Origin of the sequence: Erwinia psychrophila, from assembly GCF_039023475.1 — a bacterium.
Taxonomy (GTDB): Bacteria; Pseudomonadota; Gammaproteobacteria; order Enterobacterales; family Enterobacteriaceae; genus Erwinia.
Genome location: NZ_JBCHVB010000002.1, coordinates 288,358 through 346,028, shown reverse-complemented (window position 1 = coordinate 346,028; position 57,671 = coordinate 288,358). Strand labels below are relative to the sequence as shown.

Below are 57,671 nucleotides of genomic sequence, written 5' to 3'. Positions count from 1 at the left end.
GCGGCCGCGCCCTGTTCGCCGCCGTCAATACTGCCTTCGCACTGCAACAGCAGCGAAACGGTCATATGCATGCGGCCTTCTTCATTAAACGAAGCCGTTTTTGCCTCTTTGGTTAACGGGTTGCGCGTCAGCGAGAAGAGATAATCGTAACCGGATGAGCGCGCATGCACCTGTTGCTGATGGCAGATCACGCCGCAGCCGCTCAGGCTTAGATCGTGGCTTTTTTGCAGCCTGCGCGATAAAGCGTGAGTAAATCCCAGAAAATGCGTGATAGCGGGAAAACCCCAGGTTAATCCGGCGATGGCGTTAGCGTTTTCCACGCGCAGGCGGCGCAAAATAATCAGATGGCTCATAACAGATCCTCTTTTAAATCCTGCTCCATTTCCCGCAGGCGCCTTTTGAATAATGCAGCCGTTGAAAAGTAGCGCCGTTCCACCTTGCCCATATTAAGCGGGTTAACGCTACGTTGATTAAGCGGATTTGCACTAAGCTGACGGCTTAGCCAGTAGCCGAAATCCCGCGCTACTTCGATTTTCCAGTCGTCTGCTTCCCGCTCAAATCGGAAATTTTCGTCGGTATTTCCACGTAGCGGGTCCAGCCAAAGTTGCTGCGACTGTTTTAGCTCGCAGTTTTGGTTTTCACTCCAGCAAGCGAATTCAGGCTGCTGAATACCGGTTACGTAGTTAAATAAGATATCGATAATTTCATCGACATAGCTTTCGCGCCGCTGGCGAATTTTTTCGGTACTTTCTTTGCTATAAACGCTGTTCAAATAGCGTTTCAGTCTTTCCACGCTCGGTCGCGCCAGCCGTGAAAACTCGCTGCAAAAATGAAAAATGGTTTTGTGATTTAACGGCGGCTTATTAATGGATTGCCAGACCGGCGCGGCGCAGGATAGAAGCCTGACTTTGCCGCCGCGAGCGCTGTTTAAATAAGAAATGTTCTGCGGCTTGGTGCCGCCAAAGTTTTGGATGGCGGTATTTAAATAAGAAGTTTTTGGCTGACTATGCCAGGTTCCGGCTTTAACCGCGGCGGCAATCTCTTTAGCCTCATCGCTAAAACGCGATACGGTCAGGCGTTCATGTAGCGCATGAGCTAATGAAGTGGAAAATAAAGGGCTAAGAAGATGATACTGACCGTCGCCAATCGGAAAATAAATTTGTTTAGCAAGCTTATGCGAAGCAGGATTGGGTGCGGATAACACCTGTTTAAATCCGACAACCCATTCGGCCAGCTGTTGCTCATTATCTGCTAATGCCGCCAGCGCGGAAGTATCTTCACGGATCAGGCTGGCGATCAGCGAATCACCCTGATGTTCGGTTTGTAGGAGTTTGGCGACATCCAGCGCGGCAGCATTGCCGACGGCATCCAGCGCCGGTTTTTTTAAAGTGCCTGAAGAAAGATAATCTGATGGCTGATTGCCGGAAAGCTGGTAAATACTGCTACCCTTTGTGTCACCGTGCGTAAATTTCAGAGCATGAGTTACCAGGCTGATTTGTTCGGCGCGTCTGGCCGCATCGCTTAGCCAGTTTCGCGTTTCGTACTTCCGATCCAACTCTGCGTACTGACTTGCATAGTCGTTTTTTACTGCGGCTTGCCGCTCAATTGACTGGGCACTTACCAGCGCTTTTTCCTCTTTTTTTTCCAAACCCTCACGCTTTAGCGATTTCCGCTCGGCTATATACGAGACGATAAATGATGAAAGTCCTTCTTTTGGCATCCTTTGCCTCCTTTTGAAAACTTACTTATTAATAAATACGGTAATCATCAAAAAAAACATCCCACCTGGTCAGCAAGCAATCCCAAAAAAAACCCTCAACTTATCTTTTAATTAATATAGCTGTTATTGAAAAGCCATAGCTGTATCTGCCAGCTAACCCTTAACTGCGCACCACCTTCCAACCTAAGTATTAATTCAGGGGAAAGAAAAGAAAAAACCAAGGTTTTGGATGTATTTTATATTTAAAAACAGAAAATGCAACACAACATAAAATTTTAAGACTAAAACGTTTCAATTCAAAAATCGCCCTCAGGTAGAGTACAAAATTATTTTAATACGAAGCATTTAGCCTGTATTATTTGCTGTTTTAGTCAGACCTAATAGTAAGGCTAAACTATTAATTCTGATTTTTTACTGCTGTACAGGCAGCTTAGAAAAGCAACCCTTCTATGTTGGTATCAACGTTTGATGTTCACTGCCGTACAGGCAGCTTAGAAAATAGTCATTGGTTGCGCCTGAGCGCTTCCAGAGTTCACTGCCGTACAGGCAGCTTAGAAAGGCAAACGCACCGAACACAATCGAATAATCGAGTTCACTGCCGTACAGGCAGCTTAGAAAAGGAAGAATCGCTACTCAGATCACCGTAGCTAGTTCACTGCCGTACAGGCAGCTTAGAAACGCAGGTGGTGATATTTTTTGACGGCCTTTCCGTTCACTGCCGTACAGGCAGCTTAGAAAAGCCATGCCAGATAGTCCTCTACCGTGGACCAGTTCACTGCCGTACAGGCAGCTTAGAAAATCAAAGCCGCCGGGGGTGAGGTCGAATGAAAGTTCACTGCCGTACAGGCAGCTTAGAAAAATGCGAGAGGCAGTTCTTAAGTGCCTGTCTTGTTCACTGCCGTACAGGCAGCTTAGAAACAGCTCGTGTCTTGCCAGTCCGCCTCGGTCAGGTTCACTGCCGTACAGGCAGCTTAGAAATCACACCATCGAGCGCCACCAGACAGACCAGCGTTCACTGCCGTGCAGGCAGCTTAGAAATAAGTATTAATGACTACGAACGATGACATTCCTTCCTGCCGTACAGGCAGCGGCGCACTCATCCGAGTGCGCCAAACACGCCCAGCAACGGATGAAAAAGCCATGCTTCGTCACGTTCACGCAATCGTATCTCACCAAACCTTTTGCTGACGTCCACCAGTTCCATACCCAGTTCTTCAGCCAGATCGGCATAAAGCTGCTGATAGTCTGGCGTTATCCATAATGCGACGCCTTCTGCCAACTCGGGCAGCATAGCTTCCTCAATCGCACTTGCTTTATGTCCGGCGATCCCCTCATCGGGTTGATAAAAAGTGGGTTTATCTCCCTCATCTTCTATCAGCAAATAGTGCAGCCGATCCGGCGATGACTGACGGAAAGGCCGCCGCTTCTGCATTTCGCCACACCAGCCGAGCGGCTTGCGCCACCAGAGCGCCGCGCAATATTTTTCCGGCTCACGCTTTCTGCCCAGTAGCTCTACACGCAGCCTGACATGTTCCAGATCGACAAGGTGCTTAAAAGGCCCGACCGTTTGCAGCTTTTCAGGCTCCTGCACGCGCGGTATGGCATCAATGACGAAATCTCCTTTCTCATGCAATAAATCATGAAGATCGTGAGAGGCAAGCTGAAACTCGCTGCTTTCAAAACCGGGACGGTTATAGGCAACCTCATCCGGCAAGCGCAGCGCCCGATAGTTTTTCCGCAGCAAATAAATATTGGGTTCTGAAGGCACAAGCTGCCGGTGACGCTGCACGCGTCCGGCCAACTGGATCAGCGCACGCATAGAGCTGGGTTCAGCGATGGCCCAATCGAAATCGAAATCGCGCCCAACTTCTATTACCGGGCTTGCCAGCACCACAAACAGATGATGCTGCGCCGCGCTGCTTTTCAGCGCCTGCTTGATTTCCGCAACCTGCCATAGCGCCCGATCGTCATGACGCGTTAATGCTGCTTCCAGCCGCTTTTCTATGCAGGAACGCATCGCCAGAGGATGCCTGCTGTGATAAATGCAGTAATGAATCTGCGTATTGTCCGGCGCGGCCTTCACCAGCAAATGCTGCGCCACCGCGGCCAGCGGATCGATATTCGCCATACGAATTACGCCCAGTGAAACACATTGCCCGCTCGCCTCATGCTGCTGATGGTGTGCAGAATGAAGCGCTATCACAGATTGAAAGAACACGGCGGCCAGCGCATCCAGCGCATCGCTTTCTTTACGGCTTGCAGAGGTGACATCCACCAGCCTGGCCTTTCTCAGCGCTTTAGTATGTTGTAACTTAACTACCCGCTTCGCGACGAAAGCGTCATGCTGTAGCCGGAAATCGCTGCCCGCCTCAATGTCCTGACAGAGCGCCTCATGCTCGTCAAACCAGGCGCAGCAAACGGGTGGCGCAATTTCGGTCAATCCGGCATTTTTATGCCATTCAGCGCGGCCATGACGATAGGCGTTGTAAAGCGCCAGCACCAGCGCGGGCGGCAGCGTGGCGGAAGAAATCAGGACGCGCGAGCCGAGCATTCCCGCCCAATTCACCAGCCGACACAGCGCGGGAAGATCGTTGATATCGAAATCGTCCGGCTCGTCAAGCACCAGATCGCCGGTTAGCAATCGCAGCATTGGCGCTATCTGTTTGCCACCGCGCAGCCCTTCCGTCGCCGGGATAAGATGGTCGATGGTGCTGACCAATACCGGCGCACTCAGAAGCTGATGCAGTTTTCCCTTTTTTTCCAGCCAGCGGCTGAACCGTCCGTCGTCCAGGCTACCGTCGTAACGAACGTAGTGATGCTCATGATAGAGCGCTTCGGCTGACTGGCTTCCGGCATCCGCTTCCTCTGCATCGTCTATGTTATGGTATTGATGCAGATCTTTTACCGCCTGCGAACCTATCATCACCGCCAGATCTTCATTATCCAGCCGTAGTTTTTTGCGCAGCGCATCGCCCGTTTGCAGCGTCAGCGTGCGCAATCCCAGCGCAACGGAAAAGCGACAGCCCAGCTTTTCATCGCTCAGCGCATACATAATGCGGGCATTGGCAAAAGTTTTTCCGCAGCCAGTGGAAGCCATGTTTACGCCAAAAAAGCCCTGACTTTCGGTTTGTTGACGTATCGATGCGGCCAAATCGAAAGCGCGATCCTGCCACCTGAAGCAAGCGTCTTTGGCTCGCTCGCGAAAAGCTTTGTGCCGCGTTATAGCCGGCAGCGTTTTGCGCAGATGCGGCAGGCTGGCCCCCAACAGCAGGGCATTTTGCGCAACGGCAAGGTTGTGCTCATCCAACTTCTGCTTGCCCAGACGCGGCGCTTCGGTATTGGCAAACGGTGCATAGTCGCTGTCCTGCCAGCCAGGCGTGGCGGGCAATGCAGAGTAGTGATGGTCGGCAAGCATTAATACCAGCCTTGCCATATGACAGGTAAAGGTCTGATCGAGTCGCGCAAAACGCAGCAGCGAGGGTTGGGAAAGCGCACGTCGGGCAATCTTCTGCGCTTTAGCGCGCCAGGTTCGGCTTTTTAGCGGCGTTCCCTGCTTAAACGACCATTGCGCCCTGAGTTCCTTATCTTCCCAGTCATCTTTTAAATGATTCAGCGCATTCCAGACGGGTTCCAGCTGATGCGTCAGCCAGCGATCCGCTTCGCTCAGCTGCGGCGGATTGCTGCGTTTTCCAGGATAAACCGGCAGCCGATGGTGCGATAAAATCAGCCAGGCGACCGTTGCAGCTACGGGCGGCAAAGCGACAAAAGGATTGGGCAAAGCGGGATCCTTTATCAGATTAGCCAGCATTCCCGCTTCGTCTTCGGCGCTGACCTCAGCTAACGCCTGTAACCACTGCATATCGCTCCGATCGCCGACCCAGGCGCAAAAAAGCCGTAACGATACCCATTCGTGACGATAGGGCTGAAACGTTTTGCCTTCGCCAAACAGGCTTTGCTGAAAAAGCTGATTCGCTTTGCCGAAGTCATGAAACAGACCGGCGATGGCGGCCGTCAGCCCGATAGCCTGCGCGCTTTGCCACTGATTTTCATCCTGGCTTTTCAGCACGTCGCGTTCTGTTGTGTGCGTCGGCGCGCTGCCGTCCCGATTAAACCTGCGCACGTTACCGACAATCCACAGCAGTTCGCTCTGACCGCCGCTTTTGATCCAGTGACAGGCGACGGCGGTATTTCGCCTGGCAGTTTTACGCAGCAGTTTTCTCAGCGTATTTAGTCCTTCCAGCGTAATCGCCGTCTGCCAGGTTCTTTCGCCTTTGCGCTCGGCAAATTGATCGATAATCCGACGCGTTTCGATCAGCGCGCGCTTATTGCACTGGGATATCAGCAAAATATTCATTTATCCGCTCGCCCCAGATAATTTGCCGTTGATTGCAGCGTTTCGATCATCAGATCCAGCGCCTCGGCTTTTTGTAATCCGGCGATACAGCGCTGACGAAATTCCTGCTCGTCTTCTCCCGCCATTGCGGAAAGAAAAGCCTGCGGCAGTATCAGCGCGTCCTTAATCATATCCGCCACGTCGAAAACCAGACCGCCGCACCGGGTTTTACCGTGTAATACCGCCAGGCCGTGCGGCAAACCTGTCACCCAGCAGGCCGTGGCGGCCAGCCCATAGGCAAGATAATTACCGTGATCTAAAAAACGGTTGGCGATATCCGTTCCGCCGCCGCGCTTTGTGCGGGTAAATTCGCCATATTTTGTGGCTTCCGCCGCCAGCTTATAGAGCGCTTTGGTCAGCACGGCTTCCTGAGTCAGCAAATGCTGTACGCTGGTACAGGTTATAAGGCTTTTTTCAAACCTGACTAACAGGGATTCCAGCACGGATTGCTGAATTACAAATTTTTCCTGCCTGGCCATACGCTCGTTTAACCAGTGTTTTTTTATTTGTTCAATGCGAATCCGTTGGAAAGCGACTGCCGCCGCTACTCGTTTTTCCTCGGCGAACCAGAAGCTGACCCAGTTTTGCAGGTATTCCGTGGGACGATATTCACTTTGCGACGTTAGCCAGGAAACGGCCGTTTCTACTTCATTTGCCGCATAGAGCGGCGTACCGTTGCCGCCGCAAAAGCCGACCAACACGCCAGCTCTGGCGAATTCGCGCATGGCGGCCTGGGTAACGGAGGTGCCGGTGCCAAGCATAATCACCGTTGTATTGGCAATGGGGATATTCCAGTAGAGCGAACGTTTTCCTTCGTCCGTCACATATTCCACGCGTCCGCCGTTAACCAGCACGCGACAGTATTGCAGATAATAGATATTGCTGCGTTTTGAATGGAGAATGGTTTTTAAATCAGAGGGTTTGAGCTGTTCCATGCGCATTCCTTGCGTCTGGCCGACAGGGTGCTGGCCTGGTTTGAATGTTTTCTGAGACGGGTTAGTGTATTAAACCATCAGAAAAATTAAAGAGAGAACGGTAGCAATTTTATCTGCTGCTGACAGCGTGCCTGTTTGATATATGCCTGGGCGCCTGTACGGCAGTAAACAACGCATTTCAGTAGCACATGAACGCGCTGACCTTCTTATCTATATGTACGGCAGTTAATATTTTATTCCTTTTTAGCGTCCAAACAGTACATACCAGCAACGGCAACCCTCATAAAACCACCAGAAAGTGATGTAATTTTTCAGTAAATTCAATCATTCATGCCATTCTGCGTTAGGTCATAAAATAAAATTTTACTGCGTCAAAAGGGGAATTTTTTTCCTTCCTCATTACAAATAACTTCTGCTGCCAGTAAATCCTGCCTGTCACGACAGACAACTTAAAATCTTATTTTTCCCGATGCGTTTGCTCCCGGAGACAGATTTTTATGCTAATGCGATTGGCGGTAAGAGTTGTTCTATTATTGGGCAATATGATTTAAGGAGTAGACCGGGCCAACAATTTTATCTATTGGCATGTTAATATCAAAAACTTCTTCTAAGGCCAGAGAAACCCCCCGCCGGAATATGCCCATGAATCAACCACCTTCTCCTTTAACACCTGAACAGCGGATCAGGGAGCTTAAAAAACAGTTTGAGCTGATCACTCAGAAAGCGGAATTTCTGTAGCAACGTCAGCGTGTTATCAGCGGTCTGAGCGATTAGTTGCTCTGTCAGCGATTCGCTGTTCCTCAACGTTCCAAAGGCTGCTGCCGTCAGAAGATGGCTGGTCAGTTCCATCTGGCAAACCATTTTTACCTGGGGATACGGTCCCGGCTGACCACTGTAAGTCTAACGCGGGAAATTTGGTGCAGGGGCTCTTCGCGCTCAAACGCCATGCCGACAACGCAGGGTTACGGTCCCGGATTCAGCAAGGCAACGGGCGATAAGCTCAGGGTCAAGAACATCGCTGAGAGAAGTCAGGGGATTACGGGTCGCATCGTAACGGGATACAAGATTCAGTGCCTGAGCAATACGCATAAAAAATCCGGAAATGGGTGAGCATTTCCGGACTTTTACACAGCCAGTGGATCGGTCAACCGATCCTTAACTGTTCGGCATTACCACTTGTGGGGCCATTCTCAGAACCTGAAGCGACTTACTTCTTCTTCGCTTTTGGGTTTGGCAGATCGGTGATGCTACCTTCGAACATCTCCGCGGCCAGGCCGACGGATTCATGCAGCGTCGGGTGAGCATGGATGGTCAGCGCAATATCTTCCGCATCGCAGCCCATCTCAATGGCCAGACCGATTTCACCCAGCAGCTCGCCGCCGTTGGTGCCGACAACCGCACCACCGATAACGCGATGCGTCTCTTTGTCGAAGATCAGTTTGGTCATGCCGTCCGCGCAGTCGGAAGCGATTGCACGACCCGAGGCCGCCCATGGGAAGGTCGCCGTCTCGTAGCTGATGCCCTTCTCTTTCGCTTCTTTCTCGGTCAGGCCAACCCAGGCAACTTCTGGCTCGGTATAGGCGATCGATGGAATCACTTTCGGATCGAAATAGTGTTTCTTACCGGAGATGACTTCCGCCGCCACATGACCTTCGTGCACGCCTTTGTGCGCCAGCATTGGCTGACCCACGATGTCGCCGATGGCATAAATGTGCGGCACATTGGTACGCATCTGCTTATCGACACGGATAAAGCCGCGATCGTCCACTTCCACGCCCGCTTTACCGGCATCCAGACCTTTACCGTTCGGTACACGACCGATGGCGACCAGCACCGCATCATAACGCTGTGGCTCTGCTGGCGCTTTTTTGCCTTCCATCGTGACGTAGATGCCGTCGTCTTTGGCTTCTACCGCGGTCACTTTGGTTTCCAGCATCAGATTGAACTGCTTGCTGATACGCTTAGTGAAGACTTTTACCACGTCTTTGTCGGCGGCCGGGATAACCTGGTCAAACATCTCAACCACGTCAATCTGCGAACCCAGCGCGTGATACACGGTTGCCATTTCCAGACCGATGATTCCGCCGCCCATAACCAGCATACGCTCAGGCACTTCTTTCAGCTCCAGCGCAGCGGTGGAATCCCAGACGCGTGGGTCTTCGTGCGGAATGAATGGCAGCTGAATAGGACGAGAACCGGCAGCGATCACCGCGTTATCGAAGTTGATGGTAGTACCGCCGTTTTCGCCGTCCACGAACATGGTGTTCGCGCCGGTGAATTTAGCTTCGCCGGTCACTACTTTCACTTTACGGCCTTTCGCCATACCTGCCAGACCACCGGTCAGCTGATTGATGACCTTCTCTTTCCAGGTACGGATTTTGTTGATATCGGTCTGCGGTTTGCCAAACACGATACCGTGTTCTTCCAGCGCCTTGGCTTCTTCAATCACTTTTGCAACGTGCAGCAGCGCTTTGGAAGGGATACAGCCCACGTTCAGACAAACCCCACCCAGGGTGCTGAAACGCTCAACGATGACGGTCTCCAGACCTAAATCCGCTGCGCGGAAAGCTGCAGAGTAACCTGCTGGACCTGCCCCAAGTACCACGACCTGAGTTTTAATTTCTGTACTCATCATGACCTCTTAGTTAACTTTACCGGCGATGCTCAGGGTTCCTGTCGCTGTAGCGGGGTGAGCTGAAACTTTATCTGAATCACTGACCAGGCCAGCTCATCAAGAGGCAAGTTCTGACTGCCATGCTAAAACGTCAATATCCTGAAGAATTTCCTCTCGCCTACCGGTACGTTTTCACCGCAAGAGTTTACAGAGTTGTTAACAAACTGCAAACTGCCTGATGCAAAACGCTTTCAACTACCTTGTCGACTTATGACATCGAAAGCCGGCTATGAGAAGGCCGGCTTACGCCGGCCTGAGTTACTTTTACATCACCAGACGGCGAATATCCGCCATGATGGTCGCGATGTAGGCGGCGAAGCGTGCACCCGCCGCGCCATCGATCACCCGGTGATCGAAGGAGAGCGACAGCGGCAGCATCAGGCGCGGCACAAACTCTTTGCCGTTCCAGACCGGTTCCATCGCCGACTTGGAGACGCCAAGGATAGCCACTTCCGGCGCGTTGACGATTGGGGTAAACGAGGTTCCGCCAATACCGCCAAGGCTGGAGATCGTGAAGCATCCCCCCTGCATATCCGATGACGTCAGCTTGCCGTCACGGGCTTTCTTCGAGATCACGGACAGTTCGTTAGAAAGCTCCACGATGCCTTTCTTGTTCACGTCCTTGAACACCGGCACCACCAGGCCGTTTGGCGTATCTACCGCCACGCCGATGTTGATATATTTCTTCAGCGTCAGCTTCTGACCATCTTCCGACAGCGAGCTGTTAAAGCGTGGGAACTCTTCCAGCGCCTTCGCGGCCGCCTTCATGATGAACACCAGCGGGGTGATCTTCAGATCCAGCTTTTTCTTCGCCGCTTCTTCGTTCTGCTGCTTACGGAAGGCTTCAACGTCGGTGATGTCCGCTTTATCGTGCTGCGTGACGTGCGGGATCACAATCCAGTTGCGGCTCAGGTTCGCACCAGAAATTTTCTGGATGCGGCCCAGTTCCACTTCTTCGATCTCACCGAACTTGCTGAAGTCAACCTTCGGCCACGGCAGCATGCCAGGCATTCCGCCGCCGGCGGCCGCTGGCGCCGCTTCGGCACGTTTCACGGCATCCTTCACGTACGCCTGAACGTCTTCCTTCAGAATACGGCCTTTACGACCGGTTCCTTTGACCTTCGCCAGATTCACGCCAAACTCGCGTGCCAGACGGCGGATAACCGGGGTGGCGTGAACGTAAGCGTCATTCTCGGAGAATTCGCCTTTCGCTTCTGCTTTCGCCGGAGCAGGTGCCGCTTTGCTTTCCTGCTTCGCGGGCGCTGCCTCTTCTTTTTTCGCGGCAGGCGCCGCAGCCGGTGCCGCACCCTCGACTTCGAAGACCATGATCGGCGAGCCGGTTTTGACCTTATCGCCCGCAGAGATGGTGATCTCTTTAACGGTGCCGGCGAATGGCGCAGGGACTTCCATAGAGGCTTTATCGCCTTCCACGGTAATCAGCGACTGCTCGGCTTCAACCTTGTCGCCCACTTTAACCATCACTTCGGTGACTTCAACTTCATCATCACCAATGTCCGGTACGGCCACGTCTTTCACGCCGCTGGCAGCCGTTGGTGCCGTTGCCGCTTCTTCTTTCACTTCTGGCTTCGCTTCAGCAGGCGCCGAACCGGAACCCGCGGTTTCGAAGACCATGATCATCGAACCGGTGCTGACTTTGTCGCCGGTGCTGATTTTGATCTCTTTGACCTTACCTGCGAACGGCGCCGGAACTTCCATTGAGGCTTTATCGCCTTCAACGGTAATCAGCGACTGCTCGGCTTCAACGGTATCGCCTACTTTGACCAGAATTTCGGTGACTTCCACTTCGTCATCACCGATATCCGGGACGTTAACATCTTTGCTTTCCGCGCTCTGAGCGGCCGCGGGCTTCGCGTCTTCTTTCTTCTCTTCCTTCTCTTCGGCCTGAGCAGGTGCCGCTTCAGCAGCACCGTCAGCGGCTTCAAAGATCATCATCAGCTTGCCGGTTTCAACCTTGTCACCGGTGGCGATTTTGATCTCTTTCACCACGCCCGCCTGAGGCGAAGGGACTTCCATTGAGGCTTTATCGCCCTCAACGGTAATCAGCGACTGCTCAGCTTCAACCTTGTCGCCAACCTGGACCAGGATTTCGGTCACTTCCACTTCGTCTGCACCGATGTCCGGTACGTTAATTTCAATAGACATTAATCTTTACCTCTTATGCCAGACGCGGGTTGACTTTATCGGCATCGATATTGAATTTGGTGATCGCTTCCGCAACCACTTTCTTATCGATTTCACCGCGTTTAGCCAGTTCACCCAGCGCGGCAACAACCACGTAAGATGCGTCCACTTCGAAGTGGTGACGCAGATTTTCACGGCTGTCAGAACGTCCGAAACCATCGGTGCCCAGTACGCGGTAATCGCTGGCTGGCATGAAGGTACGGATCTGCTCAGCGAACAGTTTCATGTAGTCGGTTGAGGCCACGGCCGGTGCATCGTTCATGATCTGAGCGACGTATGGCACACGCGGTTCCTCTGTCGGGTGCAGCATGTTCCAGCGCTCACAGTCCTGACCATCACGCGCCAGCTCGGTGAACGAGGTTACGCTATAGACATCAGAACCTACGCCGTAATCTTTCGCGAGGATTTCAGCGGCTTCACGCACGTGACGCAGAATGGAACCTGAGCCCAGCAGCTGCACTTTGCCTTTGCTGCCTTCGACGGTATCCAGCTTGTAGATACCCTTACGGATACCTTCTTCCGCACCCTGCGGCATCGCAGGCATGTGGTAGTTTTCGTTCAGCGTGGTGATGTAGTAGTAGATGTTTTCCTGCGCTTCGCCGTACATACGCACCAGGCCGTCATGCATGATGACTGCCACTTCGTAAGCATACGCCGGATCGTAAGAGATACAGTTCGGGATAGTCAGAGACTGAATGTGGCTGTGACCATCTTCGTGCTGCAAGCCTTCACCGTTCAGGGTGGTACGACCGGAGGTGCCGCCAACCAGGAAGCCGCGCGCCTGCTGATCGCCTGCTGCCCAGCACAGATCGCCGATACGCTGGAAACCAAACATAGAGTAGTAGATGTAGAACGGGATCATCGGCAGGTTGTTGGTGCTGTAAGACGTTGCCGCCGCCAGCCAGGATGCGCCTGCGCCCAGTTCGTTGATGCCTTCCTGAAGAATCTGACCTTTCTCATCTTCTTTGTAGTAGGCAACCTGCTCACGGTCCTGCGGGGTGTACTGCTGGCCGTTCGGGCTGTAGATACCAATCTGACGGAACAGACCTTCCATACCGAAGGTACGCGCTTCATCGGCGATGATCGGCACCAGACGATCTTTGATCGACTTGTTCTTCAGCATCACGTTGAGGGCACGTACGAAAGCGATAGTGGTTGAGATCTCTTTGTTCTGCTCGTCCAGCAGCTGACGGAAATCTTCCAGCGCAGGCATTTCCAGCTTCTCGCTGAAGTTCGGCTGGCGGGTTGGCAGGTAGCCACCCAGTTTCTCACGCTGACCGTGCAGATACTTGTACTCTTCGGACTCTTTGTCGAAGGTGATGTACGGCATCTTTTCGATGTCCGCATCTTCTACCGGCACGTTGAAGCGATCGCGGATGTAGCGAACGCCATCCATGTTCATCTTCTTCACCTGGTGCGCGATGTTTTTCCCTTCAGCGGTGTCGCCCATACCATAACCTTTAATGGTATGCGCCAGAATGACCACCGGCTTGCCCTGGGTATCCTGCGCTTTTTTCAGTGCCGCATAGATTTTCTTCGGATCGTGACCGCCGCGATTCAGCGCCCAGATCTCGTCGTCGGTCATATCTTTAACCAGCGCAGCGGTTTCCGGATATTTACCGAAGAAGTGCTCACGCACATAGGCGCCGTCACGGGATTTAAAGGTCTGGTAGTCACCGTCAACGGTTTCGTTCATCAGCTGGATCAGCTTGCCGCTGGTATCTTTACGCAGCAGTTCGTCCCAGCGTCCGCCCCAGATAACTTTGATCACTTCCCAGCCAGCGCCATTAAAGATGCCGTCCAGTTCGTTAATGATCTTGCCGTTACCGGTAACCGGGCCGTCAAGGCGCTGCAGGTTACAGTTGATGATGAAGACCAGGTTATCCAGTTTTTCACGGGTCGCGATAGTGATCGCGCCTTTGGATTCCGGCTCATCCATCTCACCGTCGCCCAGGAAGGCGTAAACGGTCTGCTGGGAGGTATCTTTCAGGCCACGGTGCTCAAGATACTTGAGGAACTTCGCCTGATAGATAGCGCCAATCGGGCCAAGGCCCATCGACACGGTCGGGAACTGCCAGAATTCCGGCATCAGTTTTGGATGCGGATAAGATGAGAGGCCTTTGCCATGCACTTCCTGACGGAAGTTATTCATCTGCTCTTCGGTCAGACGGCCTTCCAGGAAAGCACGTGCGTAAACGCCCGGGGAGATGTGGCCCTGGAAGTAGACCAGATCGCCGCCATCTTTTTCACTGCGGGCGCGGAAGAAGTGGTTAAAGCACACTTCATAAATGGTCGCCGAAGACTGGAAGGAGGACATATGGCCACCCAGTTCCAGATCTTTTTTCGAGGCGCGCAGAACGGCCATAATGGCGTTCCAGCGGATCGCGGAACGGATGCGACGCTCCAGGGAGGTATTGCCTGGATATTCCGGCTCATCTTCAACGGCAATCGAGTTGACGTAATTACGGGAAGCAACGCCTGCTGCCACCTTAACGCCACCTTTACGTGCTTCGCTCATAACCTGGTCAATCAGGAACTGCGCGCGCTCAACACCTTCTTCACGGATGACCGATTCGATCGCCTGTAGCCAGTCGCGAGTTTCGATCGGATCCACGTCATTGTGTAAACGTTCTGACATGGGGGGTATTCCTTATCTGTGTCTAATACGTTGAATTGTCTGGAGCCTGTCTCACTGTACTCTGAGGGCAAAGCACAAGGAGACAGGCCCATCGTTTATCCCCAACGCCTGAGGCGCCAGGGCGAGTTGCCGCGTTATGGTTACGCGTTAGTCCCTACGTTGCTGTAAACGTCGTAAGGAGCGCTCTCGACGACTCTGCTCCCGACTTCTGTCCAGCAATATTTCCTCGATAAACGCCAGGTGACGGTGTGAGGCTTCGCGTGCCTGTTCGGGTTCGCGTGCCACAATCGCCTCGAAAATACTGGCGCGGTGACCGCTCACTTTTGCCAGCATTTCGCGGCGCGAGTAGAGCAATTCAAAATTCTGACGGACGTTTTGTTCCAGCATGGGTCCCATGCAGCGTAGCAGATGTAGCAGCACAACATTATGCGCGGCCTCTGTGACGGCAATCTGATACTGCATCACAGCATTCGCTTCGGCATCCAGATCGCCGCTGTTCTGGGCGGACAGAATCTGCACATGGCAGTGGCGGATCCGCTCAATGTCCTCATCGGTGCCGCGCAGCGCGGCATAATAAGCCGCGATGCCTTCCAGCGCGTGGCGCGTTTCCAGCAGGTCAAACTGAGATTCGGGATGGCCGGCCAGCAGCTCAACAAGCGGATCGCTCAGGCTTTGCCACAGGCTGGTCTGGACGAAGGTGCCGCCGCCCTGACGGCGTAACAGCAACCCTTTCGCTTCCAGACGCTGAATAGCTTCGCGCAGAGAGGGGCGGGAGACATCAAACTGTTTTGCAAGCTCGCGTTCAGGGAGGAGCTTCTCACCCGGACGCAACGTCCCTTCCATGATCAGGGATTCGAGCTGCTGCTCGATAGCATCGGATAGCTTTGGTTGGCGGATTTTGCTGTAGGCCATCATCCCTTCTTCTGCTTCTGCCGGAGTAAATTGGTAATACCAATTGCAAAAAGGTGCCCGTAAAGTAACAAAGTATTCACCTGATGTCTATATAGCGGCTCACCGAAACAACCGGCATTTCCCGCCCGGCAGGCGGATTTAACAGAAGCATCAGGGTGTAAACGTGTCGATGAGCACTTGTTAAATTTCTTAACTTTTCTGAAATCCGGCAGGCGTTTAGTCTGCGATAACCGCAGTTACCATAAGGAAAAGCGCTTCGCTTTTTTGGGTTATTTATGGCATTGAGCTAAGAGATCGCCGACCGCTGAAATTTTCAGCATTCTCCCCGGCTAAAACAGAAAGCGAGTGCATTAAAAGGCGCTTAACACTATTCTTGTCGCGAAGGTAGTATCTGCCTCTTTTTCGTGCTTCTGGCGCTGTAAAGTTTTCAATACGCTATGCGTAAAACAGACTTACAAAGGCTGCCGGCCGGGTTAAGAATAATAATGACACCACGAGGTTTATATGGAACAACAGCAAGGCGAAACGCTGAAGCGCGGCCTGAAAAACCGCCATATTCAGCTTATCGCGTTGGGCGGTGCCGTGGGCACTGGCCTGTTTCTGGGGATCGCTGACACGATCAGAATGGCAGGGCCTTCCGTACTGCTGGGTTACGCCATCGGCGGCTTTATCGCCTTTATGATCATGCGCCAGCTTGGCGAGATGGTGGTTGAAGAGCCGGTCGCGGGCTCCTTCAGCCACTTCGCCTATAAATACTGGGGCAACTTTGCCGGCTTCGCGTCCGGCTGGAACTACTGGATTTTATATGTGCTGGTGGCCATGGCCGAACTGACCGCCGTCGGTAAATATATCCAGTACTGGTGGCCGGAGATCCCGACCTGGATCTCCGCGGCGGGGTTCTTTGTGCTGATTAACGCTATAAACCTCACCAATGTGAAAGTTTACGGCGAGATGGAGTTCTGGTTCGCGATCGTTAAAGTGGTGGCCGTGGTTGGCATGATCGTTTTCGGTATCTGGCTGCTGGTGGGCGACCACGCTGGTCCGGAAGCCTCCGTCACCAACCTCTGGGACAAAGGCGGCTTTTTCCCGAACGGCATAAGCGGCATGGTAATGGCGATGGCGGTCATTATGTTCTCTTTCGGCGGACTTGAGCTGGTCGGTATTACGGCGGCGGAAGCGGATGACCCGGAGAAGAGCATCCCGAAAGCCACCAATCAGGTGCTCTACCGTATTCTGATTTTCTATATTGGCTCGCTGACCGTGCTGCTGTCGCTCTACCCCTGGACCAAAGTCATCGGTGGTGCCAGTCCGTTTGTAATGATCTTCCATGACCTGGGCGACACGCTGGTCGCCAACGCGCTGAACGTAGTGATCCTGACGGCGGCCCTCTCCGTTTATAACAGCTGCGTTTACTGTAACAGCCGGATGCTGTTCGGCCTGGCACAGCAGGGTAACGGTCCCAAAGCGCTGTTGAAATTAGATGGACGCGGCGTGCCTGTGGTCGCTATTGCCGTCTCGGCGGCGGCGACCGCACTCTGTGTGCTGATCAACTATCTGATGCCGGGCGAAGCTTTCGGCCTGCTGATGGCGCTGGTGGTTTCTGCCCTCGTGATTAACTGGGCGATGATCAGCATGGCGCACCTGAAGTTCCGCCGCAAAAAAGATCAGCAGGGCGTTGAAACCCGCTTTAAGGCGCTCTTCTATCCGCTGGGTAACTGGATCTGCCTGCTGTTTATGGCCGGTATTCTGGTCATTATGGCGATGACGCCGGGCATGGCGATCTCCGTCTGGCTGATCCCGGTCTGGGTCGCTATTCTGGCCGTCGGCTACGCGTTTAAAACGCGTCTGCAAAAAGCGTAACGATCTAAGGGGGCTGACGCCCCCTTTATTCGCGGTTCATCGCCCTTGCCTGCACCTCACCGAACCTGCACTTTTTCTTAACTGTTTATTTACACGCCATTTCAGCTGACGCTAAATGTTAACCTTCTCACATTTTCGCTTCGGCAGCCGTTTTGTCCATCTCTGTGACGCATTCAGCTAGCGCAAATCCGCCCTAAGACATTAATACTGTTGCCTTCATTACAGGGTGGGAGAATTATCCATGAAGGGCACGGCACTTTCGGTTAAAGAGAAAATTGGCTACGGCATGGGTGATGCCGGCTGCAACATGATTGGCGGCGCCATCATGCTGTTCCTGAGTTATTTCTACACTGACGTCTTTGGCCTGTCGCCAGCCCTTGTCGGCATCCTGATGCTGTCAGTAAGGGTACTTGATGCCGTCACCGATCCGATTATGGGCGCTATCGCTGACCGGACCCAGAGCCGTTGGGGCCGTTTTCGTCCGTGGCTGCTCTGGGTTTCGCTGCCGTATGTGCTGTTCAGCGTGCTGATGTTCACTACGCCGGACTGGACTTATGAAAATAAGGTCATCTACGCTTTCGTTACCTATTTCCTGATGTCGCTGACCTATACGGCGATCAACATCCCTTACTGCTCTCTGGGCGGCGTTATCACCAACGATCCGGGTGAGCGCGTCTCCTGCCAGTCCTACCGTTTTGTGATGGTTGGCGTGGCAACGCTGATCCTGTCGCTCTCACTTCTGCCGCTGGCTGACTGGTTTGGCGGTGAAGACAAAGCGCGCGGTTACCAGATGGCGATGAGCGTACTGGCGTTTATTGGCCTCTGCATGTTCCTGTTCTGTTTTTCCACCGTGCGGGAGCGTATCAAGCCCGCCGTCCCGACCCACGACGCGATGAAGGCCGATCTTAAAGACGTATGGAAAAACGATCAGTGGGTACGCATTCTGCTGCTGACCTTCTGCAACGTCTGCCCGGGCTTTATCCGCATGGCGGCCACCATGTACTACGTTACCTGGGTAATGGGACAGTCCACGCACTTCGCCACCCTGTTTATCAGCCTTGGCGTTATTGGCATGATGATCGGCAGCACGCTGGCTAAAGTGATGACGGACCGCTGGTGCAAACTCAAAGTGTTTTTCTGGACCAATATCGCGCTGGCTATCTTCTCCTGCGGCTTCTATTTCCTTAATCCTCAGGCGACCGTGCTGGTTGTAGTCATGTACTTCTTCCTGAACATCCTGCATCAGATCCCATCTCCGCTGCACTGGTCCCTGATGGCGGACGTGGATGACTACGGCGAATGGAAAACCGGCAAGCGTATTACCGGTATCAGCTTTTCGGGCAACCTGTTTTTCCTGAAGGTCGGTCTGGCGGTGGCCGGAGCGATGGTTGGCTTCCTGCTCTCCTTCTACGGCTATCAGGCGGGTGCCGCGTCGCAGTCTCCTGCCGCCATGCATGGCATCATTCTGCTCTTTACCGTTATCCCCGGCGTGGGCTATCTGATCACCGCTGGCGTGGTAAGGTTGATGAAAGTCGACCGTAAAATGATGCAGCGCATCCAGTCTGACCTGGAACAGCGTCGCCGCAATTACCATGAACTGAATGATTATCGCGACGGCAAAGCCACCGCCAACCCCGAAGGAGCAGCATGATGAGCAAAGAGACATGGCCTAACCCGTTGATAGAACAGCGCGCCGACCCGTTCATTTTACGCGAGGGTAATGCCTACTACTTTGTGGCTTCCGTACCCGAATATGACCGGCTTGAGATTCGTCGCGCCAGCTCGCTCACCGGCCTGGCGGCAGCAGAACCGGTCGTGGTCTGGCGTAAGCCGGATACCGGTCCAATGAGCGAGCTGATTTGGGCACCCGAGCTGCATCGCATTGGTGGCATCTGGGTGATCTACTTTGCCGCCGCACCGACGCGGGAGATCAAGGACGGCCTGTTTCAGCACCGTATGTTTGTTCTCTCCTGCTCGGCAGAGGATCCGCTTGCTGGCGAGTGGCAGGAATGTGGTCAGATGAACGTGCCCATCGACAGCTTTTCGCTCGACGCCACGCATTTTGTCCATCAGGGTAAAAACTGGTATTTGTGGGCGCAGAAAGATCCGGCTATTCCCGGCAACTCTAACCTTTATCTGGCCGAGCTGGAAACGCCCTGGTCAATTAAAGGTAAGCCGGTCATGCTCAGCCGTCCCGAATATGAGTGGGAGTGCGTGGGCTTCAGCGTGAATGAAGGCCCGGCCGCGATTCGGCACGGTGAACGGCTTTTTGTCAGTTACTCAGCCAGCGCGACGGATGAGAACTACTGTATGGGACTGCTCTGGATCGATGCCGAAGCCGATCCGCTGGTAGCCAGTAACTGGCAGAAGTCTCCTGAACCGGTCTTTACCACCAGCTGGGAAAATCGTCAGTATGGTCCCGGCCACAACAGTTTTACGGTAACGGAAACCGGAGAGGATGTGCTGGTCTATCACGCGCGGAACTATACGGAAATTGAAGGCGATCCGCTGTATGACCCAAACAGGCATACGCGCATAAAAACCTTCAGCTGGGATGAAAATGGCATGCCGCAGTTTGGCACACCTGCGGCGGATACAGTAAAAACTCCGGGTGTTGAAGATTAAGCTCAGGGATAAATACAGATGGTGAAACGGTCCTGGCGAGCGGCTGTTGCCACGCAATTAACGTGTAGAACCGTCTGTATCAGTCAGTAACCGGAACCGGCCATCAGCGAATGATGGCCGGTTTTGTTTCAGGCCGCAGACTAGACCAGGGCACCATAAATCGTTAACAGCGCCACCACGATCACCATCACAAACGACACCTTTTTGGCGAGCGCCACCGCAACCCGCGGCGTTTCAACCTTATCGGTATGCGGCTCACGCGCCAGGGAGTATTGCGCCAGGTTCGTCAGGACCTGGTACTGTGCGCTGTGCCGGTCGCCCAGCGTGGCGAACCAGGCCGGCAATGCGCGTTCCCCATGGCCCAGCAGCGCATAGGCGACGCCCACCAGACGCACCGGAATCCAGTCAATACAGTGCAGAATGGCATCAATCCCCGACTGGGCGCGTTCCAGCGGCGAGTGGTGACGTGCCAGCCAGGATTGCCAGCCGCGCAGAAAGGCATAGCCTACCAGCAACACCGGTCCCCAGGCGCCGCCCACCACAAACCAGAACAGCGGCGCCAGATAAAAGCGATAGTTAATCCACAGCAGGGCATTTTGCAGCGCAGCAAGATATTCCCGTTCGTTGCAGTCAACCGGGATACCGTGGATCATCGTCAGCTCTTCCGCCATGGCGTTGTGCGCGTCCGTATCATTGTGGCTGGCCGCCTTCAGATAAGCGTGATAGTGAAGACGTACCGACCCGGCCCCGATGCAGAGCAGCCCGACGGCGATCCAGAACAGCAGTTTCAGCAGGCCAAAAAAGAGCCCTTCCAGCGCCAGCAGACAGAGCGTGATGACGGCCATCGCCACCACCAGCATCAGCAGCGTGCGCGTCAGTGAAAAACGGCGCTGGTGGCGGAAAAACGGTGCCAGATGGTGATCGAGCTGCCAGCTCTCCCCCATTTTAAACAGGCGTTCCCAGCCCAGCACCAGCAATAAACTAAAAAGCGTCATCTTTACGACTCCCATCTGCAGTGCGGTTAAACGCGCCAGCGGCCAGCGCAGCGCGAAATCTTACCCAGTCAAACGCCGGACCGGGATCGGTTTTCCGTACCGGCGCAATGTCGCTGTGGCCGGTGATGTTCGCAGCCATAGCGGGATAATGCTTAATCAGCAGCTGGCTGAGTTCGGTCAGGGATTGATACTGATCTTCGGTATAGGGCAGCGTATCCGTTCCCTCAAGTTCAATGCCAATGGAGAAATCATTGCAGGCTTCACGCCCCTGATAACAGGAGACGCCCGCATGCCAGGCGCGCAGATGAAAGGGAACGTACTGAACGATCTCACCATCTCTGCGGATCAGACAGTGAGCGGAGACGTTAAGTGAGGCAATCTCAGCAAAGAAGGGATGCGCGTCAGGATCCAACGTTCCGGTAAAGAGGGCGTCGATCCACGGGCCGCCAAACTCCCCCGGCGGAAGGCTGATATTGTGGATAACCAACAGCGTGGGCGTGTCGCTTTCAGGCCGCTCATTACAATGTGGCGAAGGGACCTGCCTGACGCCCGCAATCCAGCCCGCTTGCAGCTGCATGTTTTGCTCTCCTTTCATAACGATTTCATCAGAGTAACATGAATCATTTCAGGAAAACCAAACTTCTGCTGGCAGATAATGCTGCAAAAACAGCCTCTTTTCACGCTGCCAGCAAAGCGCCCTGATAGCCTGAACAGACGCGCTTTTAGTCGGTATTGCCTGCGTCAAAAACCCGGTTCAGGCCGGGACATATGCTGCAGGCATCTGGTAAGAAGGGGGTAAAAAGGCTAGCATTGCCGGACTCTCTTATCCGATACCCGGAGTGAAAAAATGTCCACCCGCCGCTACGATCCGGACAGCCGCCGTAACACGTTACTGGATCGCATAAAGGAAGATATCCCCCCCGGCGTTGCCCAGGCTTTGCGGGAAGATCTGGGTGGGGAAATCGATCCCTGCCAGGATATTACGGCCAGCCTGCTGCCTCCTGATGCAACTTCTCATGCCGTCGTGATTACCCGTGAGAAGGGCATCTTTTGTGGTAAACGCTGGGTTGAAGAGGTCTTCATTCAGCTTGGCAACAAAACCCAGATCGACTGGCACGTCGAAGATGGCGATCCGGTTAGTCCGGATCAGCCGCTATTTGAGGTGAAAGGCCCTTCAGCCGTGATTCTGACTGGCGAACGCACCGCGCTTAACTTCGTTCAGACGCTCTCCGGTGTGGCGACCGAAGTCAGCCGCTATGTCGCGCTTCTCGAAGGGACGCGAACGCAGCTGCTGGATACGCGCAAAACGCTGCCAGGGCTGCGGACCGCGCTTAAATACGCCGTTCTGTGCGGCGGCGGGGCTAACCATCGCCTTGGCCTCTCCGACGCGTTTTTAATCAAAGAGAACCATATTATTGCCGCCGGTTCGGTGCAGGAGGCGGTTAAAAAAGCGCTATGGCTGCATCCGGACGTTCCGGTCGAGGTCGAGGTCGAGTCGCTCGACGAACTGAGCCAGGCCATTGATGCCGGCGCGGATATCATCATGCTGGATAACTTCAGCGTTGAGCAAATGCGCCAGGCAGTAGAGGTGACAAAGGGGAAAGCGCTGCTGGAAGTCTCCGGTAACGTCACTGATGAGACAATCAGAACCTTTGCGGAAACCGGCGTTGATTATATCTCCGTCGGCGCGCTAACCAAGCACGTACGGGCGCTCGACCTTTCCATGCGCTTCCGTTAGTCCGGTCTGGTTAACGCCGCTTCAGCCCTCCCACGCCACGTCTTTTGCGTGGCGTTTTTTTCCTCTTTTTGCGGCGCTTCCCGCATCTGCATAGCGTAACGGTGCAACACTGTCAGTTCATCTCCATCCCCTCTCCGGAATGCTTCTCCCTGCGCTGGCTCGCTTCTTTCGCGAAGGCTAACCTGCCGCACGGAACAACAAAAGGAGCATTGCTATGGAAAAGCAGCAAGGATTTACCCTGATTGAACTGATGATTGTGATCGCGATCGTCGCCATTCTCAGCGCTATTGGACTCCCCGCTTATCAGAATTACCTGCAAAAAGCCGCCCTGACCGATATGTTACAGGTCGCCATGCCTTATAAAACCGCCGTTGAACTTTGTGCGCTGGAAAGCGGCGGGACAGGAAACTGCACGGCCGGCAGCAACGGCGTTCCCGTGGGCAAAGGTTCCCGCTACGTTTCGGCCGTTTCCGTACAGGCAGGGACAATAACCCTGAACGGCCAGGAGAGCCTCAGCGGTCTGAGTGTGAGCATGAAACCCGAATGGGAAGAAACGGAAGGCGGCATCCGCTGGCAGCGAAGCTGCACCAGTAAAGCCGTAGCGCTGACGGAAGCCTGCGAAACGATTTTCCGCTTTGATGACGCGGCCACCGGAGGTGCTGAATGAGTATCCACTCAGCCCGGCGAGCCGTAGAGGAACTCTGTCTGCACCATCAGGCGGTAATACTGGAACTGACGCCACAACGCCTGAAAATCGCCGTTGCCGGGACGCCGACGACGGCGATGATGGAGGCGCTGCGCTTTGCCTGCCAGAGCGCCATTGAGGTGGAGTCATGGCCTCAGGCCCGGCTGGAACAGTTCCGGCAAAACCAGGATAGCGCAGCCGCGCCTGACGCGGAGTCAGCGACACCTCAACAAAAAGCGGCGCCCGAACGCATAGATCACCTGCTCGCTCTGGCTGTTCAGCGACGCGCTTCGGATATCCATCTTGAGCCGCAGCACGCTTCGCTAAGGATACGCCTGCGTGTCGATGGCGTATTGCAAACCCTGCCGACAGACCACAGCGATGCTGGCGGCTCGCTGGTGGCACGCCTGAAGATTCTTGCCGGTCTCGATATCTCGGAGCGACGTATACCTCAGGATGGGCAATTCACGCTTGAGCTGAACGGCCAAACGGCGTCGTTTCGCCTCTCCACGCTACCCACGCGCTTCGGCGAAAAGGCCGTTATCCGCCTGTTACAAAGTCATACTCAGAGCGTGACGCTGGAGGATCTTGGCATGCCCCCCGCCGTGCTGCGGCGCTATCGTCACGCGCTCTCCCGACCGCAGGGTCTGATTCTGGTCACCGGCCCGACGGGCAGCGGTAAAACATTTACGCTCTACAGCGGCTTAAGCTGGCTCAATCATCCTCAACGTAACCTGTGCAGCGTGGAAGACCCGGTAGAAATCCCCCTGCCCGGCGTTAATCAGACCCAGGTCAACCCGAAAGCAGGCCTCGATTTTAACCGGGTACTCCGGGCGCTGCTTCGTCAGGATCCCGATGTCATCATGCTCGGTGAAATCCGCGACGGGGAAACCGCAGAAACGGCGGTAAAAGCGGCGCAGACTGGACATCTGGTCCTCTCAACGCTGCATACCAATTCCACCACGGAGACGCTTATCCGCATGGGGCAAATCGGTATTCCCGGCTACCTGCTCGCCTCTGCGCTGAAGCTGGTCATCGCCCAGCGGCTGGTACGTCGCCTCTGTCCTCACTGCCGCCAGCCCGCGACCGCTGTAGCCGATTTCCCGGCATCCGTCTGGCCAGGGACCGTTCGTAACTGGCGCGCCGCAGGGTGTGAACGCTGCTTTTCAGGTTTTTATGGCCGCCTGGCGATTTTTGAGCTGATGCCGGTGACGCCCCGTCTGCAAATTGCTATCGCTGCCGGTGAGCAGCCGGAGGTGCTGGCGGACATTGCCCGGCAGCAGGGGATGAATTCCCTTTTTACCGAAGGGCTTCACTGCGTCAACCGGGGTGATACCACGCTTGAAGAACTCTACCGCATCGTGAGCGAAGAAGATGGCTGCGCTGCGACTGTTTAGCTGGCAGGCGCTGGACAATACCGGCGGCTTTCATCAGGGTACTTTTTTTTGCCAGAGCCAGGAGCAGGTCATAGAACGGCTGGTTGCGGCGGGTCATATCCCACTGAGGCTTTCACGGGGGAAGCGCTGTCGGACCCGTGCCTGGCAAGGCGGGAATAAAACGGCCTGCTTCCGGCAGCTCTCCACGCTGTTGAAAGCAGGCTTAACCCTCTCTGCCAGCCTGGGTCTTCTTGCGGAAGATCATGCCGATGCGGGCTGGCAGGCGCTGCTGGTGGAAATTCAGCAGCGCGTATCAGAAGGCGTGCCTTTTTCTGAGGCGCTGGCGCAGTGGCCTGAGGTATTTCCTCCCCTCTACGCGGCGCTGATGAAGGTGGGCGAGCTGACGGGAAGGCTTGATGAGTGCTGTCTTCAGCTTGCCAGCCAGCAGGAAAGGCAGCAGCAGCTACAGAAAAAGATGATGAAGGCGCTGCGCTATCCGCTGTTTATTCTGGCGCTGGCGCTTATCGTCAGTTACGGCATGCTGGTCTGGATCCTGCCAGAGTTCGCTGCGGTTTATCAGTCGTTCGACGCCCCGCTACCCGCATTTACCTCGCAGGTTATCGCGCTCTCAGAGTGGCTTCAGCGCTACGGGCTTGTACTGCTGCCGCTGATGGCACTGTTCCCCATCGGCTGGAAGGGTATGAACCGGCTACCGATGGCCTGGCAGCGCAGCATGCAGCGGGGTCTGCTTACTCTCCCTCTGGCGGGAAAATTGTATAAAGGTGCTCAGCTCAGCGCGATCTTCACCACGCTTTCGCTGACGCAGCAGGCTGGCCTGACGCTGCTGCAAAGCCTGCAGGCCGTGGAGCAAATGCTCTCTCAGCGGATCTGGCGCGAATGCATTGGACAGCTTCAGCTGCATATCTCCGCCGGCAATCCGCTACATCAGGCGTTGAAACAGCACCCGCTTTTTACGCCGATCTGCGGCCAGCTGATTAAGGTTGGTGAAGAGGCAGGCATGCTGGACAGCATGCTGGCAAGGCTGGCTCGCCTGCATGAGGAGAGCACCCATGAGCGGGCCGATACTCTGGCCGCCGCGCTGGAGCCGCTGATGATGGTCGTTACGGGCCTTATTGTGGGCGCGCTGGTGGTGGCAATGTATCTGCCTGTTTTCAATCTGGGGGACGCACTGGGAGGGTAGTTTTCATGGGTAACAGATAATGGGTAAAGCAGCGGAGCGGAGGAGAAGGTGCTTAAGCCCAGACTCCGGCAAACTGCCCACCGCAACAGGGCGATGGGCGATGAACCGGCGGTGCAATTACCGGTTAAATACCCGGTTTTCCTGCTCGGCCACGCGAATAAAGGTGGTTCGCTTGGTCAGTTCCTTCAGACGCTCGGCGCCCACGTAGGTACAGGCTGAACGCAGCCCACCGAGAATATCGCGTGCGGTAAGCTCTACCGGACCGCGAACGGGCAACTTCACCGTTTTGCCTTCCGCCGCACGGTACTCAGCGACGCCGCCCACGTGCCGGTTCATCGCCGACTCAGAGCTCATACCGTAGAACAGCATAAACTGTTCGCCGTTCTCTTCCACAATCTTGCCTTCACACTCATCGTGCGCCGCCAGCATCCCGCCAAGCATGACAAAATCGGCTCCGCCGCCGAACGCTTTCGCAACGTCGCCAGGGACAGAGCAGCCGCCATCACTGACAATTTGCCCGCCCAGCCCGTGCGCCGCATCGGCGCATTCGATAACGGCGGAAAGCTGCGGATAGCCCACGCCGGTTTTAACACGCGTGGTACAAACCGAACCTGGGCCGATGCCTACTTTAACGATGTCTGCACCGGAAAGGATCAGCTCCTCCACCATTTCACCGGTGACGACGTTACCCGCGCAAATCGTCTTGTCCGGAAACGCCTCACGGGCGCGCTTGAGGAACTCAACAAAGTGTTCAGAGTAGCCGTTGGCCACATCAATACAGATGAATTTCAGCGCAGAGGAGAGCGCAACGATCTGTTTGAGCTTGGCAAAATCTGTCTCAGAGGTGCCGGTGGAAACCATAACATGGCGAAGCACATTCTCGGGGACCCGTGAGGTAAAAGCCTGCCACTGCTCCACGCTGTAGTGTTTATGCACGGCGGTTAATACGTCAAAGGAGGCCAGCGCTTCAGCCATACTGAAGGTACCCACGGTATCCATGTTAGCGGCGATAACCGGTACACCTGACCAGGCAATGCCTGAGTGCTTAAAGGTGAATTGACGATTCAGGTCGACCTGAGAGCGACTTTTGAGCGTGGAACGCTTTGGCCGGATCAGAACATCTTTAAAGCCTAACTTGATATCTTCTTCAATACGCATGACGAATTTCCTGGTTGGTGGCGCAATCGAATGATTGGGTGCTGCTGCCAGCTCCAGTGAAGCTATCATACGCACTAAAAACGGCGCGACAAGACTGCGAATTCAAGATTATTTACGCTACAATCCCCTAAATATAACCAAAAACTCATCATGTGATCCGGGCCTCAATTTTTCTGTAGCCGCTGTTTAATCCCGGCACGTCACGAGCTGTATCCACTCATGAGCCGGGGAGATGAAACTGATGCGCTATACTGTTGCGCTGACCGGCGGCATTGGCAGCGGTAAGACCACCATCGCCAACGCATTTGCCGCGAGGGGGATCGATCTTGTCGATGCCGACGTAATTGCCAGACAGGTCGTTGAACCTGGTCAGCCTGCCCTGCACGCGATCCGGCATAAATTTGGTGAAGAGGTTATCCTGCCAGACGGCACGCTCAATCGCGCCACGCTGCGCCAGCGTATTTTTAGCGCGCCGGAAGAGAAAAGCTGGCTGAATGCGTTACTGCATCCCCTTATCCAGGCTGAAACCCAACGCCAGCTGGCGATGACCCGATCGCCCTGGTGCCTGTGGGTCGTGCCGCTTCTGGTAGAAAATAATTTACAGCATCTGGCCAACCGGGTGCTGGTTGTGGACGTAGATCGCGACACGCAGCTGTCGCGCACCATGGCAAGGGATGGCATCACCCGCGAACAGGCGGAACATATTCTTGCTGCCCAGGCGACGCGCGAAATGCGCCTGGCGGTGGCAGATGACATTATTGATAACGGCGGGCCACCCGATGCAGTGGCCGCCCGAGTTGCCCTTCTTGACCAGCGCTACCGGCAGCTGGCCATGGAAGAACACCAGGATTAACCGTATGAGCACAACCGTTTTATTTGAATATCCCCTGAATGAAAAAATGCGTACCTGGCTACGTATTGAGTTCCTGATTAACCAGCTAGAGAAGAGTCAGCACATCAGCGATCACCACGGCGCGCTGGCTTTTTTTCGTAATGCGGCCGAGCTTTTGGATGTTTTTGAGCGTGGTGAACTGCGGACGGAAGTTGTCAAAGAGCTGGAAAAACAACAGCAAAAGCTGCGTTCCTGGGCGGAAGTGCCCGGTGTGGATATGGAGCGGGTCAATACATTAAGCGACAGCCTGAAAACCCGATCTGTCGTTCTGATGGCCGCGCCGCGCATGGGCCAGCAGCTGCGTGAAGAGCGTCTGATTGGGCTGGTTCGCCAGCGCCTGAGCATTCCCGGCGGCTGCTGTAGCTTCGATCTCCCTACATTGCACATCTGGTTGCATCTCGAACAGCACGTACGCGATGCACAGGTTGCCGACTGGATGGCGACGCTTTCGCCAATTCGCGAGGCGCTGACGCTAATCCTGGATCTTATCCGCCAGTCAGGCATTTTCCGTAATCAGACCAGCCTGAATGGATTCTTCCAGGATAATGCGGAAGGAGCCGAACTCCTGCGGCTGCGGCTGGATCTTGAGGACGCGCTTTATCCGCAGGTGTCCGGCCATAAAAGCCGCTTCGCCATTCGTTTCCTGCCGCTGGACAGCGAGCAGGGAGATGTCCCGGCCCGTCTCGATTTTGAACTTGCCTGCTGTTAAGGTTTTTACTGATGAATAATGATGTAACGAGAGTTAACTGTCCGACCTGCGGTAAAGAGGTCATCTGGGATGAACTGAGCCCGTGGCGTCCATTTTGTTCTAAACGCTGCCAGCTGATTGACCTTGGCGAATGGGCGGCGGAAGAAAAGCGCATCCCCAGCGACGGCGATTACGCCGAGAATGAAGACTGGAGCGAGATGAACCCGCCGGATCGGGACTGAGAAAAGCGATCCGCCGCGGTACGTTCGGCGGATCGAGGCCTGACGGAGCAGGTTCAGGGGCAACAGCCCCTCAGCGGGGACAGCGTCAGTTTTTCTCCGCCTTCAGCTGCCTGACGATCTCTGCGTTGGCGGGCGGGAATTCGTCGGGCACCAGTTCATGCTGGCTGACCCAGCGGGAAGGCTGCCCTTCCCGGCCCCAGGGTTCACCGTTCCAGCCGTCGATAATAAAGAAGTGGAGCGTAACCCGCAGATCGCTGTAGGTATGATCGACGACCTCATAAGGCGTCGCGTCGGTGACTTCAATCCCCGTTTCTTCCCGCAGTTCACGCTTAAGCGCTTCAGCTGGCGTTTCGCCTGGCTCAATTTTGCCGCCCGGAAATTCCCACATGTTTGCCATATGAGACGTGGCGGGCCGCTGGGCCAGGAAAATCTGCTGTCGGTTGTTGCGGATGATGCCAACGGCTACTTGTAAATGCTTCATTCTCAGCTCACTTTGAATAAAAATATCTCACCCGGCGCGCTCCCACTTTACACTTACGGCGCAGCGGCGGGCATTAAGCACGGCCCTGAAGCGCGTTTGCAGGATTCGCAGTTTGCACGATCGCTGGGCATAAAAAAGGCCGACTCCCGTCGGCCTCCGTGTATCATGACTGACGATTAAGCCAGGCGTCCATGACACTGTTTATATTTTTTGCCTGAGCCGCACGGGCAGGGATCGTTACGACCCACTTTACGTTCGCCGCTCTGTTCAGCCAGCGCCATCGCCGCTTCGGTCTCGGTGTCGACATGGCTTAACTGCTGCTGCTGCGCCAGGCGATCGGCCTCTTCACGGCGCTGCTCTTCCATCTCTTCTACTTCTTCCGGCATACGAACATGAACTTTGCTCAGGGTGCTGATCACTTCATACTTCAGAGATTCCAGCATGGCCGCGAACATGGCAAAGGATTCACGCTTGTACTCCTGCTTAGGATCTTTTTGCGCGTAGCCACGCAGGTGGATCCCCTGACGCAGGTAGTCCATTGCCGCCAGATGCTCTTTCCACAGCGAGTCGAGGGTTTGCAGCATGACGCCTTTTTCGAAGTTGCGCATCATTTCCACGCCAACCACTTCTTCTTTGCGCTGATACTGCTCTTTTGACTCAGTGAGAATACGTTCTCGCAGCGTTTCCTCATGCAGCTCCGGCTCTTTATCCAGCCACTGTGCAATCGGCAATTCCAGGTCAAAATCGTTTTTCAGACGCTCTTCCAGACCGGCAACATCCCACATCTCTTCCAGCGACTGAGGTGGAATATAGGTATCGATGGTCGTTTTAAATACGTCCTCGCGGATGCTGGCAATCGTTTCGCTCACGTCAGACACATCCAGTAGCTCATTACGCTGGCTGTAAATAGCGCGACGCTGATCGTTAGCCACGTCATCATATTCGAGCAGCTGCTTACGAATATCGAAGTTGCGGCTCTCAACTTTACGCTGTGCGTTGGCGATAGCTTTGGTCACCCAGGGGTGTTCAATCGCCTCGCCCGGCTTCATGCCCAGCTTACGCATCATATTAGAAACGCGATCTGAGGCAAAAATACGCATCAGCGCATCTTCCATTGAGAGGTAGAAGCGGGATGAACCGTTGTCACCCTGACGGCCTGAGCGGCCACGCAGCTGATTATCAATACGACGGGACTCGTGGCGCTCCGTACCGATAATATGCAGGCCGCCGGAAGCCAGCACCGCATCATGGCGGATCTTCCAGTCGGCTTTAATTTTTTCAATCTGCTCTGGCGTTGGATCCTCCATCCCGGCAATTTCAGCCTGCCAGCTACCGCCGAGCACAATATCCGTACCACGACCGGCCATGTTGGTGGCGATGGTTACGGCGCCTGGCTGACCCGCCTGCGCCACGATATCCGCCTCGCGGGCGTGGAACTTGGCGTTCAGTACCGCATGCTGAATGCCCGCTTTGGTCAGTTCGTCAGAAACGACTTCGGATTTCTCAATGGAAATCGTACCCACCAGAACCGGCTGGCCGTTAGCGGTACGCTCACGGATATCCTCAATGATGGCATCAATTTTTTCTTTTTCGGTCATGTAGACCAGATCGGGCAGATCTTTACGCACCATCGGACGGTTGGTTGGCACCACGATGGTTTCCAGCTTATAGATGGAGCTGAACTCGAATGCTTCGGTGTCGGCAGTACCGGTCATCCCGGCCAGTTTTTCATAGAGACGGAAGTAGTTCTGGAAGGTGATAGAGGCGAGCGTCTGGTTCTCGTTCTGAATTTCCACACCTTCTTTCGCTTCCACCGCCTGATGCAGGCCATCGGACCAGCGGCGGCCCTGCATGGTACGTCCGGTGTGTTCATCAACGATGATCACTTCACCATCTTTCACAATGTAGTCAACGTCACGCGTAAAGAGAACGTGCGCGCGCAGCGCGGCGGTCACATGGTGCATCATCATGATGTTACCCGGCGAGTAAAGTGACTCGCCCTCTTCCATAATGCCTTCGCTGACCATCAGTTCTTCAATCGCTACCAGACCCCGCTCGGTCAGGTGTACCTGACGGGATTTCTCATCCACCGAGAAGTGACCTTCACCCTGGAAGGTGTCTGAATCTTCTTTTTCCTGACGGATCAGGTGAGGAATAAGTTTATTCACACGGATGTAGAGTTCTGAGCTGTCTTCTGCCGGGCCGGAGATGATCAGCGGCGTACGCGCCTCATCGATCAGGATGGAGTCAACTTCATCCACCAGCGCATAGTTCAGCTTACGCTGTACGCGATCTTCAGGGCTGAAGGCCATGTTGTCGCGCAGGTAATCAAACCCGTATTCATTATTGGTGCCGTAGGTGATATCGGCCGCGTAAGCTTCACGCTTGGCCGGTGCGGGCATGTTAGGCAGGTTGATGCCGATGCTCAGCCCCAGGAATTCAAACAGTGCCCGGTTATTTTCCGCATCACGCTGCGCCAGGTAGTCGTTGACCGTAACCACATGCACCCCTTTCCCGCTCAGCGCGTTCAGGTAGGCTGGCAGTGTTGCGGTCAGGGTTTTACCTTCACCGGTGCGCATTTCCGCAATGCAGCGATCGTTCAGCACCATGCCGCCCAGCAACTGGACATCAAAGTGGCGCATGTTGAAAACGCGCTTGCTGGCCTCACGCACGGTCGCAAAAGCTTCCGGAATGAGATTTTCCAGCACTTCACCTTTCGCCAGGCGCGCGCGGAACTCGCCGGTTTTTGCCTTCAGCTCATCATCGGAGAGCTTTTCGAAATCCGGCTCCATTTTGTTAATCTGATCGACAACTTTGCGCATACGGCGCAGGGTACGGTCGTTACTGCTGCCAAAAACTTTGGTTAATAATTTGGTTAACATAATAAATAAATTCTCTCTGCCACCGCGCTCTGCGGTGAAACACTCAGCGTGTAATGTAAGGGGTTAACTACAGACGTTATGCGTGAGAGACAGGCCCGGCACGAATGCCCTGCACCTGCGCCAGCCAGAGGCCGGTCTGGTAGCGGCGATCGGTCACCCGCTGCGGTGCTGCCGTCTGGCGGACAATTACCGGCGGGCGGGCTTCATGAGTTAATAACGCATTGAGCGTATTGAGCAGCGCCAGCTTCTGCACGGCAAGCGGCATCGCCTGCTCGGCGGCGGGAAGATTAACCGGAGCCAGCGTGAAGGAGAGGTGGCGGATGACGGTACGGATGGCATGCTGATGCCAGTAATCGACGTTAAAACTTGAACGGCGGAGGCTCTCCTGGAGCAGCGCAAGGCGATCGCCGTGCACGCCGCTGCTGATATTGAGACTTCTGGCCGGGGATTCTGATAAAGTTGTACGATCGCAGGCTGACGCCTGAGGCAGGCCGAGGCTCGCCGCGACCATCCCCAACAGGAGATGCGGCCAGAAATAACGTCTGCCAAATTGTCGCCAACGATTTAGAATACCCACTGTTTTCCGCCGGAGCCCGTCATGCGAGATAGTCGCCCGCAATCAATTGAAAATCTGTTCGAAGCCACTGAAGGCCAGGGCATGTTGCAGTCCATTCAGCAGCGGGCCGCTGCCCTGAATAAGCTGAATCGTGCTGTTCAGGGGGTTCTCCCCGCCCAGCTTCATCCCTGGTGCCGCGTGGCAAACTTTCGCCAGGGCATTCTGGTGCTCGAAACGGCTAATGCCAGCTGGCTGATGCGCTTACGCTACGAACAGTCCAGCCTGCTTTCAGCTTTACGAGCGCAAATATTACCATCATTGACGGCAATCGACATCAGGATAAATCCGTCGCTGGCAGCAAAAGGGTCGGAAAGCGTTCAGGAAAACAGCAATCGGTCAGCAGAGGAAGAAAAAACCGGAGGGCGTCAGCTCAGCGAGCAGAGTGCGGAAATCTTACGGAGCGTGGCGAGCCGTAGCCCGGAAAAGCTGAAGAGAATTATAGAACGACTGGCCTCACTGGCCGGAGAGAGTACCAGCTCAACCAGTCGTAATAAGTAGGTCCGGCTTACGCCAGAACCAGATTTGGCGCCCTGAAGGTCACCGGCAGTTCAGCTTCATCTTCGAAGGTTGCCCATTCCCAGGCTTCCTGCTTGGCCAGTACCGCCTGAAGCAGCTTGTTGTTCAGCGCATGACCTGACTTATAGGCGGTAAACGCGCCGATAATGTTGTGCCCGCACATAAACAGGTCGCCGATAGCGTCCAGCATTTTGTGACGCACAAACTCATCTTCAAAGCGCAGACCATCTTCGTTCAGCACGCGATAGTCATCGACCACGATCGCGCAGTCAAAGCTGCCGCCCAGGCAGAGGCCACGGGACTGCAGCGCTTCAATGTCGCGCATAAAGCCGAAGGTACGGGCACGGCTGATCTGACGGGTGAAAGCTTCCGCAGAAAAGTCCATGCTGTAGCGCTGTGAACTGGCATCGATCGCCGGATGGTTAAAGTCGATGGTGAAATCGAGCGTAAAACCATTATGCGGCCGGAACTCAGCCCATTTGTCGCCATCTTCAACCCGGACAGGCTGTTTGATGCGCACAAATTTTTTCGCTGTGCTCAGCTCTTCAATTCCGGCATCCATCAGCAGATAGATAAAGGGGGCGGCGCTGCCATCCATAATCGGAATTTCAGGCGCGTTCACTTCCACCACAATATTATCAATACCAAGGCCAGCCAGTGCGGCATTCAGGTGTTCGACCGTTGAAATACGCACGTCATGCTCGTTAACCAGGCAAGTGCAGAGCATGGTATCACGCACGGATTTGGCATCAGCCGGGAAGTCAACCGGTGGATTCAAGTCAGTGCGGCGATAGATGACCCCGGTATTGGCCGGCGCAGGGCGTAACGTCAGGGTGACCTTTTTGCCGGTATGCAAACCGACGCCAGTCGCCTGAACGATACGTTTTAGTGTCCGTTGTTTGATCATCGCATTATCTCGCAAAATTACTCATCCGACCGCCAGTATAACTTACCAGCGGGCGAAGATTTTAGCACAAAGAGCGGAGAATCCCAATTCTCAGGAAATTCTTAATCCGCCTGCTTACGCAGGAAGGCCGGAATATCCAGATAGTCAGGCTCTTTGTTGGTTTGCGCGCCCTGATCGTTGACCACTTTCGCCGCAGGTTTCTGCTCCTGAGGCAGCGGGGCCATGCCGTGCTGCTGATAGCGATGATCCATCACTGGCTGCGTCTGCTGCTTATTCGTAACCAGCGTGATTTCAGGACGTTTATCCATACCGATGCCGGTCGCAACCACGGTGACGCGCAGTTCGTCGTTCATTTCCGGATCCAGCGATGTACCGATAACGACGGTCGCATTGTCGGAAGCAAATGCACGAATGGTGTTACCGACGGTTTCGAACTCGTCCAGACGCAGGTCAAAGCCAGCCGTGATGTTAACCAGCACGCCGCGCGCGCCGGAGAGATCGATATCTTCCAGCAGCGGGCTGGAAATCGCCATTTCGGCCGCCTCTTCCGCACGGTCTTCGCCACATGCCACGCCAGAACCCATCATCGCGTAGCCCATTTCGGACATTACGGTGCGCACGTCAGCAAAGTCGACGTTCATCAGGCCTGGACGGGTAATCAGTTCAGCAATACCCTGCACCGCGCCTTTCAGCACGTCGTTAGCTGCGCCAAAGGCGTCCAGCAGGGAGATACCGCGACCCAGCACTTTCAGCAGCTTGTCGTTCGGAATGGTGATCAGAGAATCGACATGCTTGGAAAGCTCAGCGATACCCTGCTCGGCAAATGCCATGCGCTTTTTGCCTTCAAAATTGAAAGGCTTGGTCACCACAGCAACCGTCAGAATCCCTAAATCTTTGGCGACTTCAGCCACGACTGGCGCTGCGCCGGTACCGGTACCGCCACCCATGCCCGCCGCGATAAAGACCATATCCGCACCTTCCAGCGCCTGACGCAGGGCTTCACGATCTTCTTCCGCCGAGTTACGGCCGACTTCCGGATTAGCGCCGGCGCCCAGACCTTTGGTGATACCGTTACCGATCTGGATAGTCTGACCGACTGCTGTCTTACGCAGCGCCTGTGCATCGGTATTAACGGCGAAGAATTCAACGCCTTCGATACGTTCACGCACCATATGCTCTACGGCGTTACCGCCGCCGCCGCCGACGCCGATGACTTTAATCACCGCGTCATTGGTTAATTCCATAGGTTCAAACATAATTTCTCTCCGTTATGTGCCTGTCGCCTGGAGATCATAAAAAAGTCTAGCATGATCTCCTTTTCTCTAAATTAAAACTCTTTTCTCAGCCAGCTGTTGATTCGTTTGAACCAGTTGCCCACCGAGGCTCTTTTTTCGACGTCCGCCTCACCGCTGAGGTGAGACTCTTTTCCGTAGTGCAGTAAGCCTACCGCCGTTGAGTAGTAAGGCTCCTGCGCGTAATCCGTTAATCCGGTAATATTCAGGGGCTGTCCGATACGCACCTGCGTATGGAACACCCGTTGGGCACATGCCGCCAGCCCTTCGATTTGGGCCGCGCCGCCGGTCAGAACGATGCCGGCCGCCAGGTGATGCTTCACGCCCTGCTGGCGCAGCTGCTCCTGAAGCTGAAGGATCTCGTCATTGACCAGATTCAGCAGCTCGGTGTAACGAGGCTCGATCACCTCTGCCAGCGTCTGCCGCTGCAAACTCCGCGGCGGACGTCCACCCACGCTGGGCACCTCGACGTTCTCATCTTTTCCAACGATAGAACCCAGCGCACAACCGTGGCGAACTTTAATCGCTTCCGCATCGGTCGGCGGGGTGCCAAAAGCATAAGCGATATCGCTGGTGACCACGTTACCCGCGTAAGGGATAACCTTGGTATGGCGCAGCGCGCCGCCGGTGTAGACCGCGATATCCATGGTGCCGCCGCCAACGTCGACCACACAGACGCCCAGTTCACGCTCATCTTCGGTCAGTACCGCAAAGCTTGAGGCCAGACCGGCGAAAATAAGTTGGTCCACTTTCAGGCCGCAACGTTCAACCGCTTTAACGATGTTTTTCGCCATATCGTTGTGGCAGGTAATCAGATGTACCTTTGCCTGCATGCGCACGCCGGACAAGCCGACCGGGTTCTTGATCCCTTCCTGATAGTCGATCGCATACTCTTGCGGAATAACATGGAGGATTCGGTGCTCGTCACGAACACGGACCGATTTGGCGGTATGTACCACATTTTCCACATCTTCCTGCGTCACTTCCTCTTCTGAAATAGGAACCATCCCTATTTCGTTCTGACAACTGATGTGTTTTCCCGATAAAGCAAGGTAGACCGAAGAAATCTGGCAGTCCGCCATCAGTTCGGCCTGGTCGATCGCACGCTGCACGCACTTCACAACGGATTCCAGATCGTTAACGCCGCCTTTATCCATACCCCGGGAAGGACAGCTGCCCACGCCGATGATATTGACCATGCCATCGGGCAGAATTTCACCTACCAAAGCGGCGACCTTCGCGGTGCCGATTTCGAGTCCAACTACCAGTTTTCTGTCCGTCGCCTTGATCATTGTTGTCCAACCTGTGCCTGATGCTGTTGCTGATTACTGTCAGTGTTCTCAATAAGGGCCGGTGCCCATCCTACTGCCGCGCCAGAGTCATACCGCAGGTCCACATAGCTGATACGCTTATTGTCCGTCTGCGCCTGCTGGCTCAGGGAGGGATAGAGCTGTATGAAGCGTTTCAGCCGCTTCATATCCTCGCTGCGTCCCAGCTCCAGCCGGATATCATCTTCTAAAACCAGCTGCCATGACCGCCGCGCTGTCATTGAGGCGGCCTTCAGCTTAAATTTACCTGCCGCCAGCACGCTGTTCATCTGGTGATAACCGGTCAGTACCTCTTTCTCGCTGCCTTCCGGGCCGTAGAGCATCGGCAGCGTTTCCTTACCCAGGTGGCTGGCCGGCACGCTGAAGGATTTCCCTTCGGCATCCACCATGTGCAGATCGTTCCAGCGCGCTACCGGCACATACTCTACCAGGTGTATCTTCAGTTCATCCGGCCACTGCTTACGGACGCTGACCTGCTGAATCCAGGGCAGGCGTTCGATCTGCTGCTGAATGACATCCACATCCTGGGACATAAAGGTGCCTGGCTCGCCCAGGGAAAGTATTGCCTGACGAATATCGTCATTGGTGGTGTAGTGGGTCTTGCCGGTGACCACCAGCTTCGACAGCGGCAGCCGTGAAGCATCATTCATCCACTTCACCACTACAAAACCGCCGGCCAGCATTACACCCAGTACCATCATCAAAAAGAGGATACCTGCCAGCCGCGTACCGTTACTCCGCCCGGAGCGCGCTTTTTCCTGCGCTTCACGGTTACGAACATTCAGAGCAGCCTGAGACATATCAGTCGGCCAGCTCCAGAATGCGCGCCACCAGCTGCGAGAAGTTCATCCCGGCCTGTTTCGCCGCCATCGGCACCAGGCTGTGGCCGGTCATGCCAGGCGAGGTGTTAACCTCCAGCAGATAAAACTGGCCGTCGCCGCCCATCATTACGTCCACGCGGCCCCAGCCGCTACAGCCCAGCGCACGCCAGGCTTTTATCACAAGATCGCTCAGTTCAGCTTCACGATCGGCGTTCAGGCCGCTCGGACAGAAGTACTCAGTATCGTCAGAAAAGTATTTTGCTTCATAGTCATAGAACTCAGAAATCACTTTAATTCGTATGGAAGGCAAAATATCTTCCCCGATCACCGCAACGGTGTATTCGGGACCGCTCAGAAAAGCTTCAACCAGCACATCGTCATCGTGACGGAAAGCCTCATCCAGCGCAGCCTGAAGCGCGTCAGCTTCATTAACGCGGCTGATGCCTACGCTGGAGCCTTCGGAGCTTGGCTTAACAAACAGAGGCAGACCGAGGGCCGTGATGCGCGCGCGCATCTCTTTGCTCAATCCGGCATCCATTTCCTTACGGGTGATCGCCACATACGGGGCAATCGGCAGACCACAGCCCTGCCAGAGTTGCTTGGTGCGCAGCTTATCCATGGTGATGGCCGAGGCCATCACGCCGCTGCCGGTATAGGGGATCGAGAGAAACTCAAGTACGCCCTGCAACGTACCGTCTTCACCACCGCGCCCGTGCAGCGCGATAAAGGCCTTATCGAAGCCCTCATCTTTTAACCGCATCACCGGAAAATCACGGATGTCCACCGCATGCGCGTCAATGCCCGCTTCTTTCAGCCCGGCCAGCACCGCGTTGCCTGACATCAGTGACACTTCGCGCTCCGCAGAGGTGCCACCCAGCAATACCGCTACTTTCTCAGCCATGATGTTCCCCCTCGTTTTTCTGCGGTTGTAGCTTATTGTCAGCCAGTGTACGTGCAATGCGCCCTACATTTCCGGCGCCCTGCACCAGAATCAAATCGTTACCGCTGAGCTTGGGCGCCAGCATTTCCAGCACGGCATCATGATCGGAGACCAGAATGGGATCCACCTTGCCCCGGCTGCGAATGGTGCGGCAGAGCGAGCGGCTGTCTGCACCCGGAATGGGCGTTTCGCCCGCGGAGTAGACCTCCAGCATCAGCAACACATCTACCTGAGACAGCACATTCGCGAAATCGTCATATAAATCACGGGTTCGCGTGTAGCGGTGCGGCTGGAAAATCATAACCAGCTGCTTTTCCGGCCAGCCTGCGCGCGCCGCTTTGATCGTGGCATCCACTTCGGTGGGATGGTGACCGTAGTCATCCACCAGCATCGCCGTGCCTGCCTGGCCATTCACCTCAGCCAGCGGATATTCACCGAGGAAATCAAACCGGCGGCCCGTCCCCTGGAAGCTCTCCAGCGCGCTGAGGATTTCATCATCCTCAATGCCCTCTTCCGTCGCCACCGCCACCGCTGCCGCCGCGTTAAGCGCGTTATGGCGGCCTGGCGCGTTCAGCGTCACGTGCATAAGCGGTTTATCGAGGCGGGCCAGCGTGAAGTGACCCTGCGCGCCATGCTGCTCATAGCTGGCGATACGCACGTCGGCGTCTTCGCTGAAGCCATAGGTGGTGATTTGGCGGCCGACACGGGGAATGAGATCGCGGATGACGGCATCGTCCACGCACAGCACGGCGCGGCCATAAAAGGGCAGATTGTGCAGAAAGTTGATAAACGTCTGCTTCAGATTTTCGAAGTCGCCCTGATAGGTATCCATGTGGTCGGCTTCAATATTGGTGACGATCGCCACCATCGGCTGAAGATGCAGGAACGAGGCGTCGCTCTCATCCGCCTCGGCAATCAGATAGCGGCTGCTGCCCAGACGGGCGTGCGTGCCGGCGGCCTTCACCAGGCCTCCGTTAACGAAGGTCGGATCGAGTCCGCCTTCCGCATAAATACTTGATAACATCGCTGTCGTGGTGGTCTTGCCGTGGGTACCCGCAACGGCGATCCCGTGGCGGAAACGCATCAGCTCGGCCAGCATTTCAGCACGGCGGATCACCGGAATACGCGCCTCACGGGCGGCAATAATTTCCGGGTTATCCTGCGAAACGGCGGTAGAAACTACAACCACGCTCGCATCGCTGACGTTCTCAGGGCGATGGTTGAAATAGAGGGTCGCCCCCAGCTTGCTCAGATGTTGGGTCACCGCGTTTGGTGCCAGGTCCGAACCGCTGATTTCATAACCTTCATTGGCCAACACTTCGGCAATACCGCCCATGCCAGCACCGCCGATGCCAACAAAGTGAATGTGCCGGACGCGACGCATCTCGGGCACGATAGTACGCAGTTTTGCCAGTTGTTGTGTATTCATCTTTTCTGCCTGTCGGTGCACTGATGCACCTTTTGTTAAGGGCCGAACCTTCAGCCCTGCAAATTCTCTTTTATAACGCCACGGCGCTGACTTCAGCCGCAACGCGTTCGGTCGCATCCGGGATCGCAACGCCGCGTGCTTTTACTGCCATCTGCAGTAAAGTCGGGCGATCCCAACCGGCCAGCGTCTCTGCCACCGCCGCCGCAGTAAACTGCGGCTGCTCATAAATTTTTGCCGCACCCGCCTGTTCAAGCGGCAGCGCATTCCAGTACTGCTGGCGGTCTTTATGCTGAAAAGGCACAAATATCGCCGGTAATCCGGCCGCAGCCACTTCGCTGACCGTCAGCGCGCCGGAACGACAGACCACCACATCGGCCCATGCGTAGGCGGCAGCCATATCGTCGATGAACTCAGTGACGTTATGCTGCGTCTGGTTAACCTGCTGATAGGCTTCCTTCACGCTTTCCAGCGATCCTTTACCGACCTGGTGCCACAGGGTGATGGACTCACCCAGTATTGCCGCGACCTGAGGGATCGTCTGATTGAGAACGCGGGCGCCCTGACTGCCGCCGATAACCAGCACGCGTACCGGACCCAGCCGGTTTGCCAGCCGCGCTTCCGGTAGGGGAAGCGCCAGTACGTCGGTGCGTACCGGATTACCGACCACATCCGCATCAGGAAAAGCGCCAGGAAATGCCTGCATCACCTTTTTGGCGATTTTCGCCAGCCATTTGTTGGTCAGTCCGGCAATGCCGTTCTGCTCGTGCAGCACCACCGGGATACCACAGCTCCAGGCGGCCAGCCCGCCTGGGCCGGAAACGTAACCGCCCATACCGAGCACTACGTCTGGCTGCCAGGCCTTCATGATGGCCCGCGCCTGGCGTACCGCCTTGAAGATACGCAGCGGCGCCGCAAGCTGGGCCTTCAGCCCTTTGCCACGCAGGCCGCTGATGTGGATAAAGTCGATATCAATGCCGTGTTTCGGCACCAGATCGGCCTCCATGCGGTCAGCCGTGCCCAGCCAGCGAACCTGCCAGCCCTGCGCCATCAGATAGTGAGCCACGGCCAGACCAGGGAAAACGTGCCCGCCTGTTCCACCCGCCATGACCATCAGGCGTTTCCCTTTCATCGGCTACCTCTCGTAAACGCCTGTGCTCTGGCCAGGCGCGTTTCATAATCTATACGTAGCAAAAAAACGATGGCGGTAGACATAATAATCAGACTCGATCCACCGTAACTGATCAGCGGCAGCGTCAACCCTTTGGTTGGCAGCATGCCCGCCGCCGCGCCGACATTGACCAGCGCCTGAAAGCTGAACCAGATGCCGATGGAGCAGCCCAGAAAACCCGCAAAACGCTGGTCCATTTCCAGCGCGCGACGACCGATGGACATCGCGCGAAAAGCGACGAAGAATACCATCAACAGGGCAAAAACCACACCGATATAACCCAGTTCTTCCCCAATAATGGAGAAGATAAAGTCGGTGTGCGCTTCCGGTAAATATTCCAGTTTTTGCACCGAGTTTCCCAGCCCCTGCCCCCAGAATTCCCCGCGGCCAAAGGCCATCAGGGACTGGGTAAGCTGGTAGCCGCTACCGAATGGATCTTCCCAGGGATTCCAGAAAGAGGTCACACGGCGCATACGATATGGCTCAGCAACAATCAGCAGGCAAACGGCGAAAATTCCGGAGCCGATAATAGCCAGAAATTGCCAGAGCTTGGCCCCGGCAAGGAACAGCATCGCCAGCGTGGTCACGAACAATACCACTACGGTTCCCAGGTCAGGCTGCGCCAGAAGCAGTACCGCCAGCACCACCATCACGCCCATCGGCTTACAGAAGCCCCAGAAGTTATTGCGGACCTCGTCGACCTTACGCACCAGGTAGCTGGCGAGGTAACAGAACAGCGACAGCTTCGACAGTTCGGCTGGCTGAATACGCAGCGGCCCAAGCGCAATCCAGCGCGATGCACCGTTAACGGAGCTGCCGACCACCAGCACAATCAGCAGCATGAATACCGTGACCAGCAGCATGATATTGCTGTAGCGCTGCCAGAACGCCATCGGAATGCGCAGCGTTACCAGCGACATACAAAATGCCAGTATCAGGTAAAGCGCATCACGCTTGGCGAAGTAGAACGGGTCTTCCGAGAGACGCTGCCCCACCGGCATTGACGCCGAAGTCACCATCACAAAGCCGATCATCGCCAGGCCAAGCGTGAGCCAGAGCAGCGTGCGATCATAGAGAATCGTGGCACTCTCGTCGCTCTCGCGTGGGCCCATCACCCACTCTTTCAGACGATTCGTGATCCCACCGGCCAGAGCAGCGCCAATCATTCTCATCAGCCCAGCTCCTTAGCCAGCTGCGTGAAGATTTCGCCACGCTGCTCAAAGTTTTTAAACTGATCCAGGCTGGCGCAGGCGGGCGAAAGCAGAACCATATCGCCCGGCTTTACCTGGCTGGCGATCTGCTGCATCGCCTCGCGCATTGTTGCCGTACGTACGGCAATATCGGGTCGCAGCGCAGCCAGCGCGTCGCCGTCACGGCCAAAACAGTAGGGGCGTACGCTGTCGCCTTGCAGATAAGGAGCGAGCGGGCTGAAGTCGGCCGATTTGCCGTCACCACCCAGCAAGAGCCAGAGTTTGCCCTCCACCTTGAGTCCGCTCAATGCCGCTTCCGTACTGCCGACGTTGGTCGCTTTTGAATCATTAATCCAGCGCACGCCGTTATGATCCAGAACCAGCTGAAAGCGGTGCGCCAGTCCGGTAAAGGAAGTCAGCGCCTTCAGGCTGGAGGCGCGCGGCAGCCCAACCGCGTCGGCCAGCGCCAGCGCCGCCAGCGCGTTGGTAAAGTTATGCTGCCCAACGAGCATCATCTCGCGGGTGTTAAGGACTTTTTCACCCTTTACCCGCAGCCAGGTGCTGCCCTGCTGATGATTGAGGTGATAATCGCCGACGTCCACGCCAAAGCTGACGCAGCGCTTATCTGCGCCGCGAACCGGCATGGTCATTGCGTCATCAGCGTTCACGACGCAGACCGATGCCTGTTCATAAACGCGCAGTTTGGCCGCCCGGTACTGCTGCATGCCCAGCGGGTAACGATCCATATGATCTTCACTGAGATTCAGGATCGTCGCCGCGGCGGCCTGCAGGCTGTAGGTCGTCTCCAGCTGAAAACTCGACAGCTCCAGCACATAGAGCTGCGCGGGCTGCTCAAGCAGCATCAGCGCAGGCAGGCCAATATTGCCGCCTACGCCCACCGGCCAGCCTGCGGCTTTCGCCATTTCGCCTACCAGCGTGGTCACGGTACTTTTTCCGTTTGAACCGGTGATCGCCACAATCGGCGCCTGCGCTTCACGGCAGAAAAGCTCTATATCACCGACGATCTCCACGCCAGCTTCTGCCGCCGCCATCAGCGAAGGATGCGCCAGCGCCATGCCGGGGCTGGCGACAATCAGATCGGCATCCAGCAGCCAGTCATCATTCAGGGAGCCCAGCCAGCGCATCACGTTTTCCGGCAGCTTCTCGACGCCGGGCGGCACGGCACGGGTATCCATCACGCGTGGCGTCACGCCGCGCGCTAAAAAGAAATCAACGCAGGAAAGGCCGGTAAGGCCCAGCCCGATAATGACGACTTTTTTACCCTGATAATCTGCCATGATTTACCGTACCTTCAGCGTTGCCAGGCCAATCAGCACCAGCATCAGTGAAATAATCCAGAAGCGCACAATGACGCGCGGCTCCGGCCAGCCTTTCAGTTCATAATGGTGATGAATCGGCGCCATGCGGAAAATGCGCTGGCCGCGCAGCTTGAACGAACCCACCTGCAGGATCACCGAGAGCGTCTCCACCACGAACACGCCGCCCATAATTACCAGCAGAAACTCCTGACGCAGCAGCACTGCAATCGTGCCCAGCGCGCCGCCAAGCGCCAGCGATCCCACATCGCCCATAAAAACCTGAGCCGGATAGGTGTTAAACCAGAGAAAGCCCAGCCCCGCGCCCACAATGGCGGTACACACAATCACCAGCTCACCGGCATGGCGCAGATAAGGAATGTGCAGATAGTTGGCGAAGTTCATATTACCCGTCGCCCAGGCAACCAGGGCGAAACCGGCGGCCACAAAGACAGTCGGCATAATGGCCAGGCCATCCAGTCCGTCGGTCAGGTTGACGGCGTTACTGGTGCCGACAATCACAAAATAGGCGAGCAGCAGATAGAGCAGGCCAAGCTGCGGCATAATGTCTTTGAAAAACGGCACGACTAACTCGGTCGCTGGCGTATCTTTGCCTATCATGTACATCACAAAGGCGACGCCCAGGGCGATCACCGACTGCCAGAAGTATTTCCAGCGTGCAATCAGTCCCTTAGTGTCTTTACGTACCACTTTGCGGTAGTCATCGATAAAGCCGATAATGCCGTAGCCAATCAGCACAAACAGCACGCACCAGACATAAGGGTTTGATGGATAGGCCCACATCAGCACCGAAACGGTGATGGAGAACAGGATCATGATCCCGCCCATCGTCGGCGTGCCGCGCTTGCTGAAGTGGGATTCGGGACCGTCATTACGCACAACCTGACCGAACGACATCTCCTGAAGGCGGGCGATCATACGCGGCCCCATCCACAGTGAGATAAACAGGGCAGTCAGCAGGCTGACAATGGCGCGAAACGTCAGGTAGGAAAAGACGTTGAAGCCAGAATAAAATGTGACCAGATGCTCGGCCAGCCAGACTAACATGTTCCTTTCTCCTGTAAGCTCTGTACTACCTGCTCCATGGCGGCACTACGTGAACCTTTAACTAAAACGGTGATATGAGGATGTGTCGCAATCAGCGACCGAAGGCGCTGGGTAACGGCGGTTTTATCCGTAAAGTGTTCGCCCTCTTCGCTCGCCTCGCTGATGAGTCTGCTCAGGCTCCCTACGCTCAGTACTTTATCGATCCCGGCCAGACGGGCAGCTTCGCCAACTTCACGGTGGCAGGCTTCTGCCTCATCGCCCAGTTCAGCCATGTCGCCCACCACCATCACCCGGTAACCCGGCATGCCTGCCAGCACCTGCGCCGCGGCGGTCATTGAACCGACATTCGCGTTATAGCTGTCATCAATAATCAGCTTATTCTCTGCCAGCTGCACAGGGAAAAGCCTTCCGGGTACGGCTTTCAGCGAGGATAGCCCTTTCTGGATCGCGCTCAGCGGCGCATCCACTGACAGCGCCAGGGCGGCCGCGGCCAGCGCGTTGGCAATATTATGGCGACCCGGCAGCGGCAGCGTAATAGCGACAGCGCCAGCCGGGGTATGCATAGTGAATGCCGTACCGGCAGCGGTGATAGCTACGTCAGTCGCAGAGAAGTCGCCGTCGGTCCGGGCGTCAGGCGAGAAGCGCCAGACTCTTTTGCCGTGCAGCATATTCTGCCAGTCCGGCCAGTCGTTGCTGTCCGCGTTGAGGATAGCGGTGCCGTTATCAGGCAGCCCCTGGAAAATCTCCCCTTTTGCCTTCGCCACGCCAGCTAATGAACCAAAGCCTTCAAGATGTGCTGCGGCAAGGTTATTGATCAGCGCCGATTCCGGACGGACCAGCGCTGTGGTATAGGCAATTTCACCCTGATGATTGGCGCCCATTTCGATTACCGCATACTGATGCTTTTCGGTCAGACGCAGCAGCGTCAGGGGCACGCCGATATCGTTATTCAGATTGCCTGCGGTATAGAGCGTCTCACCACATTCGCGCAGGATCGCCGCAGTCATTTCCTTGACGGAGGTTTTGCCTGACGAACCGGTTAAACCGACTACCCGTGCCGGAGAACGCTGGCGCACCCAGCCAGCCAGCTGGCCAAGCGCGATGCGGGTATCGGCGACAATCACCTGCGGTACGGCAACGGGTAAGTGCTCACTAACCAACAGAGCTGCCGAACCGGCGGCGATCGCATCGCCCACGAACCGATGGGCATCGAAGCGCTCGCCCTTCAGGGCAATAAACAGACAGCCTGCGCTGACCTTACGGGTATCCGTCGTCACTTCAGAAAAGGAGAGATCGCCACCCACCAGTTCGCCATCCGTGATATCCGCTAGCCCTTTAAGGGAAAGTACGATCATGCTATTACCCCCAGCAGACGGGCGACCGTCATCCGGTCTGAATAGTCGAGGCGGCGGTTGCCGACGATCTGATAGTCTTCATGGCCTTTCCCCGCCACCAGGACAAAATCGCCTTCCTTCGCCTGCATCACCGTGCTGGTCACCGCCTGCGCCCGACCCGGCACCACGCGGGCGCGTCCGGCATCAAGCAGGCCGGTTAACACATCCGCGACGATGGCCGCAGGATCTTCGCTGCGCGGGTTGTCATCAGTAATGACGACCACGTCGGAATACTGTTCAGCAACGGCGCCCATCAGCGGGCGCTTGCCTTTATCGCGGTCGCCGCCGCAGCCAAATACGCACCACAGCTGCCCTTTACAGTGCAGGCGTGCCGCCGCCAGCGCTTTTTCCAGCGCATCTGGCGTATGGGCATAATCCACCACCACGGTCGGTTTGCCCGGCGCGCTGAAAACTTCCATGCGCCCGGTTACCGGCTGAAGTTGACTGGCGGAGGCCATCAGCGAAGGCAGCGGGTAGCCCAGCGAAAGCAGCGTGCCCAGCGCCACCAGCAGGTTGCTGACGTTAAACGCGCCCATCAGCCGGCTTTCAATTTCACCCTCACCCCAGCTTGAGCTGAAGCGGATCGTTGCGCCGTTATCGTGATAGTCAACCCCGGTGGCTTTCAGCCAGCGTCCGTGGCAGCCAGGCTGAAGATTATTCTCCATGGTAACGGCCACCGCATCCGGCAGCTTCTCCAGCCAGCGGCGTCCTACCTCATCATCGGCGTTAATAATTGCCTGCCCGACCTGATGTTCGGAGAACAGCAGCCATTTCGCGGCTTCGTAACGCGCCATATCACCGTGGTAATCAAGATGATCGCGGCTCAGGTTGGTATAAACGGCGGCGGCAAAGGGCAACGCGGCTACGCGGTGCTGCACCAGACCGTGAGAGGAGATCTCCATCGCGGTGAGCGTCGCCCCCTGTTCAACCAGAGAATTTAGCGTGTGCTGTACGTCTACCGCTGAACCGGTGGTATTTTCCGCCGGTGCAAGCTGGCCATAGAGACCATTACCTACCGTGCCCATTACCGCACCCGTTTCACCCAGCAAGCTCGCCCACTGAGCCAGAAGCTGAGTGGTGGTGGTTTTACCGTTGGTACCGGTCACCCCGACCAGCTTCAGCTTTTCGCCGGGCTGATGATAAAAACGTCCCGCCAGCGCGGAAAGGCGCTGGGAAAGCTGCGCCAGGTAAATGACCGGCACGCCATGCATCATGGCGATATGACCATCCTCAGCTTCACCTTCTGCATCAGCGATCACGGCGGCAACGCCTTGTGCTATCGCCTGCGGTATAAAACGGCGTCCGTCTGCCACATGGCCTTTGATAGCCACAAACAGGTCGCCGGAAGCCGCCACGCGACTGTCCAGAATCATCTCTTTCAGCGGCAGCGAAGGTGCGCCGGGCACCCATGGCGCCAGCAGTTCGCGCAAGTTACGATCGGTCACTCGATCCCTCACTTCTGTTAACTATTTTTTCATTATTCTCCACCGGAACCGCTGGAGGCAGTGCATCAGGCTCAATATTCATGGTGCGCAGCACGCCTCCCATGATCGCGCCAAAAACGGGTGCTGATACGGCACCACCGTAATATTTGCCACCCTGGGGATCGTTAATCACCACGACCAGCGCAAAACGTGGACGGCTCGCCGGCGCGACGCCAGCGGTATAAGCGATGTATTTATTGACATATTTCCCATCCGGTCCGACCTTTTTCGCCGTCCCGGTTTTAATCGCAATGCGATAGCCTTTGATCGCCGCTTTCACGCCGCCGCCGCCCGGCAGAGCGACGCTCTCCATCATATGCATGACGGTACGCACGACGTGTTCAGGGAAAGCGCGCTGACCTGCCACTGGCGGATCAACTTTGGTAATCGAAAGCGGGCGTAAAATGCCGTAGCTGCCGATTGTTGCGTAGACTCGCGCTAACTGTAACGGTGTTACCATCAGCCCGTAGCCGAAAGAGAAGGTGGCCCTCTCTATGTCAGACCACCGTTGTTTTTGAGGATATAAGCCACTGCTTTCTCCGACCAACCCCAAATTGGTCGCTTTACCCAATCCAAAACGCGCGTAAGTTTCTACCAGCGCTGAGGATGGCATCGCTAACGCCAGCTTAGAAACACCGACGTTACTCGATTTTTGCAGAACCCCGGTCAGGGTCAGCTCGCTATAGCGCGCCACGTCTTTGATTTCATGGCCGTTGACGCGATAGGGAACGGTATTCAGTACGGTATTTTCCTTCACCACGCCACGCTGGAGCGCGGTCATGACGACCATCGGCTTCACGGTGGAACCCGGCTCGAAGATATCGGTGATGGCGCGGTTACGCATCACATCTTTGGGGGTTCCGCTGAGGTTGTTTGGGTTATAGGCAGGACTGTTGGCCATCGCCAGCACCTCGCCGGTATTCACATCCACCAGCACCGCCGTACCGGACTCCGCCTTGTTGAAGGCAACGGCGTTATTCAGCTCGCGGTAGACCAGCGCCTGCAGGCGTTCATCGATGCTGAGGGCGAGGTTATGCGCGGCGCGGCTGTCCACGGAGGAGATATCTTCAATCACGCGGCCAAAGCGATCTTTACGCACCGTGCGTTCGCCCGGCTCGCCGGTCAGCCACTTATCGAAGCTTTTTTCAACGCCTTCAATGCCCTGACCGTCGATATTGGTAAAGCCAATCAGGTGCGAGGTCACCTGGCCTGCCGGATAGTACCGGCGGGACTCCTGCCGCAGATGAATGCCCGGCAGCTTGAGCTTTTTGATGTAGTCGCTAATCGTGGGATTAACCTGTCGGGCAAGGTAGACGAAGCGGCCCTTAGGATTGGCGTTGACGCGGGCGGCCAGCTGATCGAGCGGGATCGATAAGGCGTCTGACAGCGCTTTCCAGCGGCTGTCGAGGGTAATCCCTCCCCTGTCATGCAGCTCTTTGGGATCGGCCCAGATGGCATTCACCGGCACGCTGACCGCCAGCGGCCGGCCGGCACGGTCGGTAATCATGCCGCGCGCGGTCGGCACCGCCTGCACGCGAAGAGAACGCATGTCCCCTTCCCGTACCAGTTTGTCGGGGCTGATAACCTGTAGCCAGGCCACGCGAGAGAGCAGCGCCGCCAGCGCGATGAGGATACAGCCACACAACAACGCAAAACGCCAGCTGATAAAGCTGGCCTGATTCTCCGGGCGTTTTAACTTCTGCGTCTTGGTTGCGGCTTTCATTCCGTCTCTTATGGCTGTACCACGATGTTTTCCTGCGATGGATCGACATGCTGCATTTGCAGTTTTTCCGTTGCCGTCCTCTCAACCCGGCTATGATCGCCGAGGGCATTCTCTTCCAGGATCAGGTTGCGCCACTCAATATCCAGCGCATCCTTTTCCAGCACCAGCTGCTCACGCTGTGCGGTGAGCAGGCGGGTTTTATGCGCCGTGGTCACCACCAGCACGGCGGAGATCGTCACCGCAACGGCCAGAATCAGCGGGATTTTACCGTGACGCAGAATATCGTCTGCGATCGCGCCCGGTAGACTATGCCGCTCGCCCGTCACGACGCCGTCCTCTCAGCAATGCGCAGTACGGAACTACGGGCGCGGGGGTTTTCCGCGACCTCCGCCTCACCGGGCATCATCTTGCCCAGTGCCTTAAGCTGACGTCCGCCCAGCTTGCTCAGCTGCGATTCGGTCAGCGGAATACCGGCCGGCACCTGGGGACCGCGACTCTGTTCGCGCATAAATCGCTTAACAATCCGGTCTTCAAGAGAGTGGAAGCTGATTACGGAGAGCCGGCCTTCCGGTGCCAGCGCGGTCAGCGCCCCCTTCAGCGCCTGCTCAATCTCTTCCAGTTCACTGTTTATCCAGATACGAATCGCCTGGAAACTGCGGGTGGCCGGATGCTTGAATTTGTCCTTCACCGGCGTGGCCGCATAAATCACATCGGCCAGCTCTTTGGTGCGGGTCATCGGCTGTTCACGATTACGCTCAACGATGGCCCGGGCGATACGTTTAGCAAAACGCTCTTCGCCGAAGGTTTTCAGTACAAAAGCGATATCGCTTTCTTCTGCCTGAAGCAGCCACTCGGAGGCAGAGAGCCCGCGGGTCGGATCCATGCGCATATCCAGCGGTCCATCACGCATAAAGGAGAAACCGCGCCCGGCATCATCCAGCTGAGGAGATGAAACGCCCAGATCCAGCAGGATCCCATTAATCTTGCCACTTAATCCACGCGCTTCGGCATAGTCTGCCAGCGCGGAAAAAGGGCCGTGAATGATGGTGAAGCGGGGGTCGGTAATCGCTTCCGCCGCCGCAATCGCCTGCGGATCACGGTCAATGGCGTACAGCCGGCCCTGCTCGCCTAACTGCGAGAGAATAAGTCGCGAATGTCCACCTCGTCCGAAGGTGCCATCGATATAGATGCCATCAGGCTGGATATTGAGGCCCTTTACCGCCTCGTCCAACAGCACCGTGGTATGTTTAAAATTTTCCTGCATAGTTATAATGACAAATCCTGCAAACGCTCAGAAAGCGGTTCCTGAGTCGACTGCTCCGCGTCAATATCCTCCCTGACTTGTTGATACCAGGTCTGTTCGTCCCACAGCTCAAACTTATTGAACTGCCCAACCAGCATCACTTCTTTGGTCAGGTTCGCATGCTGGCGAAGCGTATTGGCTACCAGCACCCGGCCTGCATTATCCATCTGGCATTCACTGGCATGCCCCAATAGCAGACGCTGAACGCGACGCTCTTCAGGGTTCATACTGGATAAGCGAGCCAGCTTACGTTCAATAATTTCCCATTCGGGCAGGGTATAAAGCAGCAGGCATGGCTGGCGGAGGTCAATGGTACAGACCATTTGCCCCTGTGACTCCCCGATCAGCGTTTCGCGATAGCGCGTAGGCACAGCGAGCCGTCCCTTACTGTCGAGATTGACTAACGTTGCTCCACGGAACATGCCAGCCTCACCCTCCGGTTACCTTTTCTCACCACTTTATACCACTAATTCCCACCGGGGGAGTTTACGGAGCAGAGGAAAACATTGTCAAGCAACAGCGAAGCCGGAACGGGATTATTTCTTAAGAAAGAAAAAATGCGGAGAGTTAAAAAGTTAACGAATCTGACAGGAAGGTAAAAAATAAACTGATGAATAGCGGTAATTTTTTTTGCCAGCGAATCAGTTGTTCAAAAATATAACACTTTCAGAGAGGAAGAAAGCGAGCGTCAACTTTGCGACCTGCGCGACATTTTAAGCGCTATCCTAAGGATTTCCCCTGCCGCCCCCGCCGCGCCCGCAGGGCCTGCGCGGCGGTAAATGTAAATTTGTATTAAAGAGCAGGATTTATATAACCTTAGACGGCGCGTTTTACATTTACCTTAATTTACGCTGATTTAACGTTTGGCAACATAAACAATTTATCTGCCGCTAATTTTGAAAAAAAGCCTAATTAAAAACGAGAAAATAGAATGGCGATCAAAAAAGGCAGCCAGGCTGCCTTTTTAGTTATGCTTTAACATTAACGCCGGCTTAATCTTCCCCGGCGGTAGAGATTACGACGGATGCGCGTTAAACCCGGCTTGGGTTTTTTGGGTTCATCCAGGCTTGCCAGCACCAGTTCAAGCACGCGCTCAGCCACGTCGCGGTGCCGCTGCCCCACGGCCAGTACCGGACAATCCAGAAAATCGAGCAGTTCATGATCGCCAAACGTGGCGATCGCCAGATCGCCAGGCAGCCGCCCCTCGCGTCTCAGCGTGACGTCCATCACTCCCTGAAGCAGGCCAAAGGAGGTGGTAAAAAGCGCCTCCGGCATAGGATGGGTTTCCAGCCAGGTTTCGAACAGGGCCGCCGCCGCCGTACGTTCGAAGCTGTTGGCGTAGATAAAATCAATCTGACGCTTGTCGCCTTTCCAGGCATCCCGAAACCCCATCTCACGCAGGAAGCTGACGGACAGTTCAGGCAGTGCGCCGAGAAAAAGCACCGAGTTTACCGGCTGCTTGCGAAGCTCAGCGCCCAGCATTGCGGCATCATCCTGATCGGCACCGACCACGCTGGTGAAATGTTCGCGATCGAGCGCACGGTCCAGCGCAATAATGGGCAGAGGATCGTTAATCCAGCGCTGATAGAAAGGGTGCTCTGGCGGGAGCGACGTGGAGACAATAATCGCATCGACCTGACGCTGAAGCAGATGCTCAACGCAGCGCATTTCGTTATCGGGCTGATCTTCAGAACAGGCTATCAGTAGCTGATAGCCACGCTGGCGCGCCTGCCGTTCAAGATAATTGGCAATCCGCGTGTAGCTGGTATTCTCCAGATCGGGAATAACCAGGCCTATGGAGCGCGTACGCCCGGCTCTCAGGCCTGCCGCTACCGCATTCGGGTGGTAGTTGTGCTCACGCACCACCGCCATGACTTTCTCGACGGTTTTATCGCTGACACGATACTGCCTGGCTTTACCATTAATAACGTAGCTGGCCGTCGTGCGCGATACTCCGGCAAGGCGCGCAATTTCATCCAGTTTCACAAGAACCCCACACTTCATGCGCCGTAACGGCGCAAAAAATAGCCACGTCGCGGCTAAGGATAAGACATTTGTTACATCTAACAGCAGATTAGTGGGCTGAGCAACTGCTTTTGCGTCCGGGCGGGCGCTTTAGGACAAAAATTAAAAAACCCGGCATTACGCCGGGTTAGCTGACTCTGTCAGGGGGACAGCGCTGTACTTAGCGCATAATGCGATCGCCACGGGCTACGCCAACGATGCCGGAACGGGCAACTTCAACAATTTCCGCCACATCGCGGACGCTGTTCAGAAAGGCGTCCAGCTTGTCGCTGGTGCCTGCCAGCTGAACCGTATAAAGCGTTGGCGTTACGTCGACAATCTGCCCGCGGAAAATTTCCGCGCTGCGCTTTACCTCTTCCCGGCCATAGCCGCTGGCCTGGATCTTCACCAGCATAATTTCACGTTCGACAAAAGCGCCCTGCCCCAGCTCCGTCACGCGCAGCACGTCCACCAGCTTATGCAGCTGCTTTTCGATCTGCTCAATCACTTTTTCATCGCCCACCGTCTGAATCGTCATTCGCGACAGGGTGGGATCGTCCGTAGGCGCTACGGTCAGGCTCTCAATGTTATAGCCGCGCTGGGAGAACAGCCCCACCACGCGCGATAATGCGCCGGACTCGTTTTCCAGCAGTACCGATAAAACACGACGCATAATTAAGTCCTCTCCGTTTTGCTCAGCCACATTTCGTCCATCCCGCCGCCGCGAATATGCATTGGGTATACGTGTTCGGTACCGTCCACATTGACGTCAACAAAAACCAGGCGCCCTTTGCCTAACGCTTCCAGCGCTTCGGTCAGCTTCGACTCCAGCTCGTCCGGATGTGAAATCCCGATGCCCACATGCCCGTAGGCTTCGGCCAGGCGCACAAAATCAGGCAGCGACTCCATATAGGACTGGGAGTGGCGACCGGAATAGATCATATCCTGCCACTGCTTCACCATGCCGAGGAAGCGGTTGTTCAGGCTCAGCACCAGCACCGGCAGATCGTACTGCAGCGCCGTGGAGAGTTCCTGAATATTCATCTGGATGCTGCCATCGCCGGTCACACAGATGACCGTCTCTTTTGGCAGCGCCAGCTTCACGCCCAGCGCAGCTGGCAGGCCAAAGCCCATGGTGCCCAGACCGCCTGAGTTGATCCAGCGGCGAGGTTTGTCGAACGGATAGTAAAGAGCGGCAAACATCTGATGCTGGCCAACGTCGGAAGTCACATAGGCCTCTCCCTTCGTCAGCTTCCAGATTGTCTCAATTACCGCCTGAGGTTTGATTTTTTCACTGCTGCGATCGTAAGCCAGACACTGACGAGCCTGCCATTGTTCAATCTGCCGCCACCAGTCGCGGAGGCTGTCAAAATTCTGCGCGTTGTCGCCCTGCGCCATCAGCTCAAGCATCTGCTGTAATACCTGCCTGGCATCGCCCACAATGGGGATATCGGCGGCAACAGTTTTAGAGATGGACGTCGGATCGATATCAATATGCAACACGGTGGCATCAGGGCAGTACTTCGCGAGGTTATTGGTCGTACGATCGTCAAAACGTACCCCAACGGCGAAGATGACATCCGCATTATGCATGGTCATATTGGCTTCGTAAGTGCCGTGCATACCGAGCATGCCCAGGCTCTGGCGATGCGTACCGGGAAAGGCACCCAGTCCCATCAGCGAAGCGGCGACAGGCAGGTTAAGCGTTTCAGCCAGCTGCCGCAGTTCACCGGAACAGTCGGCGTTCACGACGCCGCCACCGGCGTAAATCACCGGACGTTTAGCGGCCAGCAGCGTTTGCAGCGCCCGCTTGATCTGCCCTTTATGCCCCTGCGTGGTCGGATTATAAGAGCGCATGCTGACGCTGTCCGGCCAGACGTAAGGCAGTTTGTTTGCCGGATTCATCATATCTTTCGGCAGATCGACCACCACAGGGCCGGGACGTCCGCTGGCAGCAAGCCAGAAGGCCTTCTTCATTACCGTTGGGATATCTTCCGCGTGCTTAACCATAAAGCTGTGTTTGACGACCGGGCGGGAGATCCCCACCATGTCGCACTCCTGGAAAGCGTCATAGCCAATCAGGGAAGAAGGGACCTGTCCTGACAGCACAACCATCGGAATTGAATCCATATAGGCCGTGGCAATCCCGGTGATCGCATTGGTTGCGCCGGGGCCGGAAGTGACCAGCACCACGCCGACTTCCCCGGTTGAACGGGCATAGCCGTCCGCCATGTGTACGGCACCCTGCTCGTGACGCACCAGAATATGATCGATGCCGCCCACGGTCTGTAGCGCATCATAGATATCCAGAACCGCGCCGCCGGGGTAGCCGAATACATGCTTCACGCCCTGATCGATCAATGAGCGGACGACCATCTCGGCTCCTGACAACATTTCCATTCTTGCCTCCAGGCTTTAAGGTGCTGATCGCGCTGCGATGAATGCCGCTCTCTGTTTCAGGAGAGTGGCCAGATACGATCAAACCTGTGTTGATTCAGATAAGGGAAGTCATTTCCCCTATCCAGGTACAGGGCGATGCCCTTATTATTTTTTACATTCTGTTGATTAAGTACCATAACCGCAGAAAAGTTGACAGGCAATCACCGCGCGCGCGCTCACCCCATATAACCGGGCGGAAAGGTGCTACGCGGCGGAGAAGTTAGCGATAATTACGCTGACTATAAAGCGGAAGAAAAGCGGTTTGTCCTGTGGAGATGTTCATTTTCAGGTTAATCGTTTTGTTGATCGCGCTGAGGTATTTTCAAAATAAGTTGACTCGTTCAACATTTTTAAAGGATTCAGGTTTATATGCTAATCGCAATTACGTTATTAATATATTTAACTAAGTAAAAAGCGTTAATCCTTCCGCTACGCTCCCGACAGACACCTCTACCAACCAAATGATTTTAAAAGAAATACATAAAAATCACCCTTTCATTTCCTGCGTTTAAGGCGTTCCTGAAATGCGTTAAGGTATTTTTTCCTGCCAGTTGTGCTGCGTAACCTGACTGCGCCAGACTATTTTCCCGATGCGGTATCCCGGACAGGTGCAGATAAGCGCGCCTGATGGTTGACATTGCCCCTACTAATCAAGTATCAATAAAGTCACAACATATTGATGAGGTCTGAAATTAATGATTCGCCATTCCCGCCTACTCGGTCTACTACTAAACGCATCCTCTGTGCGCGGTAGCCTTGTGGGCGGAATCAATCACTGATTTCAGACTGACAAAAAAACCCGCGCCGATGCGCGGGTTTTTTTTTGCTCGCGGCAACAGCGAAGACAACCTGATAAGGAATTATCCCATGAGCCAACAAGTCATTATTTTCGATACCACTCTGCGCGACGGCGAGCAGGCGTTACAGGCAAGTCTGAGTGTGAAAGAAAAATTGCAAATCGCGCTCGCGCTTGAGCGGATGGGCGTTGACGTGATGGAAGTGGGTTTTCCTGTCTCCTCGCCGGGTGACTTTGAATCCGTACAGACAATCGCCCGCCAGATTAAAAACAGCCGCGTCTGCGCGCTGGCCCGCTGTGTGGAGAAAGATATTGATGCCGCCTATGAAGCGCTGCGCATTGCTGATGCTTACCGTATTCATACCTTTCTGGCTACATCGCCGATGCATATCGCCACCAAGCTGCGCAGTACGCTGCCTGAGGTTATCGACCGCGCCGTTCGCATGGTGAAACGCGCGCGCAATTATACCAATGATGTTGAATTTTCCTGCGAAGATGGCGGCCGTACGCCGATTGACGATCTCTGCCGCGTGGTGGAAGCCGCCATCAATGCGGGTGCCACTACCATCAATATTCCGGATACCGTGGGCTATACCCTTCCCGACGAGTACAGCAATATTATTGCGCAGCTGATCAACCGCGTTCCCAACATCGATAAAGCCGTGCTCTCTGTTCATACCCACGACGATTTGGGTATGGCGGTAGGTAACTCGATCGCTGCGGTTCAGGCCGGTGCCCGCCAGGTCGAGGGGACGTTAAACGGTCTGGGCGAGCGTGCCGGTAACTGCGCGCTGGAAGAGGTCATCATGGCGATCAAAACCCGCGGCCAGTTAATGAATGTGCATACCAACGTCCATCATCAGGAAATCTATCGCACCAGTCAGATCGTCAGCCAGATTTGTAATATGCCGATCCCGGCTAACAAAGCGATTGTCGGCACTGGCGCTTTCGCCCACTCCTCCGGTATTCATCAGGACGGCGTGCTGAAGAACCGCGAGAACTATGAAATCATGACGCCGGAGTCCATCGGCCTGAATCAGATTCAGCTGAACCTGACATCACGCTCCGGACGCGCCGCCGTGAAACACCGTATGGATGAGATGGGTTATAAGGAGAATGACTACAACCTGGATACGCTGTATGACGCCTTCCTGAAGCTGGCGGATAAGAAAGGTCAGGTTTTTGACTACGATCTGGAAGCGCTGGCGTTCATTAATAAGCAGAACGAAGAGCCGGAACATTTCCGTCTGGACTATTTCAGCGTGCAGTCAGGTTCGAGCGTTATGGCAACCGCCTCCGTCAAGCTGGCCTGCGGTGATGAGGTTAAATCGGAAGCGGCAACCGGGAATGGGCCGGTCGATGCGGTCTACCAGGCGATTAACCGCATTACGGATTTCGACGCGGAGCTGGTGAAATATCAGCTGAGCGCCAAAGGCCAGGGGAAAGACGCGCTGGGCCAGGTTGATATCGTGGTCAACTACAAGGGCCGTAAATTCCACGGCGTCGGTCTGGCGACGGATATTGTCGAATCCTCGGCGAAGGCGATGATCAACGCGCTGAACAATATCTGGCGTGCCCGCCAGGTGGAGCAGGAACTGCAACGCAAATCCCACGCTAATGACCAGAAGGAGACGGTGTAA

General features: G+C 55.4%; 46 protein-coding genes, 1 pseudogene and 1 CRISPR repeat array (1 of these 48 running past the window's edge). Of the genes and pseudogenes, 13 read left to right on the top strand and 34 right to left on the bottom strand.

The window, feature by feature from the left end; genetic code table 11:
• The 9 genes and pseudogenes from csy2 to pdhR form a co-directional block, all read right to left on the bottom strand.
• A protein-coding gene (csy2, locus tag AAH446_RS07605) for a type I-F CRISPR-associated protein Csy2 (protein ID WP_342906108.1) crosses the window boundary here: on the bottom strand, positions 1–353 show its beginning. Its footprint begins 604 nt before the window's first position; only the first 353 of its 957 coding nucleotides appear in the window; it begins with the start codon at positions 351–353; the stop codon falls past the left edge of the window.
• Positions 350–1,720, bottom strand: a complete 1,371-nt coding sequence (gene csy1, locus AAH446_RS07600) for a type I-F CRISPR-associated protein Csy1 (RefSeq protein WP_342906107.1) — start codon at positions 1,718–1,720, stop codon at positions 350–352. Before csy1 ends, csy2 begins: the two co-directional genes overlap by 4 nt.
• 409 nt (positions 1,721–2,129) lie before the next feature.
• Positions 2,130–2,758: direct repeats of the CRISPR family, unit length 28 nt; unit sequence GTTCACTGCCGTACAGGCAGCTTAGAAA.
• Positions 2,759–2,816: 58 nt separating this feature from the next.
• On the bottom strand, positions 2,817–6,074 hold the full coding sequence (gene cas3f, locus AAH446_RS07595) for a type I-F CRISPR-associated helicase Cas3f (protein WP_342906106.1): 3,258 nt from the start codon (positions 6,072–6,074) through the stop codon (positions 2,817–2,819).
• Positions 6,071–7,048, bottom strand: coding sequence for a type I-F CRISPR-associated endonuclease Cas1f (cas1f, locus tag AAH446_RS07590; RefSeq protein ID WP_342906105.1), 978 nt, complete (start codon positions 7,046–7,048; stop codon positions 6,071–6,073). The genes cas3f and cas1f overlap by 4 nt, the downstream gene beginning before the upstream one ends.
• A gap of 729 nt (positions 7,049–7,777) precedes the next feature.
• A pseudogene (locus AAH446_RS07585) lies at positions 7,778–8,137 on the bottom strand (transposase domain-containing protein); the annotation flags it as partial.
• Positions 8,138–8,255: 118 nt separating this feature from the next.
• Positions 8,256–9,680 carry a dihydrolipoyl dehydrogenase gene (gene lpdA / locus AAH446_RS07580; RefSeq protein ID WP_342906372.1) on the bottom strand — a complete coding sequence of 475 codons (1,425 nt, stop codon included), beginning with the start codon at positions 9,678–9,680 and terminating at the stop codon, positions 8,256–8,258.
• Between the two features lie 306 nt (positions 9,681–9,986).
• A complete protein-coding gene (aceF, locus tag AAH446_RS07575) occupies positions 9,987–11,885 on the bottom strand; it encodes a pyruvate dehydrogenase complex dihydrolipoyllysine-residue acetyltransferase (protein ID WP_342906104.1) in 1,899 nt (632 codons plus the stop codon).
• Positions 11,886–11,898: 13 nt separating this feature from the next.
• Complete coding sequence (gene aceE, locus AAH446_RS07570) at positions 11,899–14,562, bottom strand: pyruvate dehydrogenase (acetyl-transferring), homodimeric type (protein ID WP_342906103.1); 2,664 nt, start codon at positions 14,560–14,562, stop codon at positions 11,899–11,901.
• 147 nt (positions 14,563–14,709) lie between these two features.
• Complete coding sequence (gene pdhR, locus AAH446_RS07565; protein ID WP_342906371.1) at positions 14,710–15,474, bottom strand: pyruvate dehydrogenase complex transcriptional repressor PdhR; 765 nt, start codon at positions 15,472–15,474, stop codon at positions 14,710–14,712.
• Positions 15,475–15,978: 504 nt separating this feature from the next.
• Between pdhR and aroP the strand changes: the two genes are divergently transcribed.
• The 3 genes from aroP (at position 15,979) to AAH446_RS07550 (ending at position 19,959) form a co-directional block, all read left to right on the top strand.
• Positions 15,979–17,334: an aromatic amino acid transporter AroP gene (aroP, locus tag AAH446_RS07560; RefSeq protein WP_342906102.1), complete on the top strand. Its 1,356-nt coding sequence runs from the start codon at positions 15,979–15,981 to the stop codon at positions 17,332–17,334.
• A 241-nt stretch (positions 17,335–17,575) separates the two neighbouring features.
• A complete protein-coding gene (locus AAH446_RS07555) occupies positions 17,576–18,985 on the top strand; it encodes an MFS transporter (protein ID WP_342906101.1) in 1,410 nt (469 codons plus the stop codon).
• Entirely contained in the window at positions 18,985–19,959 is a 975-nt protein-coding gene (locus AAH446_RS07550) for a glycoside hydrolase family 43 protein (protein ID WP_342906370.1), read from the top strand. Before AAH446_RS07555 ends, AAH446_RS07550 begins: the two co-directional genes overlap by 1 nt.
• Before the next feature lie 140 nt (positions 19,960–20,099).
• Here AAH446_RS07550 and ampE read toward each other — a convergent pair whose 3' ends face one another.
• Both ampE and ampD read right to left on the bottom strand, forming a co-directional pair.
• Positions 20,100–20,954, bottom strand: coding sequence for a beta-lactamase regulator AmpE (ampE, locus tag AAH446_RS07545; RefSeq protein ID WP_342906100.1), 855 nt, complete (start codon positions 20,952–20,954; stop codon positions 20,100–20,102).
• Complete coding sequence (gene ampD, locus AAH446_RS07540; RefSeq protein WP_342906099.1) at positions 20,941–21,531, bottom strand: 1,6-anhydro-N-acetylmuramyl-L-alanine amidase AmpD; 591 nt, start codon at positions 21,529–21,531, stop codon at positions 20,941–20,943. Before ampD ends, ampE begins: the two co-directional genes overlap by 14 nt.
• Positions 21,532–21,801: 270 nt before the next feature.
• Here ampD and nadC point away from each other — a divergent pair, with 270 nt between their 5' ends.
• The 4 genes from nadC (at position 21,802) to hofC (ending at position 25,954) form a co-directional block, all read left to right on the top strand.
• The gene (nadC, locus tag AAH446_RS07535) at positions 21,802–22,692 is read left to right on the top strand and encodes a carboxylating nicotinate-nucleotide diphosphorylase (RefSeq protein ID WP_342906098.1); all 891 of its coding nucleotides are present in this window, start codon (positions 21,802–21,804) and stop codon (positions 22,690–22,692) included.
• 214 nt (positions 22,693–22,906) lie between these two features.
• Complete coding sequence (gene ppdD, locus AAH446_RS07530; protein WP_342906097.1) at positions 22,907–23,359, top strand: prepilin peptidase-dependent pilin; 453 nt, start codon at positions 22,907–22,909, stop codon at positions 23,357–23,359.
• The gene (gspE, locus tag AAH446_RS07525; RefSeq protein ID WP_342906096.1) at positions 23,356–24,774 is read left to right on the top strand and encodes a type II secretion system protein GspE; all 1,419 of its coding nucleotides are present in this window, start codon (positions 23,356–23,358) and stop codon (positions 24,772–24,774) included. The genes ppdD and gspE overlap by 4 nt, the downstream gene beginning before the upstream one ends.
• Positions 24,752–25,954, top strand: a complete 1,203-nt coding sequence (gene hofC / locus AAH446_RS07520; protein WP_342906095.1) for a protein transport protein HofC — start codon at positions 24,752–24,754, stop codon at positions 25,952–25,954. The genes gspE and hofC overlap by 23 nt, the downstream gene beginning before the upstream one ends.
• Before the next feature lie 117 nt (positions 25,955–26,071).
• On the opposite strand, the gene AAH446_RS07515 is transcribed toward hofC, so the two are convergent.
• A complete protein-coding gene (locus tag AAH446_RS07515) occupies positions 26,072–27,112 on the bottom strand; it encodes a GMP reductase (RefSeq protein WP_342906094.1) in 1,041 nt (346 codons plus the stop codon).
• Between the two features lie 241 nt (positions 27,113–27,353).
• On the opposite strand from AAH446_RS07515, the gene coaE reads away from it, so the two are divergent.
• Genes coaE through yacG form a run of 3 tightly spaced genes read left to right on the top strand, consistent with a single transcriptional unit; the run spans position 27,354 to position 28,934 of the window.
• Positions 27,354–27,965 (top strand): dephospho-CoA kinase, encoded by a 612-nt coding sequence (gene coaE / locus AAH446_RS07510; RefSeq protein ID WP_342906093.1) that lies wholly within the window; start codon positions 27,354–27,356, stop codon positions 27,963–27,965.
• Positions 27,966–27,969: 4 nt separating this feature from the next.
• Positions 27,970–28,713, top strand: coding sequence for a cell division protein ZapD (gene zapD, locus AAH446_RS07505; RefSeq protein WP_342906092.1), 744 nt, complete (start codon positions 27,970–27,972; stop codon positions 28,711–28,713).
• Between the two features lie 11 nt (positions 28,714–28,724).
• On the top strand, positions 28,725–28,934 hold the full coding sequence (gene yacG, locus AAH446_RS07500) for a DNA gyrase inhibitor YacG (RefSeq protein ID WP_342906091.1): 210 nt from the start codon (positions 28,725–28,727) through the stop codon (positions 28,932–28,934).
• 85 nt (positions 28,935–29,019) lie between these two features.
• Here yacG and mutT read toward each other — a convergent pair whose 3' ends face one another.
• The 3 genes from mutT to secM all read right to left on the bottom strand — a co-directional run bounded on the left by mutT (position 29,020) and on the right by secM (position 32,874).
• Positions 29,020–29,415: an 8-oxo-dGTP diphosphatase MutT gene (mutT, locus tag AAH446_RS07495; protein ID WP_342906090.1), complete on the bottom strand. Its 396-nt coding sequence runs from the start codon at positions 29,413–29,415 to the stop codon at positions 29,020–29,022.
• Positions 29,416–29,591: 176 nt separating this feature from the next.
• On the bottom strand, positions 29,592–32,297 hold the full coding sequence (gene secA, locus AAH446_RS07490) for a preprotein translocase subunit SecA (RefSeq protein ID WP_342906089.1): 2,706 nt from the start codon (positions 32,295–32,297) through the stop codon (positions 29,592–29,594).
• Positions 32,298–32,373: 76 nt separating this feature from the next.
• Positions 32,374–32,874 carry a secA translation cis-regulator SecM gene (gene secM / locus AAH446_RS07485; protein ID WP_342906088.1) on the bottom strand — a complete coding sequence of 167 codons (501 nt, stop codon included), beginning with the start codon at positions 32,872–32,874 and terminating at the stop codon, positions 32,374–32,376.
• Positions 32,875–32,895: 21 nt separating this feature from the next.
• Here secM and AAH446_RS07480 point away from each other — a divergent pair, with 21 nt between their 5' ends.
• On the top strand, positions 32,896–33,411 hold the full coding sequence (locus AAH446_RS07480; protein WP_342906087.1) for a DUF721 domain-containing protein: 516 nt from the start codon (positions 32,896–32,898) through the stop codon (positions 33,409–33,411).
• Positions 33,412–33,418: 7 nt separating this feature from the next.
• Here AAH446_RS07480 and lpxC read toward each other — a convergent pair whose 3' ends face one another.
• From lpxC to ilvI, 19 genes are all read right to left on the bottom strand, one after another.
• Positions 33,419–34,336: a UDP-3-O-acyl-N-acetylglucosamine deacetylase gene (gene lpxC, locus AAH446_RS07475; protein WP_342906086.1), complete on the bottom strand. Its 918-nt coding sequence runs from the start codon at positions 34,334–34,336 to the stop codon at positions 33,419–33,421.
• A gap of 101 nt (positions 34,337–34,437) precedes the next feature.
• Complete coding sequence (gene ftsZ, locus AAH446_RS07470) at positions 34,438–35,592, bottom strand: cell division protein FtsZ (protein WP_342906085.1); 1,155 nt, start codon at positions 35,590–35,592, stop codon at positions 34,438–34,440.
• 71 nt (positions 35,593–35,663) lie between these two features.
• On the bottom strand, positions 35,664–36,920 hold the full coding sequence (gene ftsA, locus AAH446_RS07465) for a cell division protein FtsA (protein ID WP_024967068.1): 1,257 nt from the start codon (positions 36,918–36,920) through the stop codon (positions 35,664–35,666).
• Complete coding sequence (gene ftsQ / locus AAH446_RS07460; protein ID WP_342906084.1) at positions 36,917–37,756, bottom strand: cell division protein FtsQ; 840 nt, start codon at positions 37,754–37,756, stop codon at positions 36,917–36,919. The genes ftsA and ftsQ overlap by 4 nt, the downstream gene beginning before the upstream one ends.
• A gap of 1 nt (position 37,757) precedes the next feature.
• Complete coding sequence (locus AAH446_RS07455) at positions 37,758–38,678, bottom strand: D-alanine--D-alanine ligase (protein ID WP_342906083.1); 921 nt, start codon at positions 38,676–38,678, stop codon at positions 37,758–37,760.
• A complete protein-coding gene (gene murC, locus AAH446_RS07450; RefSeq protein WP_342906082.1) occupies positions 38,671–40,146 on the bottom strand; it encodes a UDP-N-acetylmuramate--L-alanine ligase in 1,476 nt (491 codons plus the stop codon). The genes AAH446_RS07455 and murC overlap by 8 nt, the downstream gene beginning before the upstream one ends.
• Positions 40,147–40,216: 70 nt before the next feature.
• Positions 40,217–41,275, bottom strand: a complete 1,059-nt coding sequence (gene murG / locus AAH446_RS07445; protein WP_342906081.1) for an undecaprenyldiphospho-muramoylpentapeptide beta-N-acetylglucosaminyltransferase — start codon at positions 41,273–41,275, stop codon at positions 40,217–40,219.
• Positions 41,272–42,486 carry a cell division protein FtsW gene (gene ftsW, locus AAH446_RS07440; protein ID WP_342906080.1) on the bottom strand — a complete coding sequence of 405 codons (1,215 nt, stop codon included), beginning with the start codon at positions 42,484–42,486 and terminating at the stop codon, positions 41,272–41,274. The genes murG and ftsW overlap by 4 nt, the downstream gene beginning before the upstream one ends.
• Positions 42,486–43,802 (bottom strand): UDP-N-acetylmuramoyl-L-alanine--D-glutamate ligase, encoded by a 1,317-nt coding sequence (gene murD, locus AAH446_RS07435; protein WP_342906079.1) that lies wholly within the window; start codon positions 43,800–43,802, stop codon positions 42,486–42,488. The genes ftsW and murD overlap by 1 nt, the downstream gene beginning before the upstream one ends.
• Positions 43,803–43,805: 3 nt before the next feature.
• A complete protein-coding gene (mraY, locus tag AAH446_RS07430) occupies positions 43,806–44,888 on the bottom strand; it encodes a phospho-N-acetylmuramoyl-pentapeptide-transferase (RefSeq protein WP_342906078.1) in 1,083 nt (360 codons plus the stop codon).
• Positions 44,882–46,243, bottom strand: coding sequence for a UDP-N-acetylmuramoyl-tripeptide--D-alanyl-D-alanine ligase (murF, locus tag AAH446_RS07425; RefSeq protein ID WP_342906077.1), 1,362 nt, complete (start codon positions 46,241–46,243; stop codon positions 44,882–44,884). The genes mraY and murF overlap by 7 nt, the downstream gene beginning before the upstream one ends.
• Complete coding sequence (gene murE, locus AAH446_RS07420) at positions 46,240–47,727, bottom strand: UDP-N-acetylmuramoyl-L-alanyl-D-glutamate--2,6-diaminopimelate ligase (protein ID WP_342906076.1); 1,488 nt, start codon at positions 47,725–47,727, stop codon at positions 46,240–46,242. Before murE ends, murF begins: the two co-directional genes overlap by 4 nt.
• Positions 47,714–49,489 (bottom strand): peptidoglycan glycosyltransferase FtsI, encoded by a 1,776-nt coding sequence (locus AAH446_RS07415; protein WP_342906075.1) that lies wholly within the window; start codon positions 49,487–49,489, stop codon positions 47,714–47,716. The genes murE and AAH446_RS07415 overlap by 14 nt, the downstream gene beginning before the upstream one ends.
• Before the next feature lie 8 nt (positions 49,490–49,497).
• Entirely contained in the window at positions 49,498–49,815 is a 318-nt protein-coding gene (ftsL, locus tag AAH446_RS07410) for a cell division protein FtsL (protein ID WP_342906074.1), read from the bottom strand.
• On the bottom strand, positions 49,812–50,753 hold the full coding sequence (gene rsmH, locus AAH446_RS07405; protein WP_342906073.1) for a 16S rRNA (cytosine(1402)-N(4))-methyltransferase RsmH: 942 nt from the start codon (positions 50,751–50,753) through the stop codon (positions 49,812–49,814). Before rsmH ends, ftsL begins: the two co-directional genes overlap by 4 nt.
• A gap of 2 nt (positions 50,754–50,755) precedes the next feature.
• Positions 50,756–51,214, bottom strand: coding sequence for a division/cell wall cluster transcriptional repressor MraZ (gene mraZ, locus AAH446_RS07400; RefSeq protein ID WP_342906072.1), 459 nt, complete (start codon positions 51,212–51,214; stop codon positions 50,756–50,758).
• Positions 51,215–51,773: 559 nt separating this feature from the next.
• On the bottom strand, positions 51,774–52,778 hold the full coding sequence (cra, locus tag AAH446_RS07395) for a catabolite repressor/activator (RefSeq protein WP_342906071.1): 1,005 nt from the start codon (positions 52,776–52,778) through the stop codon (positions 51,774–51,776).
• A gap of 199 nt (positions 52,779–52,977) precedes the next feature.
• On the bottom strand, positions 52,978–53,469 hold the full coding sequence (gene ilvN / locus AAH446_RS07390) for an acetolactate synthase small subunit (protein WP_342906070.1): 492 nt from the start codon (positions 53,467–53,469) through the stop codon (positions 52,978–52,980).
• A 2-nt stretch (positions 53,470–53,471) separates the two neighbouring features.
• Positions 53,472–55,196: an acetolactate synthase 3 large subunit gene (gene ilvI / locus AAH446_RS07385; protein WP_342906069.1), complete on the bottom strand. Its 1,725-nt coding sequence runs from the start codon at positions 55,194–55,196 to the stop codon at positions 53,472–53,474.
• Positions 55,197–55,930: 734 nt separating this feature from the next.
• Between ilvI and leuL the strand changes: the two genes are divergently transcribed.
• Together leuL and leuA are read left to right on the top strand one after the other, a co-directional pair.
• Positions 55,931–56,014, top strand: coding sequence for a leu operon leader peptide (leuL, locus tag AAH446_RS19755; RefSeq protein WP_428946228.1), 84 nt, complete (start codon positions 55,931–55,933; stop codon positions 56,012–56,014).
• A gap of 88 nt (positions 56,015–56,102) precedes the next feature.
• Positions 56,103–57,671, top strand: coding sequence for a 2-isopropylmalate synthase (gene leuA, locus AAH446_RS07380; protein ID WP_342906068.1), 1,569 nt, complete (start codon positions 56,103–56,105; stop codon positions 57,669–57,671).

Bases quoted from the DNA above. Each gene is read 5' to 3' on its own strand.
- mraY (WP_342906078.1), bottom strand. From the start codon at position 44,888: ATGTTAGTCTGGCTGGCCGAGCATCTGGTCACATTTTATTCTGGCTTC.
- coaE (WP_342906093.1), top strand. From the start codon at position 27,354: ATGCGCTATACTGTTGCGCTGACCGGCGGCATTGGCAGCGGTAAGACC.
- AAH446_RS07550 (WP_342906370.1), top strand. From the start codon at position 18,985: ATGAGCAAAGAGACATGGCCTAACCCGTTGATAGAACAGCGCGCCGAC.
- murF (WP_342906077.1), bottom strand. From the start codon at position 46,243: ATGATCGTACTTTCCCTTAAAGGGCTAGCGGATATCACGGATGGCGAA.
- lpdA (WP_342906372.1), bottom strand. From the start codon at position 9,680: ATGAGTACAGAAATTAAAACTCAGGTCGTGGTACTTGGGGCAGGTCCA.
- aroP (WP_342906102.1), top strand. From the start codon at position 15,979: ATGGAACAACAGCAAGGCGAAACGCTGAAGCGCGGCCTGAAAAACCGC.
- ilvI (WP_342906069.1), bottom strand. From the start codon at position 55,196: ATGGAAATGTTGTCAGGAGCCGAGATGGTCGTCCGCTCATTGATCGAT.
- leuL (WP_428946228.1), top strand. From the start codon at position 55,931: ATGATTCGCCATTCCCGCCTACTCGGTCTACTACTAAACGCATCCTCT.
- AAH446_RS07480 (WP_342906087.1), top strand. From the start codon at position 32,896: ATGCGAGATAGTCGCCCGCAATCAATTGAAAATCTGTTCGAAGCCACT.
- leuA (WP_342906068.1), top strand. From the start codon at position 56,103: ATGAGCCAACAAGTCATTATTTTCGATACCACTCTGCGCGACGGCGAG.
- rsmH (WP_342906073.1), bottom strand. From the start codon at position 50,753: ATGCAGGAAAATTTTAAACATACCACGGTGCTGTTGGACGAGGCGGTA.
- cas1f (WP_342906105.1), bottom strand. From the start codon at position 7,048: ATGGAACAGCTCAAACCCTCTGATTTAAAAACCATTCTCCATTCAAAA.
- AAH446_RS07555 (WP_342906101.1), top strand. From the start codon at position 17,576: ATGAAGGGCACGGCACTTTCGGTTAAAGAGAAAATTGGCTACGGCATG.
- hofC (WP_342906095.1), top strand. From the start codon at position 24,752: ATGGCTGCGCTGCGACTGTTTAGCTGGCAGGCGCTGGACAATACCGGC.
- cas3f (WP_342906106.1), bottom strand. From the start codon at position 6,074: ATGAATATTTTGCTGATATCCCAGTGCAATAAGCGCGCGCTGATCGAA.
- AAH446_RS07455 (WP_342906083.1), bottom strand. From the start codon at position 38,678: ATGGCTGAGAAAGTAGCGGTATTGCTGGGTGGCACCTCTGCGGAGCGC.
- yacG (WP_342906091.1), top strand. From the start codon at position 28,725: ATGAATAATGATGTAACGAGAGTTAACTGTCCGACCTGCGGTAAAGAG.
- pdhR (WP_342906371.1), bottom strand. From the start codon at position 15,474: ATGGCCTACAGCAAAATCCGCCAACCAAAGCTATCCGATGCTATCGAG.
- ftsW (WP_342906080.1), bottom strand. From the start codon at position 42,486: ATGAGAATGATTGGCGCTGCTCTGGCCGGTGGGATCACGAATCGTCTG.
- gspE (WP_342906096.1), top strand. From the start codon at position 23,356: ATGAGTATCCACTCAGCCCGGCGAGCCGTAGAGGAACTCTGTCTGCAC.
- murC (WP_342906082.1), bottom strand. From the start codon at position 40,146: ATGAATACACAACAACTGGCAAAACTGCGTACTATCGTGCCCGAGATG.
- mutT (WP_342906090.1), bottom strand. From the start codon at position 29,415: ATGAAGCATTTACAAGTAGCCGTTGGCATCATCCGCAACAACCGACAG.
- mraZ (WP_342906072.1), bottom strand. From the start codon at position 51,214: ATGTTCCGTGGAGCAACGTTAGTCAATCTCGACAGTAAGGGACGGCTC.
- ilvN (WP_342906070.1), bottom strand. From the start codon at position 53,469: ATGCGTCGTGTTTTATCGGTACTGCTGGAAAACGAGTCCGGCGCATTA.
- aceF (WP_342906104.1), bottom strand. From the start codon at position 11,885: ATGTCTATTGAAATTAACGTACCGGACATCGGTGCAGACGAAGTGGAA.
- nadC (WP_342906098.1), top strand. From the start codon at position 21,802: ATGTCCACCCGCCGCTACGATCCGGACAGCCGCCGTAACACGTTACTG.
- ampE (WP_342906100.1), bottom strand. From the start codon at position 20,954: ATGACGCTTTTTAGTTTATTGCTGGTGCTGGGCTGGGAACGCCTGTTT.
- ftsZ (WP_342906085.1), bottom strand. From the start codon at position 35,592: ATGTTTGAACCTATGGAATTAACCAATGACGCGGTGATTAAAGTCATC.
- murD (WP_342906079.1), bottom strand. From the start codon at position 43,802: ATGGCAGATTATCAGGGTAAAAAAGTCGTCATTATCGGGCTGGGCCTT.
- ftsA (WP_024967068.1), bottom strand. From the start codon at position 36,920: ATGATCAAGGCGACGGACAGAAAACTGGTAGTTGGACTCGAAATCGGC.
- ftsQ (WP_342906084.1), bottom strand. From the start codon at position 37,756: ATGTCTCAGGCTGCTCTGAATGTTCGTAACCGTGAAGCGCAGGAAAAA.
- lpxC (WP_342906086.1), bottom strand. From the start codon at position 34,336: ATGATCAAACAACGGACACTAAAACGTATCGTTCAGGCGACTGGCGTC.
- csy1 (WP_342906107.1), bottom strand. From the start codon at position 1,720: ATGCCAAAAGAAGGACTTTCATCATTTATCGTCTCGTATATAGCCGAG.
- ampD (WP_342906099.1), bottom strand. From the start codon at position 21,531: ATGCAGCTGCAAGCGGGCTGGATTGCGGGCGTCAGGCAGGTCCCTTCG.
- murG (WP_342906081.1), bottom strand. From the start codon at position 41,275: ATGAAAGGGAAACGCCTGATGGTCATGGCGGGTGGAACAGGCGGGCAC.
- aceE (WP_342906103.1), bottom strand. From the start codon at position 14,562: ATGTCAGAACGTTTACACAATGACGTGGATCCGATCGAAACTCGCGAC.
- secA (WP_342906089.1), bottom strand. From the start codon at position 32,297: ATGTTAACCAAATTATTAACCAAAGTTTTTGGCAGCAGTAACGACCGT.
- zapD (WP_342906092.1), top strand. From the start codon at position 27,970: ATGAGCACAACCGTTTTATTTGAATATCCCCTGAATGAAAAAATGCGT.
- AAH446_RS07515 (WP_342906094.1), bottom strand. From the start codon at position 27,112: ATGCGTATTGAAGAAGATATCAAGTTAGGCTTTAAAGATGTTCTGATC.
- AAH446_RS07415 (WP_342906075.1), bottom strand. From the start codon at position 49,489: ATGAAAGCCGCAACCAAGACGCAGAAGTTAAAACGCCCGGAGAATCAG.
- ppdD (WP_342906097.1), top strand. From the start codon at position 22,907: ATGGAAAAGCAGCAAGGATTTACCCTGATTGAACTGATGATTGTGATC.